Here is a 57,671-nt window from a genome sequence, read left to right as displayed (position 1 = left end):
GGACAGACAAATATTGGATGAAGAAATTCCATTTCAGTTAGCAAAAGAGGTTCGTGAACTTAGTAAACTGAAATTTTATTTGTACTACAAAAACACACCATATCGTTTGACAACTTGGAAACAAGGAACGGACGAGCCATTTGAAGAAATTTCCTCACTTGACATTTTACTTCGATTTGGAGGTTCGTATATTGAAGAAACATTAGAACGTAGCATTTCAGACGTTTTACCAAGACAACTCGGAAATAACATTGAAGTTTTAGGTGCATTTAATTTGACAAATATTGGAATGCTTGCGTTTCTAAGAACAGAAAATTCTATACTGACTGAAAACGAAATAATTTCTTCTTTTGACAATTCGAGAGTGTGGACTGTAATCAAAGAACCATTTATGTTTGTTAATCCATATTCTGCATACGAAAAGCAAGAACGCCAAAAGGAACAAGGTATTAGACAATACATTATTAAACCAATAGTGGGGACAGACAAACCATTTGATACAGAAATATTGAAGCGTAACACAAACGACACGGAAACGGCCTAACCGCTAACAGATGGCAATATGGTGGGGCGACGAATATATTCTCCTTTTTGTTCGCTAATCAGCTTCGGTTCCGGCTGAAGAATAATGCTGAGCAACAGAATAAACAATGGGCTTTTGTATCTTTAGTCAGCAGCGGCACCGGACGGAACAAAGAATACTACCACATCGCCAATGCTTCAACGTAAGCTGCCATTTTAAAAGCAACGCCCTGATAAATTATGGAGATAAATCCCCAAAAACTAAACGGACATTGGAAAGAAGGATATGCCTTAGACTTGCATACTTCATCCAGTTTTCCAATGAAAGATGCTGAAGGAAACAATATTACCGACAGCAACGGCAAAATTAAATGGGATACAAAGCGACCTCCCATTGCAGAAGAACTTTATAAGTTAAAATATTGGAAGGAAAGGCATCATGTTGGAGCTATAGCAACATGTGCAGGAGATTTCTTGAATAAGTATAAGGCAAAGTGGGAACTTGATTTTATAATACCTATTCCGCCGTCGGACACAACCAGAGAATTTCAACCTGTATATGACCTGGCAAAAGCTATAGGTTTACATTGCAATTTGCCAGTTGACTTTAGAATTTTAGTAAAATTAAAATCGACTTCACAACTAAAAGAAATTGAAGACCCTGAAGAACGAAAAGAGACCTTAAAAAACGCATTTTCGGTACAAAGGAATGCCCTAAGTGGAAAAGATGTTCTCGTTTTTGACGACCTTTACCGTTCAGGCGAAACGCTAAATGCAGTTTGTGATATATTAATAAATGTTGGGAACGCAAGAGGGGTTTATGTTCTTACAATAACAAAAACAAGAACAAAAAGATGAGAAACAGAGAATATTCGACTTATATGCTTTTAAATGCGCCAGGATTTGGCGCTAAAAGCATTTATTACATTTTTGAGAGCTTAGAAAAAAACAATCTCTCTGTAAATGACCTATTTGATTTGGACAGTTCCCAATATTCCAAACTATTTCCAGAAATTGGGCAGGGAAAATTTTCAAGAGCTAATCTGACATCGTTGGCTTTTTTAGATGACGACAAAATGTATAATGCTTTTCAAAAACTTAAAGATGACCAAGTTTCTATAATCGGACTGGATGATGAGAGATATCCTAAATCAGTAAAAGACAAGCTGAAGCAAAATGCTCCGCCAGTGCTATTTTGTAAAGGCAATTTATCACTCTTAAATACAAAAGGCATTTCAATAGTAGGCTCTCGGGATGTAAGTGATTTTGCAATAATGCTTACAAAAAGAATAGCAGGTCGTTTAGCAGAAAATGGTTTTAATGTAACGTCTGGTTATGCGAAGGGCGTTGATACAAGTGCACATCTAGGAGCCTTAGAAGGGAATGGTACTACGACTATGATACTTAGCTATGGAGTTAATCACTTAAGCGTAAAGAAAGATGTTAAAGATTTTAATTGGGAAAAGAATACCTTATTCGTAACTCAATTTATGCCTTATGAAAAGTTTTCAGGTCAAAACGCTATGATTAGAAATAAGCTTGTTTGTGCTATGTCACAAGCTGTGATTGTAATTTCTTCAGGACCTGAACGAGATTCCAGTGGCAAGATGAGTGGAACGTTTGATGCAGGTTTATCTGCATTAAATATGAAAGTGCCTCTTTTTGTATTAGAACCAGAATTACTTAAACCTTCACCGCCGAAAGGAAATTATGATTTAATTAAATTAGGAGGAATTTCATTGTCCAACGGTGCTGAATTAATACAATATTTAGAAAATCTAAACATTGAAAAAATACTTCCAGATGAACCCATTGTTGAAAATCAAGATGCAGAGGAGGAACGAATTGAAAACAACATCATAAACGAACCTGTAGAAAAGTATGAAAATATAGAAAGTAGAATTTTGAATATACTTAATGGTAGCCCTCTATCGGCTAAGGATATTTTGGCAAAATCTAAATTAGATTGGACAACAAAAAAATTGACTCCTTATTTGAAAAAAATTCCTGGTATAGAAACAATAAAAAAAGGAAGAGAAACCTTGTACTCACTTAAACCTAATTACACAAAAGCACCGACACTTTTTTAATTTGCTTAAACAACTTCCGGACATAAACTGCCACTGCATTGACTATATGGCGGGGCAACTCAAGAACAATCTGCGACATATCACTGCTCAGCTTCGGTTTCGTAGACAAATACATATTTAGGAACAAAGCCAGGCATACTGTCCGGCTTTGTTCTTCCTTGTCATTATTTTTTCAAGTTAGTTTTTGCAGCCGGTACTGTTTTCAGGTAAGCATATATTGCTTTCAATTCCGTATCGGTCATACGCTTAAAAGCCGTCCATGGCATCGGACTCTTTAGCACTAACCTTCCCATTCTAAAGCGGTCTACAAAATTCTTTTCGGACCAACCGAAGATGCGGCTGCTTGAATCCGTAGTAACGTTGGGAGTAATAAAGCCTTCAATTTCATTTCCGCCCGCAAAAGGCTCCCCGGTAAACTCGCCGCTTAATGTTCTTTGTGTATGGCAACCACCACAATTAGCTACGTTGTTTGCCAAATATTTTCCATAAGCAGCTGTACTGTCTGCTGCTACTTCTTTTGGCACGTCACCATTGGGGCCTACTGGTTTCACCACAAATGCTTTTACTGCTTTGCCCAGCATATTCAGGCTATGGTCCGGCACTTCATTACGAACAGGCTTTTGTGCACGCAGGTAAGAAATAATGGCTGTCAGGTCTTCATCAGACATATTATGAAACGGCATGAAGTCAAAAACCACCGTTCCGTTGGGATGAACACCGTAACGCAGGGCTCTTGCAATTTCGGCGTCGGTGTATTTACCAATACCGGTTTCTTTGTCCGGCGTAATATTTTTTGAGTAGATCTTGCCAACCGGCAGATTAAAAACGACGCCGCCTGAAAGGGGTACATCCTGTCCAAGGTTGAGTAGCGAATCAGCATTGGTCTTGCTGTGACAATCGGCGCAATGAGCCGCACCAAAAACTAAATGTTTGCCACGCAAGATCACATTCGTGTCGGCAGATGCTGTTATAGTCGGGTAAGGACTCTCATATTTTAAATTTTGCCTCGCCATCACTGTAACAGTGATGCCCAGAACCAGGAACAACAGGACAAGACCTGTCCATTTTAAAATTTTTTTTAGCCTGCGCATGAAATTTTGGTTTAATGCGGCCAAATTATAATCAGCGCTTTTGGTTACAAATGTTACAGTGGCTGAATTGCGTGTAATCCCGGATGAAATGGAGCAATTGATGTAAAAGCCCGGGGGCAGACGCATTAAAATGCGCTTAAAAATTCTTTGAAAATAAAAAAAAGAACACGGATGACACGGGTTGAACGGATAAACACGGATTTGTTATTCCGCTTTGCGGAATAAATCCGTAAAATCCGATTGATGGGACATGCTCAATTAAATTTTATGACCAAATATGAAAGATGGCTATCCAATCTGTCTAAAAAAATCTGTGTAAACCTGTATAATCCGTGTCATCTGTGTCCTAAACTACTCAGACTTTAATGAGTTTGCCCTGCAAAAGCCTTGCATTGTCCTTTATCCAATCTTCAACTTCATTAACTTTACCCCTTACCTGCACAACGATAACTTGCTGATGAAAAACAGTTCAACTGATACCATTTCTATACCCGGTAAAAAAAAGGCTCGCCTGATCGATGTCATCAGGAATAGCGGGGAAATTTTAAAGAAAAAAATAGTGACCGCCGGTTTTGATGGTTTTGTTGACTCCCTCGCTAAAGTGATAAAAGAAAAAAATGAACAAAACACAGCTACCCTATTCAGCACCATCGAAGAGTTTGGAAACTATATTCTCGAAAAGAAAGGCGCCAGCTTCAGTCTTGAATTGTCAAGCCAAAGTATAAAACTGGGTGGCAATATGCCGATCATGGCGAATGCACTGGGCAAGTTTGGCATGAAGGTAAGTTGCATAGGCGCTCTTGGATATCCCCAACCAGAGCCAATCTTTAATTTTCCGCCTAATTGCCAGCTGTACAGTTTTGCCAATCCTGGCAGTTCAACTGCATTGGAATTTACCGATGGAAAGATGCTGCTGGGTGACATGGGTGCCTTAAACACAACAGGCTGGGAAGAAATAAAAAACAGGATCGGTATAGAAACGCTGGATCAACTTTTTAAAGAAAGCGACCTTATTTGTTTACTCAACTGGAGTGAGATCGATGCCTCAACGGACATTTGGAAAGGCCTGTTAAAAGCTATTTTCCCGTCATCTTCTTTTGAAAAAAGACAAACTGTATTTGTTGATCTGTCTGATTGTTCAAAGCGAAGTACTGAATCAATAAATGAAGCCCTGCAATTATTGAAAGAATTTGGCCAGCATAGCAAAGTTATTTTAAGTCTAAATAAAAATGAAGCCGGCGTTATTTCCAGGACCTTGTCTCTGACAAATGATAATGCTGACCCCGTTAAAACAGCCGCCGGTTTGTTTGAAAAGTTGGAGATCCATGAATTGGTCCTGCACAGTTCAAAAGAAACGCTTGCTGTTACAAAAGGAAATGTTGTTAGCGTCAAAACTTTTTATACCAGTAATCCAAAAATATCAACCGGTGCAGGTGACAATTTCAACGCAGGGTTTTGCACTGCACAATTACTACAATTAGATATCGAAGAATCCTTGTGGCTGGCCAATGCTTTTTCGGGTTATTATGTAAGAGAGGGTAAAAGTGCCGACGCCAATGAGATTATTAATTTTTTTGAAAACTATTAAAATCATTTCCGGATGGAGTTAAAAGTTTATCCAGGTTACACGGGCCTGTCAGATGCAGTAGCCGATGAAACAATTGAATTGATAAAGGCAAAACCAAATGCCGTCATATGCTTTGCATCCGGCGACACACCCAGGCTCACTTGTCAGTTGCTGGCGCAAAAAGCAAAAAGTCAGCAGGTCGACACCGGCAAGATCGTTTTTATTGGCCTCGATGAATGGGTCGGCATTCCGCTTTCAAATGAGGGAAGTTGCCACTACTTTTTTCAGCATGAAGTGTTTGAACCGTTAAGCTTGTCACCGGCACAAATGCATTTGTTTGATGCCATGTCAAATAACCTGGATAACGAATGTCGTAAAATGGATGCCGTCATCGCAAAAAATGGTGGCATTGACCTGATGATTGTTGGTATCGGCATGAATGGTCATATCGGTTTTAATGAACCCGGCGTATCCTTCAACAATTATTCTCACGTCATCGACCTGGATGAAACAACACTTACAGTTGGTCAAAAATATTTCAAAACAACTGTTGCATTGCAACAGGGAATTACATTGGGACTGCAGCACTTTCTCGAATCGAAGAAGGCGATATTAATAGCTAATGGAAACAAAAAAGCCGAAGTGATAAAAAAGACAGTTGAAGGAGAAGTGACAAATAAATTTCCCGCCAGTATCATGCAAATACATCGCAGTGGATTTGTGATGGTAGACGAAGAAGCAGCTTCGCTGTTAAATAAAAAAAATGTTTAGAAAAGTAATGAAACTTAGCGAAGTCAAAAGTAAGAATACTCTATTTTTTTGTTTTCTCATCTATGGTGGTGTGGCCAGCATTGAAAACGCCGTATAATTTAATGAATATTGTCTGGTGGCCGATTAGTTCAACTTTTCAAAATATGTATCTTCAGCATTAATATTTATACTATGACATTGGAACATGTTGCCATATGGACCAACAAACTGGAAGTATTGAAAAATTATTACATCAAATATTTTGATGCAAAACCAAATGACAGATACACCAATCATCAAAAACAATTTCATAGCTACTTTTTAAGTTTTGCATCCGGCGCCAGGCTTGAGTTAATGACGATGCCCGGTTTACCTTCCAATCAGAATGATACTAAACAAAAACAACATCTCGGTATCATTCACCTTGCGTTTGGTGTTGACACCATGGATGAGGTAGATGCAAAAGCAAAACAATTGACTGCGGATGGCTTCCCTATTCTTAGTGGCCCAAGAAAAACCGGCGATGGGTATTATGAATTTGAAACGTTGGACCCGGATCAAAACAGGATCGAAGTAACCACTGCTTATTCCTTGTTATGAATTATCTGTCATAACATGACTCAAGGTAGATGCAAAAGCAAAACAACTGGCTGAAGACGGATTCCCTATTCTTAGTGGCCCAAGAAAAACCGGCGATGGGTATTATGAATTTGAAACGTTGGACCCAGATCAAAACAGGATCGAAGTAACCACTGCTTATTCCATGTTATGAACTATCTGTCATAACATGACTCAACATCAGGAAGCGACAGTTTGCCGGCATGAAACAACCTATATTTTTTTGGGGCAAACTATTTTGCAAGGCCTTTACCTACAATGCCACCACTAACTTCAAGTGTCGTTCCATGCACCGCTTCGTTCTCAATAATAAAACGAATGGTTGCCGCTATCTCATCCGTTTTTACCAACCGGCCTACCGGTATCTCGTTGAGGATGCCCTGCAATATTTCCGGTTTAATAGAAGTAAGCAAAGGCGTCTCCACATATCCCGGGGCTATCGCGGCAATGCGGATATTTTTTATTCCCCGTGCATGAAATTCACCGGCAAGAATTTTTGGCCACAAAGCAATAGCTGCTTTTGTCGATGCATAATTTAACTGCCCCAGTTCGCCTGATTTATTGATAGAAGAGATGGGTATCAGCACGCCTTCCCATTTATTATCTGTCATGCGGATGGCTGCTTCACGCAACGTGAGGAATACTCCCGTCATATTCACGTCTATTACCTGCTTCCACTGTTCAGTGGTCATAAACTTTTTTATTTTGCCTGTCTCTTTATCCGGTGTAATGAAGAAGCTATCCCTGGTGATACCGGCACAAGCCAGCACTACATTGATGCATCCAAACTTTTCTATTGCAAAATCCATTAATGATTGAACGGAACTTTCCTCTGTAACATTGACAAGAGTAGCCGCTGCAATACCACCACTGTTTTCAATAACCTCTTTCACTGCATTGAGCTTTTCTTCATTCATATCACCGAGCACTACTTTGGCGCCTGCTGCGGCTAAAGCTATTGCTGATGCTTCGCCGATACCGCTGGCTGCTCCCGTTATAACAGCAACACTATTTTTTACCTGCATATTTACTTGTTAAGAAAATGTCTGATAACCTGTACGATTTCTTTTGCTCCTTCACCATACAACATCGTTTGATGATTGCCCGGCACTTTTGCATAGATACAGTTTTTCATCAGTTCCACCGTTTCCATGGCATTCTCTTCGGGTAGCAGAGCGGCATTCATGGTGTAAATGCCCGGTGCATTGATCAGCAGGGCCTGCTGTTCTACTGTTGACAGGTAATTCAGCCAGGGTTCACCAAGACTCCCTTTCATCACCGCTTCCATCATATGTGCCGGTTGAGGAATGACCGTCACAGTTCCGTCAGCATTATCTTTTACATCGGCACGATAATAACTCCGCATCTGTTCATCCCATTCAGTAAGATACGGAGCTGCTTTTACTTTTTGTAAATAGGCATCAAAAGAAGGAAAGCTTTGTCCCAGACGGCTCAGAGCCGGGCCCAGCATCTCTTTTGTATTGGGGTGCATATTGGCTGCCGCATCCATTAATATCAATTTATCAACCTTGTCCGGAAAAAAATGAGCAAGGTATAAAGCAAGAAAGCCGCCAAAAGAATGACCAACAAAAATTGCTTTCTCCATTTTCAACTGATCAAGCAAGCCAATTATATCGGCTGCATGTTCTTTCATGGTATAACCTGCAGGGGGTGCATCGCTTTCACCCCTTCCCCGCAGGTCAACTGATAGCACATGAAAAGCAGGGCTCAATCCTGCAGCGATCAACCCATCAAACGCATGCGCATTGGCGGTTAATCCATGCAGCAATATCATGACTGGCTTTTCACCCTCAAACTCTATGTAGTGAAGTTTGATCCCGTTAGTACAGGTATACCGATTGTTCATGGAACTTTTTTTATTCAGCAAATGTTTCTCTTAATTCACGTTTCAATATTTTGCCAGCCACATTTCGCGGCAGCTCATCAAGAATGATCACTTTATAAATTTTCTGATAACGGGCCTCAAGGTTTTGATTGGCCCAGTTCTTTATTTCTTCTGATGCAATGCTGGCATTTTCATGCAGTACCACGGCGGCTACCGGTGTTTCGCCCCATTCGGCATGCGGCACTCCAAACACTGCCACATCTTTCACCGCATTATGCCGGATAATAATTTCTTCAATATCCGTTGGATAAACGTTTACCCCACCTGATATAATTAGATCCTTTTTTCTGCCGGTCAAAAAAAGAAAACCATCTTCATCAATATACCCCGTATCACCGGTGAATAACCAACCGTTTCTCAGCGCTTCACGGGTTTGTATCTCGTTTTTATAATAACCCGACATCAGCAATGGCCCCCTGCCAATGATCTCACCAATTTGCCCCCGGGGCAATTCACTTCCATTATCATCCACAATTTTTATTTCCATGAACTGCGACGGAAAACCTACACTGCCTGTTTTATTCATCGAATCATTCCGGTCAAGTATCGTCATAAATCCTTCAGTCAAGCCATATAACTCATAGAACACGCCGGGTATTCGCTTGTTCAATTCCTGTTTATGTTCCAGCAACAGCGGTGCGCCAACAGATAAGATATATTCGATAGAGGATAAATGTGTTTTGGTAAAATTTTCTTTTTGTAAACAACCGATGATCTGTGAAGGAACAAGAATGGTATGTGTCACTTTTTCTTTATGAATGATCTCCACTACTTCTTTTGCATCGTAATGACTCATTAACACATAGGTGCAGCCCAGCATCATTGCCGGCATCAATGTTAAAAAAGAACCATTGAAAATAATGGAGCCCGAATGCATCACTATACTTTCCGGCGTCATCCGGTAGGCATTGGCAAATAAGGAGCCGTATAGAGCTCTTACCGCATGGCTGATCACGATGCCTTTTGGCAAGCCGGTTGTACCACTGCTATAAATAATATTGTAAGGATCATCTCCCTTTACTTCTTCCACTGCCGGCGGCTCATCTGTCTGTTGTTGTTTTTGCCAGTGATAGTTTTGATAACCCTTAACGTCTGTATCCGTGACCCAATAATTTCCGGCTGGAATTTTCTTTAACTCCAATTTTATTTCATCAACATGTGGTACCAGCTCATGACTTGTTATCAGCAATTTTGTATCGGAATTATCCAACAGGTTGAACAGCCCCTGCCCTCTTAATAACGGACTTAGCGGAACAGCAACGGCACCAATAGCGGCACAGGTCCAATAAATTTCCAAAAGCTCCAATGAATTGGATAGAAGTGTGGCCACTTTATCCCCTTTGCCAATACCAGCTGCAATAAATGCATTCGACAAACGATTCACTTCTTCATAAAGCTGTCTATAACTAAGCCGCTTATCTTCAAAGACGATAGCAGTATGTTGTGAGCGGTAGGTAGCATGTTTTTTTAGCCAATATTGTATGGTAAGCAATTGGAGAGACATATAAGGTAAATAAAGTGGCTCCCGATGGATGCCACCTTTGTTGACACAAGAGAATTAATTTTTACTTTTTCCGCTATGGGGAATATGCGCTTTCAATTCGATGGAGAACAAACGGCCGATAGAAGGTGAGCCGACAAACTCTCTTTGTTCGGTATCAAACAAATTGCTTACACCAGCCCCCAGGTTCAGCATACTGTTCAGCTTCACACCGGCACTGATATCAACGGTAGTGAATCCGCCCAGTGCACCCCAGTTAAAATTCTTAACGTAATTTCTTGGCTGGTTATTGATAGGATTGATACCACCATAAACAATGCCTCTTTTGCCCTCACCTGCCTTGGTTCCAATCTGGTTGCCGCTATACATGTCAAACTCCTGCACCCAGCGGGTTGAAAGATTGATATACAATTTTCCTTTTGCAAGGTTCATAAAACTTAATGTACCGGCTAACCTGTTTTTGGGAGCATTGAGATTTCTTTCTTCCAGCGATACATAACCATCACGGTTCGCATCGTTTTTGATGTTATCATCGGTAATATCAGAACCAAACCAGCTATATTTCAAGGCAAGGCTGATATTATCGGTAAAATAATAATTCAGTCCAAGATCGATACCATACGATTTCACCTGGCCATAATTAAAATAGCTACTGAATGCAGCACCCTTTAATGTATCATTGGTGACTGTGCCCGGCAGCAGCAATGGCGTAGTGATAGGAATGTCGCCTACACTTAATGCACGGCCACCTACGGTGAGGGCAGGGCTTAAGAAATTTTTACTGTTGCCATAATAACCATTGATGTCGATGTATAATTTCTTTCCGACAGTCCCTTTATAACCCAGTTCCCAGGTATTGATTTCTTCAGGATTAAGAGGCACCGTTGTTTTTTGCTGAGAAGCATCGCTGAATTTAGCGCCGTTTGGAATGTAGGTAACGCCACTACCATTGCCAAACACCAAACCGAAGATGCTTGCACGTTGGAAGAGGATGATCGGTGCTGCATAGGCTTTACCCCATGTCAATCTTACGGACCCACCGGTAACAGCTTTTACCAAACCCAGCTTTGGAGCAAACAGGCTACCGAATAAACTATGGTGATCCAGCCTGGCTGCACCCACCAGTTTAAATTTAGCCGGCAATGTTTTTTCTAATTGTAATGCTCCGCCATATTGCGTGATCTCAACTTTTTCCTTTGCATCGATCAGAACGGTACCAAATGTTTTAGGGTCATCTTTTTGATAAGAACCACCCACTACCATATTTAATCCAATCTCGCTGAAGTTGTAGTGGTATTGTGCTTCCGCATTGAAACGTTTTGATTCTTCTTTGAACATATTGCCAAGTCTCAGGGCATAAGCCTCCGCTTCATCCGGGAACAGGCGTCCGGCTGTTGCATAAGCTGGATTGGTAGGTTCTGTGATGGTACTGTGCGTACGGTTCCAGTAGTCTCTTGTATAGCCCGGCACACCATATGATTTGCCGACATTGGTCCATGTTTCATAAGCCTGCGCAAAGAAACGGGGACTTACATACCGTAGTTGCAGGTAAGAGAATTTCCAGCCATCGATTTGGTTGCGGCCGGTATTGTTCACACTATTGAAATCATTATCACTACCGCCATAAGAAGCGATGATATCAGCTTTAGGCGTAATGCTGTAATAAACATGCGCCTCGCCACGCATATGCCGGAAGTAACGGGTAGACAATCTTTCAGGAATAGCCACCACGGGACCATATACAGTACCACCGGCATAAATACTATCACGCCAGTTAAAATCTTTCCCGGTAGTGTATTCACCGGTCAGTTTATAAGCCCACTTGTTGTTGATCTTTGTTGCTATACGAAAACGTCCGCTGAATACTTCCTGGTTGCCTGCTCCAACAACAAGGTCAGTTCCCTGCCACTTACGCGGATCTTTGGTAATAGTATTGGCAATACCATTGTGGGCATTTGGTCCATATAATGCAGAGTTGGGGCCCAGTACAATTTCCAGCCGCTCAATATCTTCTTTGATCACTGTATTCATAATGCCGGATGGTAAACCACTGCTGCCCGCCATCATGCTATTGCGGCCATCGGTCATCTGTAAAATTTTTGCATTGAAAGCATTGTTGAAGCCACGGGCATTGAAGCCAACCCCCGTAACGCCGGTGCGAACAAATTCAACACCCTGGATCTTTGAAGCCAGTTCGCCTATGTTGAAAGAAGAGGATTGTTCAAAATCCCTGGCGCTGATCACACTGATGGAGGCGGGTGCTTCTGTAATCTTTTCAGGTCGTTTGGAAGCTGAAACCACTACTTCATCGCCGGGCCTGCTGGATATGCTCATTTCAGCATTGACAGTAACTGTTTCACCGCTGCTTACATCTACTGATTGAACAATATCTGCATAGCCAACATAAGATATGATAACAGTATTCTTCCCCGCTTTTACCTGCACTGTATAAGCCCCGTTGTTATCAGTAATAGCGGAAGCTGAGGTTCCACGCACTATTACGGTGGCGCCGATAAGCAGCTCGCCGGTTTCTTTGCCAGTAACCTTACCGCTGATCTTGCCGGTGTTTTGTGCTATGGCAGCAAGCTGGATCACAAGCACCAGTAAAAGGATTATTGATCTTCTCATAGCAGTTTCAATTTAGTTGTTTATTAATAAAAAATTAGTGAGCAAAATTTTTAATGATGGAAGTCACCTCGTTGCTTTTTTCAAACTGTACCATATGACCTGCCTGCGGGATCATTTCCACTTTACTGTTTTTTATCGACGCAGCAGATTGTAAAGCCAGTTCATCCGTTTTTAAAGCCGGGTGCAGGTAGCGGTTCGTGATTAATGCGTCGTTAGCTCCAAACACGACCAGCACAGGCATGGATAAATATTGCAACGAATCCCTTACGGGATGTATCAACATCCCCGTTACACCTGCAGCAACATTTTCACAGTAAATCTTGTAAATATCACAGGCTTTCATCCGAAGGCGATCCTGTATCAACGATTCTACTTCTGCCGGTTGCCGGAAAAAATTCACGTTGAAATTATTCCTGATAACGGTTTCATCCTGATTTTCCAAAGCAGCGGGTGTAGCAACCCCTGATAAAAGTTTCGCTTCTTTTTCGGTAAAAGTTTCCAATCCGGCAGGCGCCACCAACACCAATTTTTTTACTCTTTTATTTTGCAAACTCATGATGGTTGCCACCTGGCCACCCATTGAATGACCAGTCAGCACTACCGATTTGATTTTTTTCTTTTTCAAAAATTCACCGAGCACATCAGCATAGAATTGCAGCCTGTCCCGGCCTCTTGTGTCAACTTGCATATCGGACCATCCATAGCCTGGCAGATCAACAGCGATACATTGATAGGAAGATGATAATTCGTTTATTGCTTTTTCCCAGTGAGAAATATTCCCTCCCAGTCCATGTATGAACAAAATAGTTTTTCCTTTTCCTTTTTCGATATAAGCCATTTTGCCCGATGAAAGTTGTATCGTTTTTACAGGAGTGTTATATTTTGGTAAACAACTTTCCTGTGCCAGGCCAGCCAGCGTCAAACAGATAATAGGTATAACAGCTAATTTTTTCATGCAATAGCAGGTTTTCTTTTTGTAGCCAGGTACACTACGCCACCGGCCAGCAAAGAACAAAGGATAGCAATGGCCGCAGCGATGCCCGGGTTTCTTACACTAGTCTCCATATAGGGAGTCAACCTCCCATAGTACACACTGAAGTGAACAACGATGGCCACAACAGAAGCAGTGATCGGCGCTGATTTATGAACATCTTTTAAAAACATTCCGAATAACAACGGAACAAAAGCTGCCGAAAATGAAGCATATACTCCATTTTGAGCCAATATACCCACACTCAGGTCGGGGTGTACCAATTGCCTGTAAGAAACAAGGATCACTACAACTGCCATCAATGCAATCACCAGGCGGTTGATGACCAGTTCATTTTTCAGTACTTCTTTTCCTGACAATGGTTTGATAATATCAGAAGTTATCGTGGTGCTGATAGACTGGATCAGGCTTTCAAGTGTGGCAATGCCCGAGGCTATTAAGCCAACAACGAGGAAGAGGCTCATAGCGGGTGTAAAATTTGTCACCACATAAGCTGACATTACACCATCGAGCGGCAAATGGGCGCCATTAAATTTTAAATCGGGAAACACCAGTCTTCCATAAAGTCCGGCAAATACCACCGCAAAAAATAAAACCAATAAAACAACTGCTACGGTCAGGAACTTGTTCATTCCCTTATCATCTTTCAACAACATTGAACGGGTGATGATATGCGGCTGGCAAACAATAGCCACACCCACAATAAACTGGCAGACGACCACTTCAAAAAAATCACGGTATAATGGACTGGAAGAATTAAATGGTTGGGTAAGCTGAGGATCTATTGCATTGAGTTTTGCAAAGAATCCCCCATTGTCATCTGTAAAAAAATAATAACCTGAAGCAAGAACGATAACAGCTACTACTACTTTCAGCAAAGCCTGGATCATATTGGTATACACCATGCTGTTGGCGCCCCCAAACATCATATAGCCAAAGGTGAATACAACAATACCCACCAGTACATACAGGACGTCTGCATTTAACGCCTTACTTAATACCTGCGTTAGCCCCACACAGATCAAAACAATAAACGTAAGATGCAACAATGACAAAAAGGCGATATAGATTTTGAAACCTTCACTCTGGAACCTGGTGCCCAGCCACTGCGCAATAGTTTTTGCCTGCACCGTATTGCCAATTTTTCTGAATCGCTTTGAAAGGATCACCAACGAAATCAATGCACCCAATGGAAGAAATATCGCCATCGACAAAAAAGCACTGAGGCCATAGTATGCAATAAAACCGGGATTGATAATAAAAGTGGCGGCGCTGGTCATACCGGCAGCAAGCGACAAGCCAATAGCCGCGGGAGAAAACCGGAAAGTGCCGGTAGCATAATCGGACATTGATTTGGTGCGCCTTGCACCCCGGATTACAAAGTAGAGGATCACACCTGCATAAAGAGCAAGACATATCCATACGGCAAGCAGCATTCCCGGTGTGGCCAGGTTATTCATATTGCAGGCAATTCGTTATTAATAACCTGAATTTAGAAGGCTTTTAATTCTCCTGAGACGAAAACGGGTGAACGGTGGAAAACAATCAGGTAAACGGAACTATTTTTCAGGTGAATGAAAATCAGAGAAAGGACAATTTCTTCATTAATGCGTCCCGGTAAGTTTTACCAACGGGTATGGCTGAATTAGCAATTACAAGATCGTTCTCTTCGATAGCATCTATTTTTTCTCTATTGACAAGGTAAGAACGATGAACCCTGATGAAATGCGAGGATGGGAATCTCTCCTCTACTACTTTTAAAGAATGGCTGAGCAGGTATTGACCAGATGCCGTTTTGATCATTGCATAAATATCATAGGCTTCGACCCATAAAATATCTTTGAGCATCACTTTCTCCAGCCGCTTTTTATTTTTTACAAAGATGGCTTCGTCATAAGAAAGATTCTCCCTGATAGTCGTCGCTTCCCTGCTCATTTCAACATTGCGGCGGGCGGCATTATGCAGTGTTATTTCGATGGTTGAGTATAATAATTCAGGCTTTACCGGTTTTACCAGGTAGGCATAAGGCTCAGCCAGCTTGGCTTTTTCAATAGTTTGATGATCGGCCAGGGCCGTTAGAAAAATACAAGGAACAGGACTGAGCTGTTTCAACCGATGAGCAGTTTCTATCCCGTTTATTTCCCCCGACAGATCAATATCCATCAATACTACATCCGGTTGTAATTGCTTTACCTGCTTCAAGGATTCTTCCCCACTTTCAAAAATACCGGCCACCTCAAAACCGAGGTCCTGCAATGAATATGAAATTTCTTTTGCAATGATCCAGTCATCTTCTACAAGCATCACTTTTATTCCCGGCATAAGGTATATTTTCTATCTACAATCAATTATCAATTAAATTTACAAAAAGCATTCATTGAAACCACGCTTGTCATTTTACTATCTTGTTTTGCTTTTCTTTGGAATGATTTTGCTCAACAAAACAGTTGCGCAAACTATCATACCTATAGAACAAGTGACAACTGTCATACCCCGTGAACAACCTTTATGGTATATTGATAGTAGCGGCCAGCAACGCCTGCAACAGGTACAATCAAAGACTTTCTCGTCCGCACCGGCCTTACATTCCATAAAAAAGGAATGGGCAATATGGGCACATTTCAACCTGGCAAATAAAACAAACGTTGACCAGGAATATATCCTGCAGGTTCCCAAAGCAGGTTATGCTTTTTTATACGCTCCTGGAAACAACAACAGTTACCAGCCATTCCAAACCGGTAGTTTGTTGCCTTTAGATCAACGTTCAGAACCCTCCAATGTCAATGCCTTCCGGTTACTCATAAAAAAAGAAGAAATAAAAAACATCTGGTTGCAGTTGAAGCCTGTATATAGTCTCTACCTGCCACATGACTTAAAATTGCAATTGACCACGCAAAATTATTTTGAACATTCGGACCGCAAGCGGTTGTTCTGGCAGGGGATGTTCCTGGGTGTTTTACTCGTAATGGCATTTTACAATCTCTTCCTTTTATTTGCAGTAAAGGACATCAGCTATCTCTACTATGTATTAAGTTTTGTAAGTCTTGGAATCTACTTCGCCTTTTACTACGGCTTTGGCATTGAGTGGCTCTGGCCTGGTTCTCCTGTATGGGATACTTTTTGTTATACTATGCTAGTTCCTTTTACCGGCTTATCCCGTATTTTATTTACCAAAACTTACCTGCATACTTCGCAACTGTTGCCTTCAATAAACAAGTGGCTGAATGTTCTTATTACGGTGACGGCAGTTATTCTGCTTACCGGTGTTATTAGTTATGCTGCCGATATTGATCTGCTGGTGCCATTGATCAATGTGATTGGCATACTCGGTGCAATCATTCTTATAATGATGCTGGTAGCGGGGATCAGGGCTTATCAAAAAGACTATGAACCGGCCAGGTATTTTATCGTGGCCAATATAGTGCTGGTGATTGGCGCCATCGCATTTATCTTCAGGGAAATGGGTTTGCTGACCGATAACTATTTCACCCGTTATGTTGTGCAATATGGCGTGCTGATCCAATTGGTTGTTTTCTCATTAGGACTCGCCAGCCGTCTTAATCGCACCCGCCTGCAATTGGTGCATGAAACATTGGAAAAAGAGAGACTGGCCCTGGAAAAAGAAAGAGAGAAAAAAGAATTAATTGAACAGCAAAAATCAGAACTACAACAACAGGTAGCACGGCAAACCGGGGATCTGCAGCAAAAAAATAGCATGTTGCAGGAAAGCATTTCACAATTAAAGGACTCTCAATACCAGCTGTCACAATTGAATAATGTAAAGGATAAGCTTTTTTCAGTGATATCGCATGACCTGCGTAATCCTGTGGCCACCATGCAATCTTTTATGAAGTTGCTCACCGATCACCACGACAAGCTGAGTGAAGAAGAAAAACAAAAGATGTTTGCCGAGGCACAACAATCGCTTGACAACCTCAACCTGCTGTTATACAACCTGCTTCAATGGTCACGGTCGCAAATGAACATATTGCAGTTCAAACCTGAAAAAGTAAATATCAAGTCTGTTACAGAAAGGTGCGTACGATTATTGCAACTCAATGCACACATGAAGCAAATTATCATTGCCACAAACATTGATGAGACATTATCAGGTCTTGGCGACAAGGAAATGATTGAGTTCGTTATCCGCAACCTGTTGAGTAATGCCATTAAATTTAGTCATCGAAATTCGACGATTAAAATAAACGCAAATACAGATGAGGAAAAGGTAATCGTGGAAGTAGTTGACAACGGTATAGGCATGTCTGATCAACGGATCCAAAAGTTACTGGAATTAAATACTGCAGTTACCCGTCGTGGCACGGAAAAAGAAAAAGGCACAGGCCTCGGTTTATTGATCAGCAAGGAATTTATCGAAAAAAATGGCGGAAGTTTGAAAATAAAAAGCGAGCCAGGTCATGGTTCTACATTTAATTTTTCAATCCCCTTATACATGGCCAAAGTCTTTACCTGAGCACACCGGCAATATAAAATACAATTGAACAACAACAACAATTTATGAAAGCACTATCATTATTTCTTATCCCGGTTTTATTATTCTCCTGCGCAACAAAAAAAGAATGGAAATTAGTTTGGAGTGATGAGTTCAACTATACCGGTTTGCCCGACTCAACAAAGTGGACGGCTGAAGTGGGCGGCCATGGATGGGGAAATAATGAGTTGCAGTATTATACAGCCGGGAGAAAAGAAAATGCAAGAGCAGAAAATGGTATGCTGACCATTGAGGCCCGGAAAGAAAATTGGGATAGTATGAAATATACTTCGGCCCGGTTGATTACAAAAGGAAAAGGCGATTGGCAATATGGAAAAATTGAAGTAAAAGCAAAACTACCAAAAGGGCTTGGCACCTGGCCGGCAATCTGGATGCTTGCCTCAACCACGCCGCTCAACTGGCCTGACGATGGTGAAATCGATATTATGGAGCATGTGGGTTATAACCAGGGATTTATTCATGGTTCGGTGCACACGAAGAAATTCAACCACGTTATTGGTACACAAAAAACAGATACTGTCGTAGTAAAAGACTGTTCTGAAAATTTTCATGTGTATAGCATGGAATGGAACAAGGATTCTTTGAAAGTAGCGGTAGATGGTAACTATTATTTTCATTTTGCCAATGAACACTCAGGCTATGATGCGTGGCCCTTCGATAATAAAATGCATTTGCTCTTAAACATAGCTGTGGGTGGTAACTGGGGCGGTAAAATGGGTGTGGATGAAAATATCTGGCCCCAAAAAATGGAAATTGATTATGTGCGGGTTTATCAGCAATAAGACCTGGCGAGCCATAACTCTTAACCATCCTCTAACACAATAATTTCGTAAATTGTAGTAGGAGGAAAAAGACATGAAGAGGTTAGTTTTTGTTTTGCTATTAATCATTCCGTTGCTGAGCGCTGTGGCTCAAAAACAAATTTCCCGGCCCAAAACAAAGGCGGAAATTTTAAACGAAAAATATTGCAGCGCCTTATTCTCAACCATACATGGCGACTATTTTGACTTTCTGGATGAAGCAGTGAATGGCTCAGCATCAGCTTATTTCAATATACTGGATTGGCTACAGGGAAGAGTAGCCGGCTTACAAGTTTATACGACCCGTTTTAATAGTCGTATTCCTTTTATTCGTAATCAAAGAGCGGTGGTATATGTAGATGAGATGCGGGTAGACTACGACTACCTGAATGCTTTGCCTGTCGCAGATATCGCTATGATAAAAGTTATAAAAGGGCCTTCTGTTCTGCCGTTTAGCGGCGGAGGCGTTATTGCTGTTTATACTATCAGGGGTGAAGACGAAGAAGAAACGGATTGAAATAAAAAACTAAAGGCCCGTGACTTTAATAAGAAACGGGCCTTTCTTCTTAATTGAATCAGGTTGGCTATTCCAGGCCAAACATTCCCCTGTTTAGTTGCTGCAATATCCGGCCCTTATTTTCGGCAGCTATCAGCAATGAAATATTGTGAGGACTACCTCCATAGGAGACCATGCGAACAGGAATGTTCATGATAGAGCCAAATAATTTTTTTACAATGTCAGTAGTCTGCGAAATCTCATTACCCACCACAGAAATGATTACCTGGTTATGATCCACCTCTGTATTACCAAATGGTTCTAATTCTTTCAATATCTCTTTCAGGAAAACCGGGTTATCGATTGTCAGTGAAACTGCTACTTCCGAAGTAGTGATCATATCGATGGGTGTGCGATATTTTTCAAACACTTCAAATATCTTACGCAGGAAACCGTAGGCTAGCAACATGCGGCTACTTTTGATGCGAATAGCAATGATGTTGTCTTTGGCCGCAACCGCTTTCACCCCAACACTGCCAGCCTCCTGGGTAATCAATGTACCTTTTGCAGTAGGCTGCATCGTGTTCAACAACTTCACCGGTATCTTGTACATCTGGGCCGGCCAGATAGATGCGGGGTGCAGGATTTTAGCGCCGAAGTAAGCCAGCTCAGCAGCTTCATCAAAGCTTAGCTGCTCTACGGGCACTGTTTTCTTTACCACCCTTGGATCGTTGTTATGCATGCCGTCAATGTCGGTCCATATTTCGCAAACCGTGGCATTGATGGCAGCAGCGATAAGAGAAGCGCTGTAATCGCTTCCGCCTCTTTTTAAATTATCCACTTCGCCTCTTGAGTTACGACAAATATATCCTTGTGTTACAAAAAATTTCTTGTCCTTGTATTGCTGCAAAAGCTGACTCAATCTTACTTTGATGCTGCCGATCTGCGGTTCATCATACGCATCAATCGTCATGAACTCCAAAGCGGGTAACAAGGCGTGATCAACACCTTGCTCCTCCAAATAAGTGCAGAATAATTTTGTTGATAGTAATTCACCCTGCGCTAAAATATCTTTGCTCAACGCTTCGCTGAAAGAAATTTTGAGAATAATATTCAGGAATTCGAAATGCTCGGATAAAATATTCTTTGCCTTTGCCAGGGTCTCCGGCTTCTTTAGTAAATCCGTAATGAATGCCTGGTAATGTGCCTCCAGCTTATCGATGGATTGCTTGGCTGCCGTGCGATCACTTTTGGCGATATGATCACCAATTTCTACCAGCGCATTGGTAGTGCCCGATAAGGCGGATAAAACAACAATCGTCGGTTCTGTTTCTTTGGTAACCAGCGAAACGATCTGGTGCATGCGTTCAGGCTTTCCTACACTGGTGCCACCAAACTTCATTACTTTCATTTGCTTAATTTTTATTGTTTTTTAGCCAAATGGAATTCGCCAAATAATCATCCCTGTTGGTGACAAGCAAGCATTACATGGCTCATTTCATATCAAAATAAATTAGGGTGCAAAAATATTTGAAGGGCGGGTTGCTACCAAATGGAAAAAGAAAATAAGAGACTTTAAGAATTTGCCATATTCTTGATAAAAACTTTTTTAAAAATCCAGGTTGAATTTTTGGGCGAGTCCCTTTAGGTCCTTGATAACAACGTCTAACAAATTAATACCGTTTGTAGATCTTTCTGCTTCCATTTCCCTTTCAGGATCACCGGGCACCAAAACCTTTTCTTCGCCGGGAATAGTTTTACAATTACGAAATCCCTGTATCCAATGATCCATATGTTTTTTAAATTCATCGGCAGGCCGAAATGCATCAATGCGCATGGCGCCAAGGAAATGACCAATACCTTTTCCGGGTTGTTGCGACGGCATTGGTACATAAGCAGGGAATGGTGGCACCCATGGCGCATAGTTGGCTCCGCTGAGGAGAGCAGAAAAGATATCGACAATGGCTCCGAGAGCATAGCCTTTATGACTACCGTGTTCACGGTCGCCACCCAGCGGTAGCAGTGCTCCACCTTTCTTTAAAATATGAGGATCATTGGAAGAGCGACCCTCCGCATCCTGAACCCAGCCATTGGGTGTTTCTAAATTTTTACGTTGCAAAATTTCCAGCTTCCCGTTGGCAGCGGTTGTAGTAGCCAGGTCGGCTACAAAGGCAGGCTCTTCACCAGCCGGAGCTGCTACACAAATAGGATTCGTGCCGAGCATTTTATCTGTAGAAAAAGTAGGCGCCACCAGCGGGCTGGCGTTAGTCATAGCTATGCCAATCATATCATGTTGTAAGGCCATCATGGCATGATGGGCTGCAATGCCAAAATGGTTACTGTTTTGTACGCTTACCCATCCTGTTCCAACATTCCTTGCTTTTTCAATAGCTATCTGCATGGCAAAAGGAGCCACTACCAGCCCAAGACCACTGTCACCATCCACCACGGCGGTTGATGGTGTTTCATGAATAACTTTTATAGCTGGATTAGCATTGACTCTGTTCACTTCCCATAGTCTTACATAACCGCTGAGTCGGGCAATACCATGCGAGTCGACACCTCTTAAATCGGCGGATAGTAAAGTCTTAGTTGCGATTGTTGCATGATCGGCAGAACAGCCGATACGTTGAAAAACACTATTGGTAAATCCGAATAATCTTTCGTAGGAAAAATTTTGTTCTGGCATGCGCAAAGAAACAACAATTAATAAAGCCCGAAAACAAAAAAGTCCTTCCGCAAAATGGAAGGACCTTATATAACTTATCAGTTATGTTTAGAAAGGAAGATCATCCATTGGTTCGGTAATCTCACTGGCTGAAGGGACATTGGACGATGAATAGTTGCTGCCTGATGATGCCCCGCTGCTGTAAGACGGAGAACTGCTGCCACCTTCACCTTTACCACCTAACAACTGCACCTCACGAACCCGTAGTGATAATGAGGCTCCGCCGGTTCCATCCTGACGGGTAAAACTTCTTACTTCCGGGGTTCCTTCTACAAAAACCTGTTTTCCTTTTGTGAGGTACGGCGAAATAGCTGTACGATCTGTCCAATAGGCACAATCAACCCAAGTCGTTTTCTCCTGGTTGTTACCCTGGCTGTCTCTATACTTTTCAGTGTGTGCAATTGTAAAATTGATAACGTTTTTACCGTTCACGGTGTTAACCACGCAATCCTTGCCGAGGTTACCGATAACTTGCATTTTAATCATAGTGCTCAAATTTTAATTGACGTAATAAATAATTAAGGCAGCAAATTAAGCTTATTGTTTAAAATCGCTGATACAACTTATAGGTAGTTTTTTCACATTTATATATACCATTGTATTCCCGGATTGAAAGCTCCCCGAAGCTTATTGATTTATCGCTGATGTTTCCATTTAAATTAATATTACTTATTTTATTTATATCATTTACATCACTTCCATTTTTAAGAAAAATAAGCCTACCAAGCCGCTTTTAAAAAACTATTGTTTTGAAAAACAAGCAATTAATAGTCAACATATAGTGTCATACTGACATATTAAATTTTTAGACAATTGGAAATTCTATTAACAAAAATCAATTTTTTTTTACACTAGCCTAAATAAATAGCATAATTTATCGATTTTATTTAAAAAAGGCCTAATTTACATTATCGATTGCTGCATTATATTTTTTCTTAATAACTATAAACCCCACGTTTCTGATTATGAGTAAAACAACTGTGAAACAGGTGGCGCCATTCCTGATATTACTGGGAATCGCAATTGCTGCAATCTTCGTTAGCCCTGCAGCCTCCTTTGATCCTGCATCTGTATTAGGCGAAGATGGAAAGACGCCAAAATACGTTTACAACAGCGGTGACATTGCCTGGATGTTAGTGTCGTGTGCTTTTGTTTTTTTAATGACGCCCGCTCTTGCTTTCTTTTATGGCGGAATGGTAGGCCGTAAAAACGTTTTGTCTACCATGATTAAGAGTACTGTTTCAGCTGGTATCATTTCAGTTCTTTGGATTGTCGTTCAGTTCAGTCTTTGTTTTGGAAAATCAATTGGTGGCTTTATTGGCGACCCCAGCACATTTTTATTCTTTAAAGGTGTGATGGATGGCGAACCCTGGAGTCTCGCAGCGACTATTCCCCTGCCCCTGTTCGCATTCTTCCAATTGATGTTTGCGATCATCACTCCGGGCCTGGTGGTTGGTGCGGTTGCAGAACGTATCCGCTTTAGCTCTTACACACTGTTCATTGTTTTATTTGGAGCTCTTGTATATGCTCCTTTGGCCCATATGGCATGGCATCCCGACGGACTGATGTTCAAATGGGGTGTTCTTGACTTTGCGGGTGGTACGGTAGTACATATTTCAGCAGGTATGGCTGCATTGGCAGGCGCCCTGGTGCTGAAACCACGTAAATCAACCACTGCCACTTCTCCTGCCAATATTCCTTATGTATTAATTGGTACTGGTTTGCTTTGGTTTGGTTGGTTTGGTTTTAACGCTGGTAGTGCTGTAGGCGCAGGTTCATTGGGCGTGTATGCTTTTGCTACAACTAATACAGCTGCTGCCGCTGCAGGTCTTTCCTGGATGTTCTGGGATGTGATCCGTGGCAAAAAACCTTCCGTACTTGGCTTTTGTATTGGTGCAGTGGTTGGTCTTGTTGCCATCACTCCGGCTGCAGGTTTTGTGGGTGTACCCCAGGCCCTATTCATCGGATTTGTAGCTGCTATTGTATCGAATGTAGTGGCTGAATTCCTGAAACACAAAACCAAATATGACGATCCTTTGGATGTATTTGCCTGCCATGGTCTCGGTGGTATGACTGGTATGCTCCTCACCGGTGTTTTTGGAAGCAAAACTGTTAACTCACTCGTATTAGATGGTCAATTCCTGATCCAGTTAAAAGGCATGGCATTGGCTGTAACTTATAGCTTCGTTGTTTCCTTTATCCTTTTCAAGGTAATTAATATGATATTACCAATGAGGGTAAATGAGAAAGAAGAAGAAGAAGGTCTTGATGCTTCACAACACAATGAAAAATATCTCCAGGGTACTTTATTGGTTCACAATAATGGTACTGTTGAAGAAAAGACCGTTACACATTAAGAGTCTAGCACTCCTACCCCTTTTTTTAAACATAGAATAGGCACATTTAAGTTGGTATAAACTTCTCGAAGAAGTTTATACCGGCTGTGCCCTTTCCTTAACATCTAAAATGTAAAAACAATGCTACGAAAAAAAACTGCTTCAATCCTTACAACACTTCTTCTTGTTTTTTCACTTTCCCAATTGGCAATAGCACAGGACGACACTACAAAGGCGCTTACCATTTCGGGCAATGTGGATGCTTATTACCGGTATAATTTTGCCGGCAAATCTGATGTGACAAATAATTATACCAGTTTTACTAATTCTCAAAACTCATTTGAGCTGGGTATGGCAAGCCTTCGGGCGGATTTTACTGCGCTATCAGGAAAAGTAGGCGGTACAGTTGATCTTGGATTTGGCCGCAGGGCTGAAGAATTTTCTTATAATGATGGTGCCGAAGCCGACGGTAAGAATGGCTTTATCTCTCTGTCCAATGTAAAACAGGCATTTGTAACTTATTCACCTTCCTCTAAAATAAAATTTACCATGGGTAAGTTTGGAACACATGTAGGTTATGAATTGCTGGATGCGCCACTAAACAGAAACTATAGCATGAGCTATATGTTTACTAACGGGCCTTTTTTTCATACAGGTATAAAAGCTGATATTACTGCCGGCCCGGTTGGATTTATGCTTGGCGTAGCAAACTATACCGATCAAAGCACCTCAACTCACTCTGTAAAAACCGCATTGGCACAGTTTAGCGGCTCGGCTGGTGAAGGAGCTTTCAAATATTATTTGAACTATGTGGGCTTTGGAGGAGCGAAGGGCGGTGACAACCCAAGTGGTTTAAAATCGTTAAACCAGTTGGATTTGGTTTTATTAGGTACTCTTAGCAGTAAATTTAATATAGGTTTCAATGGCACGTTGCAATCCAGGAAACAAGTTGATGGATCAACAGTTGAAGACGGGTCCTGGTGGGGAACTGCACTTTATTTGAATGCTGATCCTAGCCCCAAAATCGGGCTTACGTTAAGAAGCGAATATATTGGTGACAGCAAAAATGTTTATTTCCCGACGGACAATATTTTTGCCAATACTTTATCGTTGAATTATAAAGTGGGCCCGCTTACCATTATTCCTGAATTACGTTTCGAAACTGCCAAAGAGGAAATATTTACCGATGGCGATTCGGATCCGACAAAATCAACATTTACCGGTCTGCTGGCAGCGGTATTGAAATTTTAATAACTTTATCATCTTAGTGCTATTAAAAATGCCGGATTCGTGTCCGGCATTTTTAATTTAGAAAAGTGTAGCTTTTATGCTGAATTTCTCCCTGCATTAATAATTCCAAATGAACAACGCATCACCAGCTTCTCATATACTTCTTTTACCGGCGCCTGTACAAGCTGCTCATCTATCTCCCTGATTTTGGTAAGAGCATACTGCTGAATAGTAAGCAGCGGTAACACAATCCTCTCACGCATTTGAATCGACAACTGATCCACGGGGTAATCAGCCATCAACTCAGTATGACCTGATAATTTTGTCAGATATTGGCGTGTCAGTTCATACTCATCAAATATCATTTGCCATATTTCACCAAACAACTTATGCTTGCTGAGATAAGCCGTCAGCGGAAAAAAAGATTTCAGCATTGCCATCTCACAATTGTCGAGCAAGGTTTTAAAGAACAATGATTTTTTATACAGCTCCTTTATCGCAGGGAATTTTCCTTGCTCCTCAATTTTACGAAGTGCTGAACCTACACCGTAAAATCCTGTTACATTTTGCTTTAACTGGCTCCATGAACCAGCAAACGGTATGGCCCGCAGATCTTTCAATGTAAGACCTGAAGAAGCTCCTCTTTTTGCTGGCCGGCTACCGATATTCGTTTCACTGTAAAATCTTAACGGGCTTGCCTGCAACAAGTAATCTGCCAGGTAAGGATGGTCTCTTAATCGCTGGTAGGCGTTATAAGAAAATTCAGAAAGCTCCTGTAACAACGCATCTTCTTCGTTTGTAAATGTCGTTTGCAAATGTGCATACAAATCATTGGTGATGCCCGCATTCAACAGCTGCTCCATATTATACTGTGCAGAGTCTATCGTACCAAAGTTGGAACTTACTGTCTGGCCCTGTATGGTCAATTGTATTTCTTCATTCGAAATATTTTGCCCCATAGAAGCATAGAACTTATGCGTTTTACCACCACCTCTTGAGGGAGGACCGCCTCTGCCATCAAAAAATACTACCTGTACATTGTATTGGCGTGATATCGCAGTCAGTTCCTCCTTTGCTTTATAAATGCCCCAGTTGGCCATCAGGTAACCACCATCCTTGGTACCATCCGAAAAACCAAGCATAATTGTTTGCTTGTTGTTTCTTCTTTTTAAATGCTCACGGTAGACTGGGTTGGTATACAATGTTTGCATTACCTGTGCAGCGTGTTTCAAATCCCCGATGGTCTCAAACAACGGTATAATGTCAATATTCATTTCTTCCGGCTTCCATCCTCCCAGCAGAAATAACCCGTAAACTTCCATTGCATTCAATGCGCTGTTACACTGGCTGATGATATACCGGTTGCATCCTTCCGGGCCATTGAATTGTTGTATCGTCTTTACACATTGAGTAGACTTGAGTGTATCCTTGTGTATGGGATCCTCCAACTGCTCAATATCTGCCACCTTATTAATCGATCCTAATACATTGATTTTTTCTTCATCAGTTAGCTCGCCATAATGAGCAGGCAACACATGCTGTTTATTCGCCAGTGCCTGGAACAATTTCCCGTGCACCGAACTTTCCTGCCGGATGTCTAATGAAGCAAAGTGCAATCCGAATACCTCTATTTTATTGATAAGATTAGTAACGGTGTGCAGGAACAACCCATTATGCTGGTGAATGATTGTTTGGCGTATCTGCTCCAATGTAGTCAAAATTTCTTCCTTTGTGAGCCTGGTCTTAAGTCCAGGGATAAAAAGGTTACTGTATAATTTATTTTCCAATTCGGACAACACCGTATCAACACCTTCGAATGTAAGTCTGCGTTTCAACCGGCGCACTTCCAGGTAATAACATTTAATAATGCTTCCCCTTAATGCATCTGCTACCTGTAATGTAATATCACTTGTGACGAATGGATTTCCATCCCTGTCGCCACCGGGCCAGAATCCCATTCTGATAATTGGGTTTTCATCACTCACCGCATCCGGAAATTTCGACTTTAGTGATGACACTATTTTGCCTGCAGCTGAATAAAAAACATTCTCCAGGTACCAAATCAAACTAATAGCCTCATCATAAGGCGTGGGCTTTTTCTTTTTAAAAAAGGGAGTTTTTCCCAACTGCTGCAAATAAGTATTTACAACATTCGTGTTGTTATCAGCAAGAGCTCTTGCCAGGTCATTGATAATACCCAGGACAGAACCCGGATAAAACTGTGTAGGATGCGCGGTCAATACAAGCCGGATGGAAAAGTCTTTTAGTTTTTCTTCCAGTTCTGCTTCTTTATTATCCTGGATTACTTCTGACTCAATATGCTTTAATGTACCTACACCATTCAGATCATGTACTTCTTTAAACGCAGCATCTTCGAGAGCATCGAATAATACTACCTGTCTTTCGAGGTATTGTACAAAACGAAAAAGCAGATCCGTCTTATCCTTCTCATTAAAATAGGAAGTATGCTTGGTAAAAAATTCGTCGATGATACGAATAGGGCTTAAGTTCTTCTTATATCCTTCTTCACAGTTACTGGACAATAAGGACAATAAAATTCCTGTCTTTTCAATCCGGTGAAAAGGCAATGACGTAAAAAGGCTGTTATAAAGTTGAAAACGTATCCCAACTTCATTCCGATACTTTTGTAATGGTCTGTTTGACTGATGGTTCATGCAATGAAAATTAAAAATTCAAGTATAACCTGGCAAGCAGTCAATAGTGCCTGAAATGAGTCCCGACGTTTACAGCCGGGGCGAATTCCATGTGGCTAAAAAACAATAGCAATTAAACACATGAAAATAATTCATTTTACGCTGGCAGAAAAAAACTATCTGTTATTGCAGCAAAAAACCCCAGCCATCCGGGGTTTTGAACAAATTATTGTTGAATCATTTATTAGGAAGGAGTGTTGTTTGTATTGTTGTCTTCACCTGGAACCGGCTGTGGCTCGTAAACAAATTCCTCCTGTTTTTTTCTCCTGCCAGTGACAAACTTCCAAATTGCTGTGCCGGCTAATCCAATACCGATAATGATAAACTTTAGGAACTTAAGAATCACGGCAAAGAAACCTACTTTCGCCAACACCTTTCCAGCCACAAGACCACCAATGGTCCATGCAGCTACATCATCGGTCTTAGAATCAAAATCCGCATAGCGGTTTCCCTCGTTGAAGGTTACCATTTTTAATACCTCATCCAAATGATTGTTAACACTATCTAATTCCTGCATGGACGAAACAGCCTGCAGCGTCAATACACCTTTCCGTCCCAGTATGCGTACGTCATAGTTCAATGTATGTTGTTCCGAACCAGAGACAGAAAATTCTTTTGCCCAATACAAAACTTTTTTTTCTTTGTCATAATGTGGTTTTGCAGCCCAACCAAGCAGATCCATTGTATAAAGACCTTGTTTCTTTCTTTCTTCATTCTCTTTTACACTGCTTTCTTTTAAATCTTTCAACAAGTCATCATAGTTGATCTTACCGGCATCGTCATCTTTTACAAAACCAAGCTCTTCAAATTTCACGATAAAAGCATATCCGCCTGCATCGGTGGCTCCGCTATTGTCCGGAAACAATACTCCTAAGGGTGCGTTCCCCTTGGGATTTCCCCAGAGATCCTGAACCACATAAGCTGCTTCAGCAGATTCAAGAAACTTAAAATTAGGTGGCACATTGATCGTAGCAATACCTGACCCTAACTTAATGACTCCGGTTTTATAATGCAATGAGCTTTCTATAGAATCCATCCTTTTCAACTCATCAACAATTATGTTCAGAGAATCACCGGGTTCTTTAGCGAAAGATATTGTGTAGGCGAAAGATAGCCCGAGAAGGGATAAGAAAATCTTCTTCATAAAATGGTGGTTTGTTTTGGTGAATGGCTAAAATAGAAAAAGACCCTCTTAAATAAAAGGGTCTTTTCAAAATATTTATTTAAGCCAAACTATTCCTTTGTATCAGCTTCTTCTGCTTTTACTTCTTCCATTTTAGCTGCTTCAGTTTTCTTGGAACCTCCACGGCTACGACGGGTTTTCTTGGCAGCTTCTTTAGCTTCCCCTTTACCCTTACCATAGATTTCATTAAAGTCCACTAACTCGATCAATGCTTTTTCAGCATTATCACCAGGGCGGGCACCCAACTTAATGATTCGGGTATAACCACCGGGACGGCCACCTACTTTTTCAGCTACGGTACCAAATAATTCCTTGATGGCTTCTTTATCCTGTAAATAACTAAATACCACACGGCGTTCGTGAGTAGTATTTGTTTTACCCTTTGTGATCAGTGGCTCTACATAAACACGCAAAGCTTTTGCTTTGGCTACGGTAGTTACGATCCTCTTGTGCGCAATTAACTGGCAGGCGAGGTTGCTCAACAAAGCATCTCTGTGTGCTTTGGTGCGGCTAAGATTTTTTACTTTGTCTCCGTGACGCATGACGTTTTAATTTGAAAATTTGAGAATCTGGAGATGTGAAAATGAAAACCATTCTTACAAATCCTTATTCCAAATTCATGTTATATAATATCCGGCTGTACCGTGTCAGGAATTACAGCCTTCGCTCATTAGATGCTAATAAGCCTTTATTAAAAAAATAATTAAAAGAACTTTCCAAACTCTCCGCCGGCTGGCGGAGCGGGGGTTACAGTTCATCTTTATCAACACCCAGTTTCTGCAGGTCCATTCCGAAGCCAAGGCCTCTTTCACCCAACACCTGCTCAATTTCAGCCAATGATTTCTGACCGAAGTTGCGGAATTTCATCAGGTCTTCCTGCTCATATTGCACCAGTTCACTCAATGAGTTGATCTTAGCTGCTTTCAGACAGTTGAAAGCACGAACAGAAAGATCGAGGTCCTCTAATGGAGTCTTCAACACTTTGCGCAATTGCAGAGTTTGCTCATCCACGAGGTCTTCTTTTTTCTCTTCTTTGTTGTCGAAAGTGATGTTTTCATCAGTGATGATCATCAAATGCTGGATCAGGATCCTTGAAGCTTGTTTCACGGCTTCTTCCGGATGGATAGTACCATCGGTAGAAACTTCCATGATCAGTTTTTCAAAGTCTGTGCGCTGTTCCACACGGGTATTTTCAATCGTGTATTTTACATTCTTGATCGGCGTGTAAATAGAGTCGATCGGAATATAACCCAATGGAGCATCTTTTGGCTTGTTATCTTCAGCCGGAACATAGCCACGACCTTTTCCGATAGTCAGTTCAATATCCATCTTGGCAGATGAATCCAACGTGCAGATAAGTAAATCAGGGTTCATGATCTGGAAAGAATGAGTTGCCTCACCGATCAAACCAGCTGTGAATTCAGTTTTATTCTTCAACGATAAAATGATCTTCTCATTTGCCACTTCGTGATCCACGATTTTTTTGAAACGAACCTGTTTCAGGTTCAGAAATATCTCCACTACATCTTCTGAAACACCCTTCATGGTAGCAAATTCATGCTCTACACCTTCTATCTTTACGCCAACAATTGCATAACCTTCTAATGAATTCAGCAATACACGGCGTAGTGCATTACCAATGGTTACACCATAACCAGGTTCCAATGGACGAAACTCAAACTGAGCTTCGAAATCATTTGCTTTTTGCAGTATGATCTTATCCGGCTTCTGGAAATTTAAAATGGCCATATTTTAGATTTAGTTTTTAAATGTTTGGGAAAAGCTGTGAGCTTTTAGCTACGAGCTGTGAGCAAAGGATCGAAGCTCACGGCTCATGGCTCGCGGCTTTCTTATTTAGAATACAACTCTACGATCAGTTGTTCCTTGATATTTTCAGGAACGTTTTCTCTTTCCGGGTAAGTAATGAAAGTACCTTTCAGTTCAGTTTCATTCCAATCCAGCCAGCTGAACTTTGGATTCTTTCCTTTGATTACGCTTGTGATTGAAGTTCTGTCTTTGCTACCTTCTTTGATGGTGATGATATCACCGGCTTTCAATTGATAAGAAGGTACGTTTACTACCTCACCGTTTACTTCCACATGTTTGTGGCTTACCAACTGGCGTGCAGCAGGACGACTAGGAGCAATACCCATACGATAAACTGTATTATCCAAACGGGCTTCAAGTAATTTGATAAGGTTTTCACCTGTTACTCCTTTGATACGGGAAGCTTCTTCAAATGTTTTGCGGAATTGTTTTTCCAAAATGCCGTAAGTGTATTTGGCTTTTTGTTTTTCACGAAGCTGTAAAGCGTATTCACCTAAAGTTTTACGTTTACGCTTTTCACCGTGCTGACCGGGAGGGTTGCTGTTTTTACCCAACCATTTACCATTGCCTAAAATTGGCTCACCGAAAATACGGGAGATCTTGGTCTTTGGACCAGTGTAACGTGCCATAGTTTTTATTCATTTACGCTTTTTTGTACCGGTGCTTTGATCAGTAAAAGCGTTAAAAAATCAATCAAGCACCCTTTTTTAAAATGAAACCAAATTGGCTCAATATGTATAGAGCTTCGAGCTTTTAGCTACGAGACTTAGGCTCGGGGCTTACAGCTCATAGCTTTTCTTTATACTCTTCTTTTCTTGGGAGGACGGCAACCATTGTGTGGCAGCGGAGTGATATCCTTGATCATCACTACTTCAATACCTGACTGGGAGAGAGAGCGGATAGCTCCTTCACGGCCTGCGCCTGGTCCTTTAACATATACATCAACTCTTTTCAAACCTGCATCCAGCGCCACTTTTGCTGCGTCGCTTGCTGCCATTTGGGCTGCATAAGGAGTGTTCTTTTTAGAACCTCTGAAGCCCATTTTACCAGCGCTGCTCCAGGCTATCACCTGGCCGGTTTTGTTGGTCAAACTAACGATGATGTTGTTGAATGTAGCTGAAATGTGTGCATCGCCGTAAGCGTCCACTTTCACCACTCTTTTTTTAGCTGCAGCTTTTGCGCTGTTTTGTGCTTGTGCTTTTGCCATAATTGTTGTTCCGAGGTAATCTTTTCTTTTTAAAAAATTTCCGGTTTCTAAATTGAACCCGAAACTGAATCAATCCTCCTGCTGACTTACGAAGCGATCCGCAATTGATTCATTTGAATGTAAGTCGTATAATGAAGAATTCGGAATCTCATTGCTAAGACTCCGAACTCCCGTTTATTACTTCTTAGCGGCTTTTTTCTTACCGGCTACTGTCTTACGTTTACCTTTTCTCGTACGGCTATTCGTCTTGGTACGCTGACCACGAACCGGCAACCCTTTACGATGACGAAGGCCACGGTAGCAAGCGATGTCAAGCAAACGCTTGATGCTCATTTGCACTTCAGAACGAAGTTGACCTTCAACCTTTAATTCCTCCGTAATAGTGTTACGGATTGCATTCAGGTCTTCATCATTCCACTCATGTACTTTTTTATCACGGCTAATGTTATTCTTGTCCAGAATATATTTAGCAGTAGATGGACCAATACCATAGATATAGGTCAGACCTATTTCGCCTCTTTTATTTTTTGGTAAATCAACACCGGCAATACGAGCCATAGTTTTCTATTATTTTTTAGATTCTTTTAATTCAAATTGGCAACAGGCAATTGACAATGGTTAAGCCGCACATTGCATATTGCTAATTGTCTATTATCCCTGGCGCTGCTTGAAGCGGGGATTCTTTTTGTTAATTACGTACAGTTTGCCTTTACGACGAACGATCTTGCAATCTGCGCTACGCTTTTTAATGGATGCTCTAACTTTCATAATATTTGCTTTTCTGCCAAACAGTCAAAGACTATTTGTATCTGAAAATGATTCTTCCCCTTGATAAATCATACGGCGAAATCTCCACTCCTACTTTATCACCCGGCAAAATCCGGATGTAGTGCATCCTCATTTTTCCAGAGATGGTTGCCAATATTTCGTGACCGTTTTCCAGCTTCACCCTAAACATGGCGTTTGACAGGGCTTCCAGAATGATACCATCTTGTTTAATAAGGGGTTGTTTCGACATACAAATTTTAGGGGTGCAAAGATAGGAGGATGAACCCACAAAAAGAAAAAACCCCGATTATTTTTCGGGGCCTAAAACTAAATTAATTATTTAACCGGGCAAAAAGCCCTTAACTCATTTATTATTAATGTATTCCAAGAGGAACTTTGGTCATATCATGATACAAATTTTGCAAATCATGTACGCCAAGCGGAAAGTTAAAATGCCGGCGATCTTCCCGCCACCACATTTCAATGTTCGAAAAATCATCCTTATGAGGAAGTAGCAACCTGAAAGAGTCCTTTTTATATTTTACGGCTCCGGATCCGTTCATCTCCTCTTTGGTAAAGCCCAACCGCACCAATTGCTTTTCGTCCAGGGGAATTGGCCGGATCTCATCGAGGTTATACCAAAATTCCTGTACGCCGTTATTTACCAGCGCCTGCCGTTCCTCATGGCTCACTTTTACTACCGTCCCTTCTCTTTCTACACCCTCATCATTTAATAAAATATGGTCGCCTTGTTTTAAATCTCCGAGTTTGAGCATAGCATTCGTTTTTAGTTATCCGAATATAACGAAAAATTGAAAATTGAACCGGCCCTGATTTAATTCCCGGTTAATGCCCTACTCCAGAACTAGCTTCTTTTCCGATAATTAATGACCGCCCAACTATTGAGGCCAACAGCAAATGCCGCCATTATCCACAGGTGTTTGCTGATATCAGCCAGGGTGCTTCCTTTTAGGACCACCATCCGCATTACTTCTATAAAATAGGATACCGGGTTGAATTTAGTGACCCATTGAGCCCAATCCGGCATGCTATCAATAGACGTATAAAGACCTCCCAACAAAATAAAGATCATCATCATAAAAAAGGAGATCAGCATAGCTTGCTGTTGGTTAGACGTATAAGTAGAGACCAACAAACCCAGCCCCAAAACAGCCAGCAGGTATAAGGCAGCAAAAACATAGATCGTAAAAAAACTCCCGGCTGGTATGATGCCGTACACGATCCTTGCAATCAGGAATCCAATCGACATCACCAGCAGACCCAGTATCCAAAAAGGTATTAACTTACCCAAAATGAAATGGTGTTTCCTTATTGGCGTCACATTTATTTGCTCAATTGTACCTATCTCCTTCTCCCGGACAATATTTAAAGAAGTAAGGAAGGCCCCCACCATCGTTACCAGGATCACGAGGATACCCGGTACCATGAAATAATGATAATTCAGGAAGGGGTTAAACCAGTTAGAGGAAGTGATCTCAATATTCAGCTCGGGATTGAACCGGGGAAACTGTACCCACTCAGTGCGAACCTCGCGGTTATAATCCCGGATAATACTCTGCAGGTAAGAACTGCCCAACCCGGCCTTTACACCGTTAATCGCATTGGCAGCTACAAACAACGTTGCCTGGTCCTCCTTCACAAGATCTTTTTCAAAATGGGCTGGAATTTCAAGTATAATATCCGAGTGATCTTTTTCTACCTCCGTTATCGCATTTTTAAAAGACCCTGAATGGTCATTTAATTGAAAATACCCGGAAGCCGTAATCTTATTGATTAATTGGCGGGAATACGCCGAATGATCATGATCGACAACACTTAGCTTGATATTCTTCATTTCGTAATCGGCCGCTAATGGGAGGATCAGCAGTTGTATCATCGGCATTACAAAGATGATCCGCAGGATAGACTTATCGCGGAAGATTTGCCGGAACTCTTTCTGTAATAAAAAACGTAAACTTCTCATGCCAGTCTGATCTTGCCCCCATCCCCTAAAGGGGCTTAAGGGTGTTTAAAAATTATGATAATCTTATTTTAAATTTCTTAATACTCAACCCGAGCAATATACCCGTCATCCCCAGTAGGATTAATGTTTCCTTCCAAACTGCTGCCGGCCCCACTCCCTTTATCATCACATCCTTTACAATAGCGTAAAACCAGCGGGCAGGCACAATATTCGATAGCAACTGCAATGGCTTTGGCATGTTTTCAATCGGGAACATAAAGCCGCTCAGCATAATAGTCGGTAAAAACATTCCTGTTAGTGAAATAAACATGGCGGTTTGTTGTGAACCGGTAGAAGAAGAAATGAGTAGGCCCAACACCAGGCAGGTGATGGTAAACAGTGTGCTTTCAGCAATAAGAAATGGGATGCTTCCATTGATGGGCACATCCAGCACAAAAACGCTTAAACACAAAATACTTGCAATGTTCACCAGCGATAATAATAGATAAGGAACGGCTTTTGCTAAAATGATCTTTAATGGCTGCATTGGTGAAACCAGCATTATTTCCATTGTTCCCAATTCTTTTTCCCTGACAATAGTAATGGCGGTCATCATCGTACATACCAGCATCAGCACCATCGCCATCACACCCGGCACAAAACTATAAGCGCCTTTTTGCTGTGGATTATATAACATCCTGGTTTCGGTGCTGATGGTGTAAGGCAGTTTGCGGTCATGCGTGATGCGATCCTGGTAGTTTAAGATGATAGCACCGGCATAATTGGTAAGCGTGGTAGCAACATTGGGATCAGAGGCATCTGCAATTAGTTGTACCTGTGCTTTATTAAAGTGTTGCAGTTCTTCATTAAAGTTCCCGGGCAAGACAATGGCTAACTTTATTTTTCCTTTTCTAAAAGCGGTTTCAATGTCCTTATATGAATAGAGATTTTCTTCGATGTCAAAATACCGGCTGGCATTTATTTCCTGCAGCAAGGAGGTGGTGGCCACATCCTTCGATTGATCAAACATAGCAATCTTTGCATTCTTCACTTCATTGGTCAACGCAAATCCAAAAATGATGATCTGCACGACGGGCATTCCCAACAAAATAAGCAGGGTGCGCCTGTCACGAAAAATGTGGTGAAATTCTTTTTTTACAAATGATATAAATTGCTTGCCCCCTGTCGCCCTAAAGGGGAGACTTAGGTTTGATATTACCTTTTGTTTTATTTTTTTTGCTTTGTCAGCCATATATTAATTTTTACTGAAGCAAACTAATCCGCCATTCTTGTCGCTTTCCGGGCCAGCATCAGGAATACATCATCCATTGAACTGGCTCCAAATGATTGCTTCAAACCTGCCGGCGTGTCCAGGGCTTCTATTTTACCATCCACCATGATGCTTACCCGGTTGCAATATTCCGCTTCGTCCATATAATGCGTCGTAACAAAAACGGTAATGCCATCGGCCGCCGCTTTATAGATCATGTTCCAAAACTCTCTCCTCGTTACCGGGTCAACGCCGCCCGTTGGCTCATCCAAAAAAACAATTTGAGGTTCATGAAAAATGGCTACGGAAAACGCCAGCTTTTGTTTCCAGCCAAGCGGCAATGATTTAACCAGTTTGTTGGCCTCTTTTTGCAAATGCAGTTCGTCAATGATAGCCGTAGTTTTATCTTTTATAAAGGCATCGGACTTTCCATAGATGCCACCATAGAATCGCATATTTTCTTTCACGGTCAAATCTTCATACAAGGAGAACTTTTGACTCATGTAGCCGATGTTTTTTTTGATAGACTCAGTTTGCCTGAATACATCAAACCCGGCAACGGAAGCTTTGCCGGAAGTCGGAATTGAAAGACCACAAAGCATGCGCATCGCTGTTGTTTTACCGGCACCGTTTGCTCCTAAAAAACCGAAAATCTCACCTTTGCTTACTTCAAACGATATTTCACTGACAGCGGTGAAGTCGCCAAACCGTTTGGTCAAATGGTCTGCTATAATCACGTTGCCCCCATCCCCTAAAGGGGAGTTTTGAACACTCCCGTTGATTTGATCATTTATCATTGACAGACATATTTTAAATATTATCAATTTTAAATCATGACGCCTATTCCCTCTTAAAAATGGGCATTACTCCCCTTTAGGGGATGGGGGCCTCATTAAAGCCATGAAACAATCTTCGATATTTGGCTGCACCGGTTTTAATTCAACATCTTTATTATTTGCCAGCAGGTAATTCCTGAGCTGCTCTTCATTAAAACCATTTTTTAACACCACATGATGATATTCACCAAAAGGATAACTGTCTTCAGCATCTTCGAATCGCTTTAACTCGTTTAAAAGCTCAAGCATATTCGCCGAACGGGCTGCCCACAGGGGTTTGCCAAATTCCGCAATGACAGCTTCCGGCGTATTCATGGACAACATTTTTCCTTCCTGCATCAACATTACCCGGTCACAAAGACTGGCTTCATCCATATAAGGGGTGGAAACCAAAATGGTGATGCCTTGCTCTTTTAATTTTTTCAACATCTCCCAAAATTCTTTTCGGGATACCGCATCCACGCCTGTGGTGGGCTCATCCAAAAACAAAACAGAAGGCCGGTGTATCAATGCACAGCTTAAAGCCAGCTTTTGTTTCATTCCTCCTGATAATTTGCCGGCACGGCGATCTTTAAAAGGTTCAATCTGTACATAGATATCTTTGATCAACTCATAATTTTCTTCAATGCTGGTATTAAAAATCGTGGCGAAAAATTCCAGGTTTTCAGCAACGGTCAGATCCTGGTACAGCGAAAATTTGCCCGGCATATAGCCTACTCTTTTCCGGATCTCTTTGAAATCTTTTACGACATCAAAGCCATCCACTTTCGCACTTCCACCATCGGGCAACAACAGCGTTATAAGAATACGGAAGAGAGATGTCTTGCCTGCTCCATCCGGACCAATGATACCAAACAACTCGCCCTTGTCCACGCTAAAGCTGATTCCCTGCAATGCCTGCACAACGGCCTTTTTAGTGCCGTAAAATTTGACAATGTTATCTGCAATGACTGCTTCCATAAACTTCTTTTAACGATTAGTATTGCCCTAGCTCATCGCTCGCAGCTTAATTCAATTTCACTTCCCCATACATGCCGATCTTCAGGTAGCCATCATTCTTCACTTTTACTTTTATCGCATATACAAGATTGGCCCGCTCATCTTTTGTCTGGATAGTTTTTGGTGTGAATTCAGCTTTATCAGCTATCCAGGTGACTGTCCCAGTCAATTCTTTATACTTCTCAGCCCCGTCATCTACCAATACTTTCACCTGCTGTCCCAATTTGACCTTGGATAACTGAACACCGGTTATATATGCCCGCAGTGTCATTGTTGACAGGTCACCGATCTTATATAAAGCTTTACCGGGAGAAGTGATCTCGCCTTCCTCTACATACTTTGTTGTAACGGTACCAGCCACAGGGTTCACAATATTTGCCTTCTTCAATTGGTCATCCAATTGCGCCACCCTTTTTTCCAGCGGTTTCTCTTCGCTTAGTATGCTTCTATTTTGCGTAGAAATATTATTGCGCTGCACATTGATCTGTTGTTTAGTTACCGACATTTCCCTCATCACCGATTCGATTTGGAAGTTGATATCATCCAGTTGCTTGCCGGTAGCGGCATCCTGCCTGAGAAGGTTTTCCGTTCTTGTTTTTTCATGCTGTAGATTGGCAAGCCTTGCCTGTTGCACGGCCAGTTGATCCTCCAGCAGCTTTACCTGTGGCGACACATCGGAAGTCTTTTGGCCCAGCGACCTGATGCTTTCTTCTACCTGTTCTTTTTGGAGCTTTGTATTTTCTGCATCAATCACTCCTACTATCTTGTCTTTACTCACCGTATCGCCTTCATCGATCGTAAACGACAGGATCTTTCCACCCAGTTCGGACGATACGATCACCTCATCGGTTTCAAATGTGCCCATCGCATCAAATTCATGATTATTGTTGTTACAAGCTGCCAGTGAAAAAAGAACGAGTGGCAGTATAAAAATTTTTCTATGCATAAATGATTTATTGATTTCCGGAAATGGTTTTATAATTAATAGTTGCTTGAAGTAATTGCAGTTCATGGGTGATCAAAGCCTGTCTCGCCTGGTCCTCGGCATTTATTTCACGCAGGTAATCATTGGCTGTTGTCACGCCATTTTCCAACTGTGCTCTCGTCGCATCTTTCACACTGGCTCTTATGTCGATGATCTCTTTATCCGTTGTGATCAGCTGTTCCAGTTTTTCAATCTCCGACTGCTGTTGTTTTAACTGGGTATTGGTATTTAAAAGGAAGGTTTCTTTTTTGGTGTCCACGATCTGCTGGTTCACTTTTACCAGTTGCTTCTCTTTTTTCTTCGTATACAAATTGCTGACCGGCCAGTTCAATTTTACCCCGCCGATATAAAAAAGGTCAAACTGATTATCGAGCATATTCAAACCCGGCCGGCCATAACCACCCTGGAAGAACAAACTGGCCTTGGGAAGATTTTTCGACTGGATAACTCTATTCTGTTGTTCATATAATTTAATCTCGTTATTGTACAATTCTAGTTCGGGTCGCTGGATCGTATTATTTAACGCGGAAAATTTTTGTTCTGCTGGCTTTTCCAGCACAATATTTTCATCGAGCGCCTGGTTAAGAAACAATCCTAATGTCTCTACGTAACCCTTGCGGGAAGCTTTTATCTCAATAACACGTTGATTGGTTTTCAACAACTCTGCTTTCAATACATTCAGGTTCGACTTAAAGGCCACCCCATTGTTTACCTGTGCTTCTACCCGTTTAATGCCGATCTGGATATCCTGCTTTACCAGGTCAAGCTGTTTCAACTGTTCATCGAGATACAAAATGCCGAGGTAGATCTGGTTGATCCGTTCTTTCAACTTATACAACTCCACTTCCACTTTTTGTTCTTCTACGCCGGCATTTAATTGCTGCACCACTTTTTGCTCTTTTATCACTCCGCCGTCAAACAGCACCTGGCTGATATCAGCTGTAATCTTATATTGATCCTTTTGCGGTGTAGGAATCTTGACACCGGGAAGCGGCACATTCACGTTGGTTACATCGGATTGATAACTGGCCTGTCCATTAAATGATAGTTGCGGCAAATTCCCTTTGGAAAGATTACTGATATTCAACTCAGCTGTTTGTCTTACCAGGTCCTTTTGCTTAATGACGGGATAATTCGCTTGTGCCTCGCGGTAAGCATCTTCCAGTGTTAGTTTGTTTACCTGGGCCCACAACACACTGGGAAGAAAAACTAAAATAATCAGCCCTTTTTTCAAGTTAACCATTTGGTTAATTTTAGATCAAAAAAATTATTTTCGAATACTGTCTATGATAAATTTGGGTATCTCCTTTTTACGCTGTTCCATGATCGACCTGAACTGCAACTCATCCAATCCCAGGTTTTTTTGAAACATAGGTTTTGCCACAAAAGGAAAGATGGTCAGCGAAACAAGGTTCATTAATAAACTCACCGGGCTTATCTTTTTTATCGTTCCCTTCTTTACTTCCCGTTCGATTTGCTGCAGAAATTTTTCCGGTTGGGGTTTACTTTGCCCAGACCATACTTTTTGCAAAAAATACTCAGGGTTCTGGTTTATCTCGTTCAATACAAACAAAGGCAGGTAAGGGTTTTCAGAAACAACAGTAATATATTCCGAACAAAAACTTTCAATCTTTTCAAACAGCGGCAGGTCCGAAGTAAATACTTCATTGATCCTGGGAAACAATTTACTGGCTGCTTCCATAAAGATCACTTCAAATAGCTTCTCCTTGTTGCGGAAATAATAATGAAGTAGCGCCTTATTAATACCCGCTTCATCAGCAATATCCTGCATCCTGGCACCAGCCATTCCCTTACTCACAAATACCTTTTTAGCTGCCGCCAGTATTTTTTCCTCTGTGGTCTTGTCCTTTTCTTTTTTAACCATATTATTTAACCAAATAGTTAACAAATGTAAAAACAAATTCTCACCCGATCCAATTATTTTTTTATGAATTGCTGATTTTGGCCGGCGAATGGCGGTTTTTACTATACCAAAGGCCTGCATTTGCAGGCCTTTATAAATCTATCTTTATTTCAAAAAAATGTCTGTTCTAAGCCCGCAGCTCACCGCTCCAAGCTCATGGCTTTTCTATTCAGCCCAGCTCATAACATAATCCTTGTTCTCAATCTCCAGGGCTTCTTTTGTCAGCATCAATGGATGAAAGGTATCAACCATTACCGCCAGCTCTTTTGTTTCCTTGGCTCCGATGCTTTTCTGAACTGCACCGGGGTGTGGTCCATGCGGGATGCCTGCAGGATGCAACGTGATCATCCCCCTTGTTACATTTTTGCGGCTCATGAAATCGCCGTCGACATAGTACAGTACTTCATCGCTGTCAATATTACTATGGTTATACGGAGCAGGAATAGCCTGTGGGTGATAGTCAAACAATCGCGGACAAAATGAACACACTACAAAATTGTTGGCCTCAAAAGTCTGGTGCACCGGTGGCGGCTGGTGCACTCTGCCGGTGATGGGTTCAAAGTCATGAATGGAAAAGGCGAATGGATAGCAGCAGCCGTCCCAACCAATGACATCAAACGGATGTGTGCCGTAATGTAATCCATACAACATCCCCTTCTTTTTTGCCCTGATCAAAAAATCTCCTTTTTGATCAAAGCTGGGAAGATTTTGCGGTGGCCTGATATCCCGTTCGCAATAAGGCGAGTGCTCCAGCAGCTGACCATACTTGCTCATATATTTTTTAGGATAGCGGATAGGACTAAATGATTCTACGATAAAAAGACGGTTGTGAGAATTGCTGAACTCAATTTGATAGATAGTACCCCGTGGTATTACCAGGTAATCGCCATAATCAAAAGGCAGTTCCCCATACATGGTTCGCAACACACCTTTTCCTTCGTGAACAAAGATCATCTCATCCGCATCGGTGTTTTTATAGAAATAGTCCTTCATGCTTTCCTCCGGCGCCGCCAATACAATATGACAATCATTGTTGACCAATACCGGGACACGACTTTCCAAAAAATCTTTTGCCGGTTTAATATTAAATCCTTCGAAGCTGCGATGCTTCAACATTTTTTCCTCGGCGATAGTGGGTGCAACGCTGATTTGCGGCTCCGTTTTAATGATCTGTGTGGGCGGATGGTAATGATATAACAAAGAATAGTCATTGGAAAATCCTTCCGTTGAAAACAACTGTTCAGAATATAAATCGCCGTTTTGTTTTTTGAATTGGGTATGGCGTTTATGTGGAATGTTCCCAAGTTTATAATAATGAGGCATAGTCAATCGGTAATTTGAAGATTTAAGAATGATGTAACCGGCTACAATACTTTTATCAACCGCGGTTCCGCCAGTTGGCGGCCTCTTGTACTGCAACACCGCTATTCAACAATTAATTTCGGGACAATTCGAGTGTAGCCAGCAGAAAAATATATTTCCACTTCCTTTTGTCGATATAATACGTAAAGTTTCGGTGAAATGGCATGATCAAAATTACTATTAAATTCGCCAGATGACAAGGATAGGATTAATGGCGGATACACATAGCTATTTAGATGAAGCAGTTTTTAAACATTTTGAACCATGTGATGAAATATGGCATGCCGGCGATTTTGGAACGATAGCCCTGGCAGAAAAACTGGCCGCTTTCAAACCTTTAAAAGCTGTGTATGGAAATATTGATGATTTGTCTGTCAGCAGTGTGTACCCCGAGAATCTCATTTTTACCTGCGAGGAAGTAAAAGTGTTTATGACCCATATTGGCGGCTATCCGCCTCACTATAACAGCCGCGTCAAACCACTGATGCTTGAACATCATCCCCGGCTTTTTATTTCGGGCCATTCGCATATTTTAAAAGTTATGTACGATGAAAAATTACAATGCCTGCATATGAACCCCGGTGCTGCGGGCAACCAGGGCTGGCATAAAATCAGAACCATCATTCGCTTTGCGATTGACGGTTCTGACATAAAAAATTGTGAAGTGATTGAATTAGGAAAAAGATGATCAGGCGTGTTGTTCCGCCATTTCTTTCATGCCCTGGCGGATTTCCTCATCGGAAACATCCTTTACATGCGTAGCCACTGTCCAGTCATATCCAAATGGATCTTCAATGCGGCCAACCCGGTCGCCATAAAACATATCCATAGACTCCATAATCAGCTTGGCCCGGTTAGCCAATGCTTTATTAATTGTCGCATCTACGTCTGCCACATAAATATACAGGTTGACGGAGTTCCCATTTGTTGATTGTGGGCTTTTATTATAGGCAGGATTTTCTTCTGCCAGCATGATCATTGAATCTCCAATGACCACCTCAGCATGGCCAATTGTTTTATCAGGATTTTCCAACCGCATTTTTTCTTTGGCGCCAAAAATATTTTTGTACCAGTCTATCGCCGCATCTGCGCCTTTAATGGTAAGGCCGGGCGTTACGGAATGATAACCCTCCGGGCAAAAATTTTTCTTACTCATTTGTTTCAAGTTTAGATTAATAAATTAGGATTGCTTCTGCGATCTTGGAGGAAGAGGAAATAAAATTCCGCAAACCTGGTACCAAACATGAAAACGTATATGATTAAATTTTCATTATATCAGACGGGGCCTTGCTGCGGCGGGACTATCTGTGTGCCGACACGCAGGCAGCTGACTAGAAAACAATAAACTATATACAGGTGAAATACTAAGCGTATTACTTTGCGCTGTGCAAAACTTCCAAAATTTCTTTTGTGAACTGCGGGATATATTTTTCATCCCTGTCGAGAGTGGGATCGAGAATAGTGATCTCCATGCCTGTAAGCTGCGGGGATTGAATTAAAGGTTTCAGCATTTCTTTTAATTCATTGTACCAAAGTCCATCTTCCGTCCGGGAATCAACACAAGGCATTATTTCGTCATTCAATGCATCCACATCAAAATGTATCCAGAAACCATCCAGCTTTTTGTCATGGATCATTTTCAAAAAATCGTTCACAATATTTTTAATTCCTTCACTGCGTATGCCGGCCAAATCAATATATCGCATCCCACTGTTTACAGATAAGGCTACATATTCATCATCATATTCCCGGTTGCCAACACAGTAAATATTTTCCTCTTTGATATAAGGTCGCAGGCCCGAAATATTTGTCAGCTTCTCATGCCCCACACCCGCCACCAATGCAAGCCCCATTCCTGCAGCGCCGCCTGTTTGTGAAAATTCCGGCCACATATAATCGGTATGCCCATCAAGATGAAACAAACCGTAGTCACCCTTTTGTTTTAATGCGAGTGTATTCCCGATCATCATCGAACAATCCCCGCCGATCACCAATGGCATCTTATTTTTTTCGATTACCTGTTTTACCGTTTCAGCAAGCTTTTGGCTATAATCAGCTATGGCATCCGCATTCCTGATTTTACTTTCTATATCCAGTTGCATAGAGTAGGCAGGCGGAATCACTGCCAGCTTTTCTTTTATTCCAGCCAATACAGAAAATTTTTGTTTTTCAAGAGCGGCAGGAAAAAATTTTACTCCTGGCTCAATACCGGGTGCCGGTTCTTTCAATCCCAAATTTGTTGGCGCTTCAATCAAAACAATTTCTTTCATGTGTATATTTTTTATTGTTTTTGGCCATAGGCCTGCCTGAGTTTTTTTCGCTTTAATTGCCCAGGTATAGGAAATATTCCAGCGCCTTGTTTTTCGCCGGCCTGGTGGCCAAGAGATTTCAAAAGACTACAAGCGAAAAACAAAGCGCCTCCAGCAGCTGCTCATAACACGCAGTGAAGTCTTGCTTCTGTAAGTTTTTCAAATTTCATGTTGCTCCCATCGGCCAATTCTGCAGAGGAAATTTTCTCATAAGAAAATGTACTGCATAGAATTGGCCTTGAATTTTTTTTGTTACTTTCTTTTTTTCAAGAAAAAGAAAGTAAAGCGGAGTCGGCTTATTCGAAAGCAATGATCGAAAAACACGTACATGTTTAAAGTTTGTGTTAATCAAATAAAATGATCAGAGGTTCCATAAAACATTATTGCCACATATCTGTCTGTGAAAATCTGTGTCATCTGTGGCAAACAAATAATTCGAATAACCTCTTACCCTTATTCTGCAAAAAAGTTGCTTCAGCATTTCGTCCCTGATAAAAAACGGAAAGGCACCCAGGTTATCAACGGCTACGTATCTCATTGATTTAGCTGACCCAATTGACTTTTGTTGATACGATAGCTTGTAGGGCTTGATCTGAACCTCCGGCGATAGGCTGTCGCAAAATGCTCAATACTGTTATAACCACACGCAAAAGCGATATCTGTAACCGGGTCGTTGGTACTAGTCAATAATACTCGGGCATGGTTTAGCCTGATCTCAGCCAAATATTGATGTGGTGAGACATTCATGATACTTTTAAATATGCGGCTGAAATGAAAGGGGCTTATATAACAATGTTGTGCCAGTTGCTGCAACGAAATATCCTGGCCAAAGTTTTTCAGCATGTATTCCTTTGCGTTTTCAAGAGTACCTAAATGAAATTGTTTTAAAGAATCGGGTAAAGGCGGTACTTCCTTTGCATTGCCCAATATCTGCATCACTTTTTCCAGCAACTCCATCACCATTTCGTCTATCTGCAAACCAAAAAACTCTTTGCTTGCTGTCATTTGCAGGATGCGATGATGCAGGTAATCCAGCTCTGCATTGCTGCGCAGCATCAGGGAATGAATATCATTATTATTCAAAAACCAGCCTGCTTGTGTTGCATACTGGTCCTGCAACAGGCGAAAGAAATCAACCCTGAATTCAAAACCTGTTGTCATATCAGGTTGGTCATCTATATGCCGGGTAACATGCTCATATCCCGGCTTGGTAATAAGCATCCTGCCTACATGCAATTCATCTTCGCGGCGGAATGTCCTGTATTCAAAAAAACCTTTACGAATAAAGTTGATATAAAAGCTGCTGTTATATTCAGGTTCCGACAAGGAACAAAAATCGCAATGGCATCTGAAATCATTGATGCGGTAAAAATCAGACCGGTGCAATATGTGAATATCCGCCAATAGCATACTGAAAATTAAAGTTACAACAAGTGCTGTTAAGGAATGGTTGAATCCTGAAGTATAGCAAGATTTCGCAGGTGTTAGCAATGCCCTGAATGGAACTTGCACCTGAAATAATTAAACAATGAAACGCCCATATAAAGTTTTTGAACCACAAGGATGGATATAGGGCGTTCCATCTGGCCGAAAAAAAAATAAAAAATATACAGATGAAATTCCAATTAAAAATCGTGCTGGCCTTTGCGGCTATTTATATTATCTGGGGCTCTACCTATCTCGCCATTTTGTTTGCTATTCATGATATTCCGCCCCTGCTCATGTCTGGTCTCCGCTTTATGGCGGCTGGCATCTTGCTATTTGGCTGCTGTACCTGGAAAGGTGAGAAACTTCCCGGCTATTCTTCCTTTCTCAAAAATTCCTTTTGTGGTATCCTGATGCTGCTAGGTGGCACCGGTGCAGTAGCCTGGTCAGAACAATATATTCCCAGCGGCCTTGCAGCGGTTATTGTCACAACCGTACCTTTTTGGTTTATTTTACTCGACAAAAAACAGTGGCCCTTTTATTTTTCTAATAAATCAATTATTCCCGGCCTGCTGTTGGGTTTTGCCGGCGTGCTATTGCTACTATTTTTTAATACTTCAGGTACCACGCTAACTATTTATTCAGGAAAATCCTTATTGGGAATACTGGTGATCATATTGGGCGGTATCGCCTGGACAACAGGATCGTTGTATTCCAAATACAAACCGACCGGCGATTCATTGCTGGTAAATGCAACCGTACAACTTTTAGTGGCAGGTGCAGTTAGTTTTTTGATCAGCATTTTTACCGGCGAGTCACGGAACTTTAGTTTTGCAACTGTCAGCATGAATGCATGGCTGGCATTACTGTACCTGGTCATTGCCGGATCATTGATTGCTTATTTATGTTACCTGTGGTTGTTAAAAGTAAAAACGGCGGCCCAGGTCAGCAGCTATGTATATGTAAATCCTGTCGTCGCTGTTTTATTGGGTGCATTGATCGCCGGTGAAGAAGTTACCCCAATACAACGGGTGTCGTTATTATTGATATTGCTGGGTGTGTGGCTGGTGAATTTACCTAAATACAAAGTAGTCAGTAAACCCAAACTATCGGCAACCTGAATTTGAAACGGGTCAGAAAAATAGCGTTAAAAAATTTATGAAATGTAGCGTTAAAACGAAACCGCTGCCCGGCTTTATTGCAAAGAAGATGCGCAGGATATTTAAATCAGGATTATGAAGCTTGGCTTCAGATTCGTTTTCGATAGCGAAATGAAATAAATTTTAGCCATTTTTCTGCAGCCTTGATTTTTTTGTTACTCCTGAACGAAGACGAAGGATTGCATCAAAAAGTAAATAAAATCTAAGTTTTATGATCGTACGCATCTGGCACGGCCGCACAAAAACAAGCGATGCAAAGGAATACCGTGAGTTTGTTATCAGGACCGGCATCACCGATTATCAATCGGTAAAAGGAAATCTTGGTGCACAGGTTTGGCAGCGGGAAGAAGGTGATATCACACATGTGTACACTGTTTCCTGGTGGGTCAATTGGGAAAGCATCAAGGCATTCGCCGGGGACGATGTGGCCAAAGCAAAATATTACGAAGCAGATAAAAAATACCTGCTGGAGTTTGAACCGACCGTCATGCATTGCGACGCCTATGATCTCAGGTAGTTATTAATCCGATATTACCGCTAATTCTCATTTTTAGGTGCTGTAAGTGGTTTGAGCTGTGACCATCGTCAAACCTTATTTAATTTCCCTGGTAACTTTTAGACTCTTATACTTTAACCTTAGTAGAAATCCGATCGATTGAGCCCTTAACCTTATTACCCCATTTTAATTTCCCGAAAAGCTGAAGGATCTTTTGGTAAAGCATGATAAACTCTCCCCGGATAATTTTGCAAAACTCGCTTTACGATGACCGGCTTTCTTCTGATACTTTTGAGAATGGGATACAAGAAAATGTGTATGTCCGGATTGGCATATATCCATACGAATGTTAAACGTTATAGTTCACAATGCCTGTACTATATTTTTCAATTCTTTCCCGGTTTTTTCGGCAATAAGAGGCAAACGATGCAGTGTCGAAAATATAAAACGGATGTATAAATTGTTATATTCTATTTTCATACAATAAGGTAATAAGGTTGAGTCATTGATGTGCTGGCTTTTCTACTAAGGTTTACCGTGGTATCAAAAAGTGTCGTACTATCTTTCCGATTAAAGATATCCAACCTAATAATTTTTTAGCATCTCAAAACAAGAATTAGCCAATATTATCCCTTTACGGGAAACCCAGCACTGTTTTCGACGCTGATATTTGATAATGAGTTTGTCGTACCTTAACGCAATAAACTTTTTATATGCATCGTCGTGAATTACTCAGGCAAAGTGCTCTTGCTGTCGCTGCTTTTACGTTAAGCAAGGATCTGTTTTCCCGCGAAACAGAAAGGATCATAGCCACTGCGGGCTTTACTGATTTTATCAAATTAAGTTCAAACGAAAATCCACATGGCCCATCTCCAATGACAAAAAAGGCAATGATGGAGGCAGTGAAAACTTCTAACAGGTATCCATGGGATACAACCTCCAAATTGAGAGAAAAGATTGGTGCCCTATATAATCTTTCCATGGATCATGTGACCATGGGAGCAGGTTCATCTGAGTTGCTGGGAGTTGTTTCGTTATTAGCCGCATTGCAAAAAGGTAATGCGGTTGCCCCCGATCCTACTTTTCGTTTGTGGATGCCTGCTGCAAAAAAAACGGGGCTTCCCATCAAACTGGTTCCTCTTACCCCGGCTAAGATGACTGACCTGCAAAGAATGAAAGATGCCATGGACGCTGATACCAAAATGGTCTACATCTGTAATCCCAATAATCCTACCGGAACGGTATTACCTGCCGCCGAACTAGAAACGTTTATTAAAGACATCGCACTAAAGTGTATCATCCTGCTGGATGAAGCTTATACTGAATTTAGCGATGAACCCTCAATGGCTAAACTGATAACCGATTATCCGAATCTCATCATAGCAAAAACATTCTCTAAAATATATGGCATGGCAGGCGCCAGGGTTGGTTTTGCATTGGCGCATCCGCAAACGATTAAAAAATTGAATGAGCTGCAGCCCTGGCCCAATGCCGGAGCCAGCGCAGTAGCACTGGCTGGCGCTATAGCGTCATTGGATGATAAAGAGTTCACTAGTTTCTGTAAAAAAGAAAATCAAAAAGCGAGGGAAGTGTTTTATGGCGCATTGGATAAATCAGGAATGCGTTATATCCCTTCTCATACCAGCTTTGTTTATTTTGATTCCTCTACATATGGTAAAGATGTAAAGACATTACTGGAATCACAACAGATCATCGGTGCCCGTACGTTCGAAGAAGGAACTAAATGGCTTCGGCTAAGTGTAGGCACAAAGGAAGAAATGCAAAAGGTAGCCGATGCGTTGACGGCATAATTTAAAGCATCTTCCTGCCGTTCGTGTAGGTAATATCACGCCGGTCAACTATTAATATTTTTACTTCAAAGGTTCCTGATATATTCAGGAACTTTTTTTGTACATATTAAAAACTACACGCCATGAAATCAACAAACATAAAGATCTGCGTTTTAGCAATCCTGTCGCTTATGTTATCTGTTGCCAGTATAGCTCAAGACAAAACAGTCGAAGAAGCAGCCGTGAGGGCCTGTCTTGAAAACTACATGAGCGGTGACGGCAACCGGATGGAAAAAGCCTTTCATCCCAGTGCCACCATGAAATACATCGACGCAAAAACCAATGAGTTTAAAGATGTACCTATTGCCGATTTCATTGCAAGGGTAAAAGCCAATACCAATAAATCGGAAAGAAAAATAGAGATCGTGGCCCTGAATATTGAAGGCAATGCCGCTAACGGAAAAATCAGGATCGAGTCAGGAGATGTGATTCTTTACGACTACATGAATATGCTGAAGATCGATGGCGAGTGGAAGATCGTCAGTAAGATTTTTTCAAAAATGAGTAAGTAAGATGCCTGAGGTCGGATGTCTGAAGTAGGAACGTAAACTCAGCATAGAACATCTGACCTCCGATCCCGGGCTTCCGACTTCTGGCTTACATGCCCGGGAACCATGGCCTTCCAATGCCCACCCTGAATGGCCAGGGAACTGCTACCAGGATCATCAATAAGGCAATGATAAAAAACCAGAATGCTCTTTTATATTTCACCTCATCGGCAACGGCCTTCTTCGCCATACCATGTCCCAATGTGATCATAGTAATGGCGAGGATCATAAATACAGGATGCTCTACCCAAAAAAAGCGGAAAAATTTATCCTTCATCACACTTACTCCTTCAGGTGGAGATACTACCAGCATGCCATATCTTCCCCACAGCCACTGATACAACCCGATCAATAAAGTGATATGTCCCGCGATCATCGTAAACAACCACACTTTTTTATCACCCGGCGAAAATGTCTTTTTTTGCTGCCAGCCTGAAAATGCTTTGAAAATGGAAATCACTAACAGAATAAGAATAACCCAGCGAAGAATATTATGTAAATGAACTAACCCTGTATCCATAAACAATTGGTTTTAGATTGAATATTTGAGCTTCGAAGTTAGGGCAATCAGGTTAACCTCGAACATCTGATGTCGACGATGTCAGCCGGCATTTCAGTTTTCACTATTCACTTTTGACTTTTCCCTTTTCACTTGTCATCCTGAGCCTGCCGAAGTACACTTTTCACTTCTCACCTTTCACTTTTCACTTTCTCACTATTCCACCCAATCTCCAATAAAAACATTGGTATCCCTGGTGCCGCCATTGTTGCGGTTGCTGCTAAAGATAATTTTTTTACCATCGGGTGAAAACATCGGGAACGCATCAAAGCCTTTGTCACGGCTCACCTTATTCAATCCTGTTCCGTCCTCGTTAATCGTATAGAGATTAAAAGGAAAGCCTCTTTTGTATTCATGATTGGAGGCAAAGATGATGCGCTTGCTATCGGGCATATAGGTAGGCGCCCAGTTGGCCTGGCCGAAACTCGTTACCTGTTTTACATTCGATCCATCCGCATTAGCAACAAACACTTCCATATTAGTCGGCGCCACCATATTTTCCGCCAGCAGCTCTTTGTATTCTTTTATCTCCGCATCTGTTTTAGGTCTTGATGCCCGCCAGATAATTTTTTTACCATCAGGACTAAACCACGCACCGCCATCATAGCCCGGTGTATTGGTAACCCGCTTTTCTTTTCCTGTTTTCAGATCCATGATATAAAGATCAATATCGCCATCTTTATTACTGGTGTAGATCATCTTCTTTCCATCGGGACTCAATGTAGGCTCTGCATCATACCCTTTTGCTTTGGTCAATTGTTTTACAATTTTTCCATCCAGGTCGGCCATAAAAATATCATAGCTGTCATAAAGAGGCCAGATATATTTATTGCCATATTTTTTCCGATCGGGAACAGGCGGGCAATCGTCGCTACCGAGGTGGGTGGATGCATAAATAATATGTTTTCCGTCTTTGGTAAAATAAGGACAGGTGGTTCTACCCTTGCCGGTGCTCACCATTTTATAAGTAAACTTTTCACCCGGTGCCGGTACTTTGCCAATAAAGATCTGGTCGCAGTTAATTCCCTCTACCGGATTGGTACGTTGAAAAATAATATGCTTACCATCATAGCTCCAATACGCTTCGGCATTATCGCCACCAAATGTCAGTTGCTGAATATTTTTAAAATGGGTTTCATCGGGATAGAGAAGAGTATCGTTGGAAGTCAGTTGGGAGCCGGGAGTCCGGAGTTCCGAGTCGGAAGAAGTTTTAAATGAAGTGATCATCACCACCAATAAAACAGTCACCAGAGATAAAACAAGTTTTTTCATCATTGATCGTTTATATGAAGCGAAGCAAAGTTATTTTTGACAAACTTATGCTTTGTCAGCAAATTGTAATAGCTGCTTTTAGATACATTAGTTTTGAAGATATGAAATCGATTTCTTTTTTGCTATTAATCGCGATGATATGGGGTTGCAACAATAACGAAACCAGTTCCCCTTATGACGATATTCTATCCCAACCTCCCTATTCATCCATCACCGACAGCATCCGCAAAGAGCCCAACCGCGATGAGCTATATTTCCGCCGTGCGGTATTGTTAAATAAAAATAATTTACCCGAACCTGCTTTGGCCGATTTTAAAAAAGCCTGGGTGCTGGCGCCCAATGAAAGCTATGCAGTGGGGGTGAGCAATATCCTGCTCGAAAAAAAACCAGACTCCGCTGTTATCTTTTTAAATAAAGCGATACAGGAAATTCCCAATAGTCTTTTCTTACAGCTTAGCCTGGCCCGCTCCTATGATGCATTGAATAAAACAGATGAGGCATTAGCGGTTTGTGATCGCATTTTGCAGCAAGAACCCAACCAGGTAAATGCGCTGGTATTAAAATCAGACCTGCTACTCAAAAAAGAAGACATTCCCAACACCATCGCTACTCTTGAAAAAGCATATGCCTTAGTACCTTCCAACCGTGAGATCAGTAACAAACTCGCTTATCAATATGCGGAAAGTAAAAATGCCAAAGCCATTCCGCTGGCTGATTCCATGATCAGCAAAGACTCGCTGCATTTGTTTGCCGAGCCTTACTATATCAAAGGGCTTTATTATTCCAACACCAAAAACAACGCAAAGGCTATCCAGGAATTTGATGCCACTATCAAAACCGATCATCGTTATCTCAATGCTTATATTGAAAAAGGAAAGATCTTACTGGAGCAGAAAAAAACAACGGATGCCCTAAAAACATTTCAGCTCGCCAATACCATCACTCCTTCCTTTCCCGATGCCTGGTATTGGATCGGCCGTTGCCTCGAAACACTCGGTCAAAAACAAGAAGCCAAACTCAACTACGAAAAAGCCTACAGCCTCGACAAAACCTTCACCGAAGCCAAAGAAGCGGCGGAGAAGATTTGATTGCATATAATGGTTTGCGGTTGCCGGTTGCTTGTTGCCCGTTACCAGTTTCAGGTTTCTAGTTTCAGGCTACAGAAAATCTTCAGCACTATAAATTTTTCTCATCTCTTTTGAGTCTGGTGTCAGAATCGAACTGACTACATTGGTTTTGCAGACCAACACCCATCCATTGAGCATACCAGACTTGTATTAATGAAAAAACCGCTTGATACGTTGGTAACAAGCGGCTCAATTTGATTTCTGCATTATTTTCAACAGACAAACATGGCCCACTTGTTGCCAATTATGCGGCAACAAAATGAACCTAAACAAAATTTGACTGTTGACATCTTCATGATTGCAAATATAAAGGAGGCGATTTGAAAAAATTCAAAAAACGTTGTTCCCTTACATAAAAATTTGAAGGTCACTCCCAGCGCCTTTTTTTCGCCTGGTATAAACATCTTTAACTATAAAAACTACCAGCGAAAAAGCAGCGCCTTTCGTTGCTTCGCATAATACGCAGCGGAGTCCCGCTCCTATACCTTCAAACCCAATAGCGACGTTCAAATTTTCAGACTCTCATGTGCGTTGGCCCGGAAAAACGGCGGAGCATTCGTTTTTCCTTGACTTTTTTGTTTCTTTTTTTGCTAAGAAAAAAAGAAAGCCAAAGAGAATTCATCATATCCAATGAAAATATCAGTTACCCAACTTCCCTTATCTTGCGCCTCAAACAAACCCCCATGTCCATTGTCGCTCCATCCCTTTTAGCATCCAACTTCTTCAACATGGAAGCCGAATGTAAAATGCTCAACGAAAGCGAAGCCGATTGGTATCACCTGGATGTGATGGATGGACGTTTCGTTCCCAATATCAGTTTCGGACCCATGATCATTGAGTTCTTCCGGAAAGCCACAAAAAAGCCCTGCGATGTTCACCTGATGATCCTCGAGCCCGGCAACTATGCCGAAGAATTTAAAAATGCCGGCGCCGATCATTTGACGGTGCACATCGAAGCCTGCCCTCATTTGCACCGCAACCTGCAACAAATAAAGTCACTCGGTATGAAAGCCGGTGTAGCCATCAACCCGCATACACCTGTGTCAGCATTAAGTGATATCCTGCACGATACCGATATTGTTTGCATGATGAGTGTCAACCCCGGCTTTGGCGGGCAACAATTTATTCCGCATACATTGGAAAAGATCAGACAGCTCCGCAAGATGATCGATGAAAGAGGACTAAAAACCCTCATCGAAATTGATGGTGGAGTAACAGTAGAAAATGCATCTACTATCATCTCCGTCGGAGCTCATGTGTTAGTAGCGGGTAATACTGTTTTCAAATCCCCCGATCCAAAAGCGACGATACACCAATTGAAGCAACTATAAGCAACTGCATGAAAGCGAAGACAAGTTACCCTTTGCGTCGCCGCTCCTTTGCGTTCTTTGCGTGAAACCTACGCTGTACTGCTTGCATAGTTTAATTGAACCACAGAGTCACCGGGACACAAAGATTAGTTGAATCGTGCCGCTTTTGCGTGGCTGCCCCTTTGCGTTCTTTGCGTGAAACCTACTCCGTACTGTCTGCATAGTTTAATTGAACCACAGAGTCACGGAGACACTGGGACACAAAGATTAGTTGAATCGTGCCGCTTTGCGTCGCCGCTCCTTTGCGTTCTTTGCGTGAAACTCTTCAGCTTTAACAAGCTTGATGTGAAACACAAAGTCACAAAGACACCGGGACACAGGAATATAAAATAAAATCTCCTCCCTGTCTCTGTGCCTCAGTGGTTCAACTCTCCGTTGACCTGATGTTTCACTGCTTTCCAAGACACAAAGGGCGCAATGATTCGTTTTAAAATAGCCTCTGCGTTACTTTGTGTCTTAGCGCCTTCGCGGTTAAGCTTTCCGGACCTCCAGGCCACGGCCATACACAAAGATGAATTGCTTCGTGATCCTTTGCGTCGCTGCCCTTTTGCGTTCTCTGCGTGAAACCTACGACGTAAGCTGCTTTCATGCTTTGAGGTGAATCACCAGGCCACACAGGATCGGGTATACAAACATCGGAGCAACGATAAACACTTCCGGCTTGTCATCTCCTCATGCTTAAGCCAGTTATCAAATTAATTTTATTGATCATAACAATATTGTCGGCATCCTGCAGCGACTTTCCCTGCGCAAAAGCCAGTTTGCAGTTCGGCCTTGTCGGTTTTTCCGATACAGAAGCAGATACCATCATCATTAAAAAGTTTGCAAAGAGCAATCCCGCCATTTTGGAAGATAGTATGATGATTGATCACATCGGTTTCAAAAGAACCAATGACACGTTGAAGATGGTCGCCTTTCCCAGCACCGCTTTGCTGGAAAGTACTTCGGATTATGAACTATTTTTTCCGCAAACTGGCAAACTCGTTCGTGTGACTGGCATTGAAGAAGAGCAGTTGTATCATAAGAGGAAAGGCCTTTTTTCCACCACCAAAGAAGGTTGTGAAAACCATATCACTGCATACCGCCTCGACGGGGAAATCAAAACAGTTCCTGAATTCAATCTTACTTATTTTACCCGGTAATTTTTTCACGCAAAGCCGCTAAGCAAATAAGGCGCAAAGAAAAGTCATCCTTTGCGTCGCCGCTCCTTTGCGTTCTTTGCGTGAAACTCTCCAGCTCTAACAAGCTTGATGTGAAACACAAAGTCACAAAGACACCGGGACACAAAGACTAGTTGAATCGTGCCGCTTTTGTGTGGCCGCCCCTTTGCGTTCTTTGCGTGAAACCTACGCCGTACTGTCTGCATAGTTTAATTGAACCACAGAGTCACGGAGACACTGGGACACAAAGATTAGTGGAATCGTGCCGCTTTGCGTCGCTGCCCCTTTGCGTTCTTTGCGTGAAACCTACGCCGTACTGTCTGCATAGTTTAATTGAACCACAGAGTCACGGAGACACAGGGAAACAGGAATATAAAATAAAATCCCCGCCCTGTCTCTGTGCCCCTGTGCCTCGGTGGTTCAACACCCAAGCAAATCAATACTTTAATCCTGCTTTTGGCGTTATACCCCATAGGCAAACCAAAATTAATTGCCTAATATTGTCCGCAAATCCGCCACTACCGAATGAACCGGCCAAAAACTCTCTTATCCTGCTTATTCATTTTCCTTAGCATAGTGGGCCTTGCCCAAAACCCGCCTGCCGGCAAGGCAGGGAAAAACGCTTACGTCTCCGGCAAGGTCATCGATGAAAACGAAAACCCCTTACAAAATGTATCCGTCATCATCCTCGGCAAACAAACCGGCATCGCTACCAACGATAGTGGTTACTTCCGTTTAAAAGTACCCGCCGAAAAAGCCTTTGCCATTGTATTCAGCTATACCGGTCACCGCGAAGAACAAAAAAACTTCCTGCTCAACGAAAATGAGGAAGAATACATCACCGTACGACTGGAAAGAGGAAGCGGCACGGTACTAAAAGAAGTCATCGTTACCGACCAGCGGGAGAGAACCGAAGCCGGCCTCATCCGTCCCAATCCCAAATCCATTATCAACCTTCCTTCCGTTACCACCGGTGTGGAAAGCCTGATCAAAATATTTGTCGGCTCCAACAATGAGCTCACATCGCAATATTCCGTTCGTGGTGGCAGCTATGATGAGAACCTTATCTATGTAAACGACTTTGAGATCTTCCGGCCCTATCTCGTCCGGAACGGTCAACAGGAAGGCCTGAGTTTTATCAATCCCGAACTGGTACGCAATATCAATTTTTACAATGGTGGCTTCCAGGCAAAGTATGGTGACAAGATGAGTTCGGTGCTCGATATCCAGTACAACAAACCCCGTCCGACCGGGCCATCCGGGCGGGCCAAACGTTTCGGCGGTTCAGCCTATGTTGGTTTATTAGAACAGGGTATGCATCTCGAAGGAACTTCCGCCAACAATAAATTCACTTACCTCATCGGCGCCCGCAACCGCAGTAATAAAAACTTATTGAGCCGGCAGGAAACACAGGGCAACTATGTCCCCTCTTCCGGCGACCTACAGGCATTGTTGACTTATCAACTTACCAGCAAGTCAGCCGTTGAACTCTTTGGTAATATTTCTCAAACAAAATTTTCCCTGCAGCCCGAGTTCAGCCAGCTCACGTCTTCGGTCTTCTCTCCTTTCTTTACTGCCAACCTCGGTCTC

The 57,671-nt window shown here is 41.8% G+C and carries 54 protein-coding genes and 1 pseudogene (2 of these 55 only partly in view); 21 read left to right on the top strand and 34 right to left on the bottom strand.

Annotated elements, in window-relative coordinates; translation table 11 throughout:
* The 3 genes from P2W73_RS07580 to P2W73_RS07570 form a co-directional block, all read left to right on the top strand.
* Positions 1-544, top strand: partial view of a hypothetical protein gene (locus P2W73_RS07580; RefSeq protein WP_276501403.1) — the 3' portion only. The gene continues 128 nt to the left of window position 1, outside the view; only the last 544 of its 672 coding nucleotides appear in the window; its start codon lies off the left edge, out of view; its stop codon occupies positions 542-544.
* A 218-nt stretch (positions 545-762) separates the two neighbouring features.
* Complete coding sequence (locus P2W73_RS07575; protein WP_276501402.1) at positions 763-1,380, top strand: ComF family protein; 618 nt, start codon at positions 763-765, stop codon at positions 1,378-1,380.
* A complete protein-coding gene (locus P2W73_RS07570) occupies positions 1,377-2,612 on the top strand; it encodes a DNA-processing protein DprA (protein WP_276501401.1) in 1,236 nt (411 codons plus the stop codon). The genes P2W73_RS07575 and P2W73_RS07570 overlap by 4 nt, the downstream gene beginning before the upstream one ends.
* A 164-nt stretch (positions 2,613-2,776) precedes the next feature.
* Here P2W73_RS07570 and P2W73_RS07565 read toward each other — a convergent pair whose 3' ends face one another.
* Complete coding sequence (locus P2W73_RS07565) at positions 2,777-3,703, bottom strand: c-type cytochrome (RefSeq protein WP_276501400.1); 927 nt, start codon at positions 3,701-3,703, stop codon at positions 2,777-2,779.
* A 457-nt stretch (positions 3,704-4,160) separates the two neighbouring features.
* On the opposite strand from P2W73_RS07565, the gene P2W73_RS07560 reads away from it, so the two are divergent.
* The 4 genes and pseudogenes from P2W73_RS07560 to P2W73_RS26470 all read left to right on the top strand — a co-directional run.
* Positions 4,161-5,291: a PfkB family carbohydrate kinase gene (locus P2W73_RS07560; RefSeq protein ID WP_276501399.1), complete on the top strand. Its 1,131-nt coding sequence runs from the start codon at positions 4,161-4,163 to the stop codon at positions 5,289-5,291.
* Positions 5,292-5,303: 12 nt separating this feature from the next.
* Positions 5,304-6,041 carry a glucosamine-6-phosphate deaminase gene (locus P2W73_RS07555; protein ID WP_276501398.1) on the top strand — a complete coding sequence of 246 codons (738 nt, stop codon included), beginning with the start codon at positions 5,304-5,306 and terminating at the stop codon, positions 6,039-6,041.
* 171 nt (positions 6,042-6,212) lie between these two features.
* Positions 6,213-6,620, top strand: coding sequence for a VOC family protein (locus P2W73_RS07550; RefSeq protein ID WP_276501397.1), 408 nt, complete (start codon positions 6,213-6,215; stop codon positions 6,618-6,620).
* Between the two features lie 37 nt (positions 6,621-6,657).
* Positions 6,658-6,792 (top strand): annotated as a pseudogene (locus P2W73_RS26470) (hypothetical protein); the annotation flags it as partial.
* A gap of 79 nt (positions 6,793-6,871) precedes the next feature.
* Here the strand turns inward: P2W73_RS26470 and P2W73_RS07545 are convergent.
* From P2W73_RS07545 to P2W73_RS07515, 7 genes are all read right to left on the bottom strand, one after another.
* Positions 6,872-7,663 carry an SDR family oxidoreductase gene (locus P2W73_RS07545; protein WP_276501396.1) on the bottom strand — a complete coding sequence of 264 codons (792 nt, stop codon included), beginning with the start codon at positions 7,661-7,663 and terminating at the stop codon, positions 6,872-6,874.
* 2 nt (positions 7,664-7,665) lie between these two features.
* Entirely contained in the window at positions 7,666-8,505 is an 840-nt protein-coding gene (locus tag P2W73_RS07540) for an alpha/beta fold hydrolase (RefSeq protein WP_276501395.1), read from the bottom strand.
* Between the two features lie 10 nt (positions 8,506-8,515).
* Entirely contained in the window at positions 8,516-10,048 is a 1,533-nt protein-coding gene (locus tag P2W73_RS07535; RefSeq protein ID WP_276501394.1) for a class I adenylate-forming enzyme family protein, read from the bottom strand.
* 54 nt (positions 10,049-10,102) lie between these two features.
* Entirely contained in the window at positions 10,103-12,673 is a 2,571-nt protein-coding gene (locus tag P2W73_RS07530) for a TonB-dependent receptor (protein ID WP_276501393.1), read from the bottom strand.
* A 34-nt stretch (positions 12,674-12,707) separates the two neighbouring features.
* Entirely contained in the window at positions 12,708-13,628 is a 921-nt protein-coding gene (locus tag P2W73_RS07525) for an alpha/beta hydrolase (RefSeq protein ID WP_276501392.1), read from the bottom strand.
* Positions 13,625-15,124: a sodium:solute symporter family transporter gene (locus tag P2W73_RS07520; protein WP_276501391.1), complete on the bottom strand. Its 1,500-nt coding sequence runs from the start codon at positions 15,122-15,124 to the stop codon at positions 13,625-13,627. Before P2W73_RS07520 ends, P2W73_RS07525 begins: the two co-directional genes overlap by 4 nt.
* A 121-nt stretch (positions 15,125-15,245) precedes the next feature.
* Entirely contained in the window at positions 15,246-15,986 is a 741-nt protein-coding gene (locus tag P2W73_RS07515; protein WP_276501390.1) for a LytR/AlgR family response regulator transcription factor, read from the bottom strand.
* Between the two features lie 55 nt (positions 15,987-16,041).
* Between P2W73_RS07515 and P2W73_RS07510 the strand changes: the two genes are divergently transcribed.
* The 3 genes from P2W73_RS07510 (at position 16,042) to P2W73_RS07500 (ending at position 19,494) form a co-directional block, all read left to right on the top strand.
* Positions 16,042-18,138 (top strand): sensor histidine kinase, encoded by a 2,097-nt coding sequence (locus P2W73_RS07510; RefSeq protein WP_276501389.1) that lies wholly within the window; start codon positions 16,042-16,044, stop codon positions 18,136-18,138.
* A gap of 44 nt (positions 18,139-18,182) precedes the next feature.
* Positions 18,183-18,959 carry a glycoside hydrolase family 16 protein gene (locus tag P2W73_RS07505; protein ID WP_276501388.1) on the top strand — a complete coding sequence of 259 codons (777 nt, stop codon included), beginning with the start codon at positions 18,183-18,185 and terminating at the stop codon, positions 18,957-18,959.
* 73 nt (positions 18,960-19,032) lie between these two features.
* Positions 19,033-19,494: a TonB-dependent receptor plug domain-containing protein gene (locus tag P2W73_RS07500; RefSeq protein ID WP_276501387.1), complete on the top strand. Its 462-nt coding sequence runs from the start codon at positions 19,033-19,035 to the stop codon at positions 19,492-19,494.
* 67 nt (positions 19,495-19,561) lie between these two features.
* Here the strand turns inward: P2W73_RS07500 and P2W73_RS07495 are convergent, their stop codons facing one another.
* From P2W73_RS07495 to P2W73_RS07485, 3 genes are all read right to left on the bottom strand, one after another.
* Positions 19,562-20,884 carry an aspartate kinase gene (locus P2W73_RS07495; protein ID WP_276501386.1) on the bottom strand — a complete coding sequence of 441 codons (1,323 nt, stop codon included), beginning with the start codon at positions 20,882-20,884 and terminating at the stop codon, positions 19,562-19,564.
* Between the two features lie 198 nt (positions 20,885-21,082).
* Entirely contained in the window at positions 21,083-22,162 is a 1,080-nt protein-coding gene (locus P2W73_RS07490; RefSeq protein WP_276501385.1) for an Ldh family oxidoreductase, read from the bottom strand.
* A gap of 87 nt (positions 22,163-22,249) precedes the next feature.
* On the bottom strand, positions 22,250-22,687 hold the full coding sequence (locus P2W73_RS07485) for a single-stranded DNA-binding protein (RefSeq protein ID WP_276501384.1): 438 nt from the start codon (positions 22,685-22,687) through the stop codon (positions 22,250-22,252).
* A gap of 479 nt (positions 22,688-23,166) precedes the next feature.
* Between P2W73_RS07485 and P2W73_RS07480 the strand changes: the two genes are divergently transcribed.
* Together P2W73_RS07480 and P2W73_RS07475 are read left to right on the top strand one after the other, a co-directional pair.
* Positions 23,167-24,558: an ammonium transporter gene (locus P2W73_RS07480; protein WP_276501383.1), complete on the top strand. Its 1,392-nt coding sequence runs from the start codon at positions 23,167-23,169 to the stop codon at positions 24,556-24,558.
* A 120-nt stretch (positions 24,559-24,678) separates the two neighbouring features.
* On the top strand, positions 24,679-25,788 hold the full coding sequence (locus P2W73_RS07475) for an outer membrane beta-barrel protein (protein ID WP_276501382.1): 1,110 nt from the start codon (positions 24,679-24,681) through the stop codon (positions 25,786-25,788).
* A 74-nt stretch (positions 25,789-25,862) separates the two neighbouring features.
* Here the strand turns inward: P2W73_RS07475 and P2W73_RS07470 are convergent, their stop codons facing one another.
* The 18 genes from P2W73_RS07470 to P2W73_RS07385 form a co-directional block, all read right to left on the bottom strand.
* Positions 25,863-28,442, bottom strand: coding sequence for a phosphoenolpyruvate carboxylase (locus P2W73_RS07470; RefSeq protein ID WP_276501381.1), 2,580 nt, complete (start codon positions 28,440-28,442; stop codon positions 25,863-25,865).
* Positions 28,443-28,665: 223 nt separating this feature from the next.
* Positions 28,666-29,625 carry a DUF2167 domain-containing protein gene (locus P2W73_RS07465; protein ID WP_276501380.1) on the bottom strand — a complete coding sequence of 320 codons (960 nt, stop codon included), beginning with the start codon at positions 29,623-29,625 and terminating at the stop codon, positions 28,666-28,668.
* Positions 29,626-29,714: 89 nt separating this feature from the next.
* Complete coding sequence (gene rplQ, locus P2W73_RS07460; RefSeq protein ID WP_276501379.1) at positions 29,715-30,206, bottom strand: 50S ribosomal protein L17; 492 nt, start codon at positions 30,204-30,206, stop codon at positions 29,715-29,717.
* Positions 30,207-30,411: 205 nt separating this feature from the next.
* Positions 30,412-31,413: a DNA-directed RNA polymerase subunit alpha gene (locus P2W73_RS07455; protein ID WP_276501378.1), complete on the bottom strand. Its 1,002-nt coding sequence runs from the start codon at positions 31,411-31,413 to the stop codon at positions 30,412-30,414.
* Between the two features lie 101 nt (positions 31,414-31,514).
* Entirely contained in the window at positions 31,515-32,120 is a 606-nt protein-coding gene (gene rpsD / locus P2W73_RS07450; protein ID WP_276501377.1) for a 30S ribosomal protein S4, read from the bottom strand.
* 170 nt (positions 32,121-32,290) lie between these two features.
* Positions 32,291-32,698, bottom strand: a complete 408-nt coding sequence (gene rpsK, locus P2W73_RS07445) for a 30S ribosomal protein S11 (protein WP_276501376.1) — start codon at positions 32,696-32,698, stop codon at positions 32,291-32,293.
* A gap of 177 nt (positions 32,699-32,875) precedes the next feature.
* The gene (gene rpsM / locus P2W73_RS07440) at positions 32,876-33,256 is read right to left on the bottom strand and encodes a 30S ribosomal protein S13 (protein WP_276501375.1); all 381 of its coding nucleotides are present in this window, start codon (positions 33,254-33,256) and stop codon (positions 32,876-32,878) included.
* 93 nt (positions 33,257-33,349) lie between these two features.
* Complete coding sequence (gene ykgO, locus P2W73_RS07435) at positions 33,350-33,466, bottom strand: type B 50S ribosomal protein L36 (protein ID WP_038084689.1); 117 nt, start codon at positions 33,464-33,466, stop codon at positions 33,350-33,352.
* A gap of 31 nt (positions 33,467-33,497) precedes the next feature.
* Positions 33,498-33,716 carry a translation initiation factor IF-1 gene (gene infA / locus P2W73_RS07430; RefSeq protein WP_276501374.1) on the bottom strand — a complete coding sequence of 73 codons (219 nt, stop codon included), beginning with the start codon at positions 33,714-33,716 and terminating at the stop codon, positions 33,498-33,500.
* A 124-nt stretch (positions 33,717-33,840) separates the two neighbouring features.
* The gene (locus P2W73_RS07425; RefSeq protein ID WP_276501373.1) at positions 33,841-34,242 is read right to left on the bottom strand and encodes a hypothetical protein; all 402 of its coding nucleotides are present in this window, start codon (positions 34,240-34,242) and stop codon (positions 33,841-33,843) included.
* 89 nt (positions 34,243-34,331) lie between these two features.
* Positions 34,332-35,450 carry an ABC transporter permease gene (locus P2W73_RS07420; protein ID WP_276501372.1) on the bottom strand — a complete coding sequence of 373 codons (1,119 nt, stop codon included), beginning with the start codon at positions 35,448-35,450 and terminating at the stop codon, positions 34,332-34,334.
* 52 nt (positions 35,451-35,502) lie between these two features.
* A complete protein-coding gene (locus P2W73_RS07415; protein ID WP_276501371.1) occupies positions 35,503-36,681 on the bottom strand; it encodes an ABC transporter permease in 1,179 nt (392 codons plus the stop codon).
* Positions 36,682-36,704: 23 nt separating this feature from the next.
* Positions 36,705-37,496, bottom strand: coding sequence for an ABC transporter ATP-binding protein (locus P2W73_RS07410; RefSeq protein WP_276501370.1), 792 nt, complete (start codon positions 37,494-37,496; stop codon positions 36,705-36,707).
* A 66-nt stretch (positions 37,497-37,562) separates the two neighbouring features.
* A complete protein-coding gene (locus tag P2W73_RS07405) occupies positions 37,563-38,495 on the bottom strand; it encodes an ABC transporter ATP-binding protein (protein WP_276501369.1) in 933 nt (310 codons plus the stop codon).
* A gap of 46 nt (positions 38,496-38,541) precedes the next feature.
* Positions 38,542-39,480, bottom strand: coding sequence for an HlyD family secretion protein (locus tag P2W73_RS07400; RefSeq protein WP_276501368.1), 939 nt, complete (start codon positions 39,478-39,480; stop codon positions 38,542-38,544).
* Positions 39,481-39,487: 7 nt separating this feature from the next.
* Positions 39,488-40,762, bottom strand: a complete 1,275-nt coding sequence (locus P2W73_RS07395; RefSeq protein ID WP_276501367.1) for a TolC family protein — start codon at positions 40,760-40,762, stop codon at positions 39,488-39,490.
* A gap of 24 nt (positions 40,763-40,786) precedes the next feature.
* Positions 40,787-41,404, bottom strand: coding sequence for a TetR/AcrR family transcriptional regulator (locus P2W73_RS07390; protein WP_276501366.1), 618 nt, complete (start codon positions 41,402-41,404; stop codon positions 40,787-40,789).
* 204 nt (positions 41,405-41,608) lie between these two features.
* The gene (locus P2W73_RS07385) at positions 41,609-42,766 is read right to left on the bottom strand and encodes a homogentisate 1,2-dioxygenase (RefSeq protein WP_276501365.1); all 1,158 of its coding nucleotides are present in this window, start codon (positions 42,764-42,766) and stop codon (positions 41,609-41,611) included.
* A gap of 232 nt (positions 42,767-42,998) precedes the next feature.
* Between P2W73_RS07385 and P2W73_RS07380 the strand changes: the two genes are divergently transcribed.
* Positions 42,999-43,493 carry a metallophosphoesterase family protein gene (locus P2W73_RS07380; protein WP_276501364.1) on the top strand — a complete coding sequence of 165 codons (495 nt, stop codon included), beginning with the start codon at positions 42,999-43,001 and terminating at the stop codon, positions 43,491-43,493.
* Here P2W73_RS07380 and P2W73_RS07375 read toward each other — a convergent pair whose 3' ends face one another.
* The 3 genes from P2W73_RS07375 to P2W73_RS07365 form a co-directional block, all read right to left on the bottom strand.
* Complete coding sequence (locus P2W73_RS07375) at positions 43,494-43,961, bottom strand: VOC family protein (protein WP_276501363.1); 468 nt, start codon at positions 43,959-43,961, stop codon at positions 43,494-43,496. It lies immediately after the preceding gene.
* A gap of 217 nt (positions 43,962-44,178) precedes the next feature.
* The gene (locus P2W73_RS07370) at positions 44,179-45,075 is read right to left on the bottom strand and encodes an arginase family protein (protein WP_276501362.1); all 897 of its coding nucleotides are present in this window, start codon (positions 45,073-45,075) and stop codon (positions 44,179-44,181) included.
* Positions 45,076-45,648: 573 nt separating this feature from the next.
* Positions 45,649-46,440, bottom strand: coding sequence for an AraC family transcriptional regulator (locus P2W73_RS07365; RefSeq protein ID WP_276501361.1), 792 nt, complete (start codon positions 46,438-46,440; stop codon positions 45,649-45,651).
* A gap of 287 nt (positions 46,441-46,727) precedes the next feature.
* On the opposite strand from P2W73_RS07365, the gene P2W73_RS07360 reads away from it, so the two are divergent.
* The 4 genes from P2W73_RS07360 (at position 46,728) to P2W73_RS07345 (ending at position 50,557) form a co-directional block, all read left to right on the top strand.
* The gene (locus tag P2W73_RS07360; RefSeq protein ID WP_276501360.1) at positions 46,728-47,660 is read left to right on the top strand and encodes an EamA family transporter; all 933 of its coding nucleotides are present in this window, start codon (positions 46,728-46,730) and stop codon (positions 47,658-47,660) included.
* Between the two features lie 250 nt (positions 47,661-47,910).
* Positions 47,911-48,216: an antibiotic biosynthesis monooxygenase gene (locus P2W73_RS07355; protein ID WP_276501359.1), complete on the top strand. Its 306-nt coding sequence runs from the start codon at positions 47,911-47,913 to the stop codon at positions 48,214-48,216.
* A gap of 692 nt (positions 48,217-48,908) precedes the next feature.
* On the top strand, positions 48,909-50,006 hold the full coding sequence (locus P2W73_RS07350) for a pyridoxal phosphate-dependent aminotransferase (RefSeq protein WP_276501358.1): 1,098 nt from the start codon (positions 48,909-48,911) through the stop codon (positions 50,004-50,006).
* 122 nt (positions 50,007-50,128) lie between these two features.
* Positions 50,129-50,557 (top strand): nuclear transport factor 2 family protein, encoded by a 429-nt coding sequence (locus P2W73_RS07345; protein ID WP_276501357.1) that lies wholly within the window; start codon positions 50,129-50,131, stop codon positions 50,555-50,557.
* 85 nt (positions 50,558-50,642) lie between these two features.
* Here P2W73_RS07345 and P2W73_RS07340 read toward each other — a convergent pair whose 3' ends face one another.
* Entirely contained in the window at positions 50,643-51,113 is a 471-nt protein-coding gene (locus tag P2W73_RS07340) for a hypothetical protein (RefSeq protein ID WP_276501356.1), read from the bottom strand.
* Positions 51,114-51,308: 195 nt separating this feature from the next.
* Positions 51,309-52,424, bottom strand: a complete 1,116-nt coding sequence (locus tag P2W73_RS07335; RefSeq protein WP_276501355.1) for a TolB family protein — start codon at positions 52,422-52,424, stop codon at positions 51,309-51,311.
* Positions 52,425-52,525: 101 nt separating this feature from the next.
* Between P2W73_RS07335 and P2W73_RS07330 the strand changes: the two genes are divergently transcribed.
* The 4 genes from P2W73_RS07330 to P2W73_RS07315 form a co-directional block, all read left to right on the top strand.
* Entirely contained in the window at positions 52,526-53,512 is a 987-nt protein-coding gene (locus tag P2W73_RS07330) for a tetratricopeptide repeat protein (RefSeq protein WP_276501354.1), read from the top strand.
* A 722-nt stretch (positions 53,513-54,234) separates the two neighbouring features.
* Complete coding sequence (gene rpe, locus P2W73_RS07325) at positions 54,235-54,882, top strand: ribulose-phosphate 3-epimerase (RefSeq protein WP_276501353.1); 648 nt, start codon at positions 54,235-54,237, stop codon at positions 54,880-54,882.
* 743 nt (positions 54,883-55,625) lie between these two features.
* On the top strand, positions 55,626-56,063 hold the full coding sequence (locus P2W73_RS07320; RefSeq protein ID WP_276501352.1) for a hypothetical protein: 438 nt from the start codon (positions 55,626-55,628) through the stop codon (positions 56,061-56,063).
* A gap of 543 nt (positions 56,064-56,606) precedes the next feature.
* Positions 56,607-57,671, top strand: the beginning of a protein-coding gene (locus tag P2W73_RS07315) for a TonB-dependent receptor (protein ID WP_276501351.1). 1,470 nt of this gene lie beyond the right edge of the window; the window shows 1,065 of its 2,535 coding nt (coding positions 1-1,065); its start codon is at positions 56,607-56,609; the stop codon falls past the right edge of the window.

The sequence above is a fragment of the Terrimonas pollutisoli genome, assembly GCF_029360765.1.
GTDB classification, from domain to species: domain Bacteria; phylum Bacteroidota; class Bacteroidia; order Chitinophagales; family Chitinophagaceae; genus Terrimonas_B; species Terrimonas_B pollutisoli.
The sequence above is the reverse complement of the archived record's forward strand: the minus strand, read 5'-3'. Positions and strand labels throughout refer to the sequence as shown.

What these genes read in the sequence shown, in the direction of transcription:
- P2W73_RS07500 (WP_276501387.1), top strand. Translation starts at nt 19,033, where the DNA reads ATGAAGAGGTTAGTTTTTGTTTTGCTATTAATCATTCCGTTGCTGAGC.
- P2W73_RS07385 (WP_276501365.1), bottom strand. Translation starts at nt 42,766, where the DNA reads ATGCCTCATTATTATAAACTTGGGAACATTCCACATAAACGCCATACC.
- ykgO (WP_038084689.1), bottom strand. Translation starts at nt 33,466, where the DNA reads ATGAAAGTTAGAGCATCCATTAAAAAGCGTAGCGCAGATTGCAAGATC.
- P2W73_RS07360 (WP_276501360.1), top strand. Translation starts at nt 46,728, where the DNA reads ATGAAATTCCAATTAAAAATCGTGCTGGCCTTTGCGGCTATTTATATT.
- P2W73_RS07425 (WP_276501373.1), bottom strand. Translation starts at nt 34,242, where the DNA reads ATGCTCAAACTCGGAGATTTAAAACAAGGCGACCATATTTTATTAAAT.
- P2W73_RS07480 (WP_276501383.1), top strand. Translation starts at nt 23,167, where the DNA reads ATGAGTAAAACAACTGTGAAACAGGTGGCGCCATTCCTGATATTACTG.
- P2W73_RS07465 (WP_276501380.1), bottom strand. Translation starts at nt 29,625, where the DNA reads ATGAAGAAGATTTTCTTATCCCTTCTCGGGCTATCTTTCGCCTACACA.
- P2W73_RS07390 (WP_276501366.1), bottom strand. Translation starts at nt 41,404, where the DNA reads ATGGTTAAAAAAGAAAAGGACAAGACCACAGAGGAAAAAATACTGGCG.
- P2W73_RS07420 (WP_276501372.1), bottom strand. Translation starts at nt 35,450, where the DNA reads ATGAGAAGTTTACGTTTTTTATTACAGAAAGAGTTCCGGCAAATCTTC.
- P2W73_RS07330 (WP_276501354.1), top strand. Translation starts at nt 52,526, where the DNA reads ATGAAATCGATTTCTTTTTTGCTATTAATCGCGATGATATGGGGTTGC.
- rplQ (WP_276501379.1), bottom strand. Translation starts at nt 30,206, where the DNA reads ATGCGTCACGGAGACAAAGTAAAAAATCTTAGCCGCACCAAAGCACAC.
- P2W73_RS07375 (WP_276501363.1), bottom strand. Translation starts at nt 43,961, where the DNA reads ATGAGTAAGAAAAATTTTTGCCCGGAGGGTTATCATTCCGTAACGCCC.
- P2W73_RS07405 (WP_276501369.1), bottom strand. Translation starts at nt 38,495, where the DNA reads ATGGAAGCAGTCATTGCAGATAACATTGTCAAATTTTACGGCACTAAA.
- rpsM (WP_276501375.1), bottom strand. Translation starts at nt 33,256, where the DNA reads ATGGCTCGTATTGCCGGTGTTGATTTACCAAAAAATAAAAGAGGCGAA.
- P2W73_RS07395 (WP_276501367.1), bottom strand. Translation starts at nt 40,762, where the DNA reads ATGGTTAACTTGAAAAAAGGGCTGATTATTTTAGTTTTTCTTCCCAGT.
- P2W73_RS07335 (WP_276501355.1), bottom strand. Translation starts at nt 52,424, where the DNA reads ATGAAAAAACTTGTTTTATCTCTGGTGACTGTTTTATTGGTGGTGATG.
- P2W73_RS07410 (WP_276501370.1), bottom strand. Translation starts at nt 37,496, where the DNA reads ATGATAAATGATCAAATCAACGGGAGTGTTCAAAACTCCCCTTTAGGG.
- P2W73_RS07530 (WP_276501393.1), bottom strand. Translation starts at nt 12,673, where the DNA reads ATGAGAAGATCAATAATCCTTTTACTGGTGCTTGTGATCCAGCTTGCT.
- P2W73_RS07570 (WP_276501401.1), top strand. Translation starts at nt 1,377, where the DNA reads ATGAGAAACAGAGAATATTCGACTTATATGCTTTTAAATGCGCCAGGA.
- P2W73_RS07485 (WP_276501384.1), bottom strand. Translation starts at nt 22,687, where the DNA reads ATGATTAAAATGCAAGTTATCGGTAACCTCGGCAAGGATTGCGTGGTT.
- P2W73_RS07575 (WP_276501402.1), top strand. Translation starts at nt 763, where the DNA reads ATGGAGATAAATCCCCAAAAACTAAACGGACATTGGAAAGAAGGATAT.
- P2W73_RS07340 (WP_276501356.1), bottom strand. Translation starts at nt 51,113, where the DNA reads ATGGATACAGGGTTAGTTCATTTACATAATATTCTTCGCTGGGTTATT.
- P2W73_RS07495 (WP_276501386.1), bottom strand. Translation starts at nt 20,884, where the DNA reads ATGAAAGTAATGAAGTTTGGTGGCACCAGTGTAGGAAAGCCTGAACGC.
- P2W73_RS07515 (WP_276501390.1), bottom strand. Translation starts at nt 15,986, where the DNA reads ATGCCGGGAATAAAAGTGATGCTTGTAGAAGATGACTGGATCATTGCA.
- P2W73_RS07555 (WP_276501398.1), top strand. Translation starts at nt 5,304, where the DNA reads ATGGAGTTAAAAGTTTATCCAGGTTACACGGGCCTGTCAGATGCAGTA.
- P2W73_RS07475 (WP_276501382.1), top strand. Translation starts at nt 24,679, where the DNA reads ATGCTACGAAAAAAAACTGCTTCAATCCTTACAACACTTCTTCTTGTT.
- P2W73_RS07345 (WP_276501357.1), top strand. Translation starts at nt 50,129, where the DNA reads ATGAAATCAACAAACATAAAGATCTGCGTTTTAGCAATCCTGTCGCTT.
- P2W73_RS07560 (WP_276501399.1), top strand. Translation starts at nt 4,161, where the DNA reads ATGAAAAACAGTTCAACTGATACCATTTCTATACCCGGTAAAAAAAAG.
- P2W73_RS07355 (WP_276501359.1), top strand. Translation starts at nt 47,911, where the DNA reads ATGATCGTACGCATCTGGCACGGCCGCACAAAAACAAGCGATGCAAAG.
- P2W73_RS07415 (WP_276501371.1), bottom strand. Translation starts at nt 36,681, where the DNA reads ATGGCTGACAAAGCAAAAAAAATAAAACAAAAGGTAATATCAAACCTA.
- P2W73_RS07540 (WP_276501395.1), bottom strand. Translation starts at nt 8,505, where the DNA reads ATGAACAATCGGTATACCTGTACTAACGGGATCAAACTTCACTACATA.
- P2W73_RS07545 (WP_276501396.1), bottom strand. Translation starts at nt 7,663, where the DNA reads ATGCAGGTAAAAAATAGTGTTGCTGTTATAACGGGAGCAGCCAGCGGT.
- rpe (WP_276501353.1), top strand. Translation starts at nt 54,235, where the DNA reads ATGTCCATTGTCGCTCCATCCCTTTTAGCATCCAACTTCTTCAACATG.
- P2W73_RS07400 (WP_276501368.1), bottom strand. Translation starts at nt 39,480, where the DNA reads ATGCATAGAAAAATTTTTATACTGCCACTCGTTCTTTTTTCACTGGCA.
- P2W73_RS07505 (WP_276501388.1), top strand. Translation starts at nt 18,183, where the DNA reads ATGAAAGCACTATCATTATTTCTTATCCCGGTTTTATTATTCTCCTGC.
- P2W73_RS07455 (WP_276501378.1), bottom strand. Translation starts at nt 31,413, where the DNA reads ATGGCCATTTTAAATTTCCAGAAGCCGGATAAGATCATACTGCAAAAA.
- P2W73_RS07350 (WP_276501358.1), top strand. Translation starts at nt 48,909, where the DNA reads ATGCATCGTCGTGAATTACTCAGGCAAAGTGCTCTTGCTGTCGCTGCT.
- rpsK (WP_276501376.1), bottom strand. Translation starts at nt 32,698, where the DNA reads ATGGCAAAAGCACAAGCACAAAACAGCGCAAAAGCTGCAGCTAAAAAA.
- P2W73_RS07490 (WP_276501385.1), bottom strand. Translation starts at nt 22,162, where the DNA reads ATGCCAGAACAAAATTTTTCCTACGAAAGATTATTCGGATTTACCAAT.
- P2W73_RS07520 (WP_276501391.1), bottom strand. Translation starts at nt 15,124, where the DNA reads ATGAATAACCTGGCCACACCGGGAATGCTGCTTGCCGTATGGATATGT.
- P2W73_RS07370 (WP_276501362.1), bottom strand. Translation starts at nt 45,075, where the DNA reads ATGAAAGAAATTGTTTTGATTGAAGCGCCAACAAATTTGGGATTGAAA.
- P2W73_RS07535 (WP_276501394.1), bottom strand. Translation starts at nt 10,048, where the DNA reads ATGTCTCTCCAATTGCTTACCATACAATATTGGCTAAAAAAACATGCT.
- rpsD (WP_276501377.1), bottom strand. Translation starts at nt 32,120, where the DNA reads ATGGCACGTTACACTGGTCCAAAGACCAAGATCTCCCGTATTTTCGGT.
- P2W73_RS07550 (WP_276501397.1), top strand. Translation starts at nt 6,213, where the DNA reads ATGACATTGGAACATGTTGCCATATGGACCAACAAACTGGAAGTATTG.
- P2W73_RS07525 (WP_276501392.1), bottom strand. Translation starts at nt 13,628, where the DNA reads ATGAAAAAATTAGCTGTTATACCTATTATCTGTTTGACGCTGGCTGGC.
- P2W73_RS07470 (WP_276501381.1), bottom strand. Translation starts at nt 28,442, where the DNA reads ATGAACCATCAGTCAAACAGACCATTACAAAAGTATCGGAATGAAGTT.
- infA (WP_276501374.1), bottom strand. Translation starts at nt 33,716, where the DNA reads ATGTCGAAACAACCCCTTATTAAACAAGATGGTATCATTCTGGAAGCC.
- P2W73_RS07380 (WP_276501364.1), top strand. Translation starts at nt 42,999, where the DNA reads ATGACAAGGATAGGATTAATGGCGGATACACATAGCTATTTAGATGAA.
- P2W73_RS07565 (WP_276501400.1), bottom strand. Translation starts at nt 3,703, where the DNA reads ATGCGCAGGCTAAAAAAAATTTTAAAATGGACAGGTCTTGTCCTGTTG.